Raw genomic sequence first — 55,414 nt, 5'->3', positions numbered from 1 at the left:
CCTTCACGACGTCGGGCCCGATGGTGAGATTGGGCACGTAATGGCCATCCATCACATCGACATGGACCCAGTCGCAGCCCGCCTCGTCTATCGCGCGCACTTCTTCACCCAGCCGCGCAAAGTCGGCCGAAAGGATGGAAGGAGAGATCAGCGGAGCGGTCATATGCTTAATCAGCGATAAAGATGCGCGATTCGCCGCTCAAGGAGGAGAGGGGCTGTTTTCGAACAATGGCGGGGGAAAACTCAAGGTTTTACGTAGCTGACAGAGCTCTTCAGCCAATGTTCAGTGGAATTTGGTCAGATGGCACCTAATCACGGACCTGTCGGGAATGCGGTCACATGGGTGCAGGACTTTGGCATCATGACGATCATTCTTGCGCCAGGGGCACGATTGGCCGGGGTCCGGCAAGCAAATACAGGGTTTACGATACGACATGACGATTACTCGCAATCTCCGCCTTTCCGGCGCTGCCTTGCTTGGCGCGTTGACCGCGCTGGGGCTTTCCATGCCGGCCAGCGCGCAGCAATATCGCCAGGAATTGCGCCATTCGATCGCACCGTGCCAGGGCGCCGGTCCCGCCGTCTGGATCAACATCACCGATATCGAATCCTCTTCGGGTACGCTGCGCATCCAGCTTTATCGCGGAACGCGCGAGGACTGGCTGGAAAGCGGCCGCTGGTTGCACCGCATCGAAGTGCCTGCCCGGCAAGGCTCGCGGCAGGTCTGCATGCCGGTCCCTGCGGCAGGCGATTACGCCATAGCCATACGACACGATGTCAACGGCAATGGCAGCACCGATCTGCGCACCGATGGCGGCGGCATGTCGAACAACCCCAGCATTAACATCTTCAACCTCGGCCGCCCGAGCATCGATCGCACTCGCTTTTCGATCGGGCGCGAAGTGAAGACCATGTCGATCCGGATGCGCTACATGTAGGTGGTTCCGGTCAGGTCTGGCGTTTCGCGCGCCAGACCTTCCAGAGCACGCCCGGCGCCGCGAGCACCGGATGCCGTTCGCGCCACGAAGTTACTTCGACCTTCACGCCCGTATGCCGCTCGATTTTCCACGCGGCGTAGCGCCCGGCACCCTCGAAAGTCCGGGTAGCGCGTAAAAGGCGAGCGATATTGAGCGGCTTGCCCCAGCGGCGCGCGCGGCTCCATTTCTTTTGCAGGCGCTCTTTCCGATCGGCCGGCATGGCTGGTGTCAGGATACCATCTTCGCGTTTGTACGATGTCTGCGCCGAGTCCAACGCAGCGGGCAGCAATCCGTCGAAATGCGCGGCATTCAGCTCGAGTATCGAGTCCTCGCGGCCGGGTTTTTCGACGCGCAGTTCGGCCTTGTAGGTTTCCCTGAAGAGCGCGCGCCAGTAATCCTCCTCGCTGCCGCTCTGCGGGCCAAGAGCCACTGCCAGTCTGGCGGCGGTCGCGACTGCACCCTCGATGGCATCGCGCACATCCTCACGGCATGACAAACCTTCGTCACCCGCGTCGTCACACCACACCAGCGCGCTGGGCTGGACGAAGCGCGCCCAGATCGTGGAGTCGCGCGACTGGCCGCCCGCCGCATAGGCAAATTTGGCAAAGGTCATGGTCGCAATCTTGGCGCGCAGGGTCTGCCCGTCATGATCCCATTCGCGGTAGGATACTGTCGGCCACAGTCCGCGTTCCGGCTCGCCATAGGTCAGTACATAGAAATCGAGCACGCCTTCGAGCGATCCAGTGCGCAGGTTGGACCCGTAGAACAATACGGCCTTGGCCCGCGCCTCATTCCCGAGACGTGCGGCAAAAGCGGAAATGGCAGGATCAACTTGACGGTCCAGCGCCGTTTCGACGCGGCCCGTCAGGCTCACGGCACGACGAAACGCAGCTTGGCACCTGCATTGAGCCGGTAATGGCCCGCCGGGAACGACTCGCCATCGAGAATGAAACGGCCCGACAGTTCAAGGTCGAGCGCTTCGCCGTCGAACACATGACCGCCGCGACGGCGGGTGGCGGCACTGGCGGTGCCGCGCATCAACGCACCTATTCGCAACAGCAGACCGCGGCCGGGATTGTCGAGCAGTGCAACGCGCACTGTCTTGTCGAGACCGCGAAAGGGATTCAGCCCCGCAGGAAATTTCTTGAGCGTGGATGCAAACAGCAGATAGCGCTCATCGGCCGGAAGCCCGCCCAGATGCTCCACCTCCTTGCCCTCGCCGGTACGCAGCCGCATCCGCGTTCCGCGACGCCAAGGATTGTTGCCGCTGCCGAAAAAGGCCTGCAGCACGCTCCAGGCCGTCGTCAGGCCGACCACCGCCGCATTGAATGCGCCGAAATCATGCGAGCGCTGGCCCAGTGCGATACAGCGGTTGAAGATACCGGCACCCATGATGAAGCCGCGCACCTGCGCTCCGGAATTATCCTTCTGCGTAATGACAAGCGGCTGCCGGCGTTCGATCTTGCCGTTCTGGATAGCCGCCAATGCCTGTTCGAGCGTCCAGTCGACCGGAATGCCCAAGTCGAGCGCCAAGGCATTGGTCTTGCCATGCGGCAGGACGATGAGGGTCGGCCAGCTTTCCCCGAAGATGCCTGCCCCGCAGGACAGGACATCGCGTACGGTCCCGTCACCACCATCGATCGCAATGCAATCGACACGGCGCGCGGCAAAATCGGCCAGTATTTCGACAAGGTCGCTACGCTCTTGCGGCGCGGTGACGATCACTTCGCCGAGCGCGCCATGCGACACAGCAGCGTTATGGCTGGGACCCTCTACCGGGCTGCCACCGCCGTTGTGATAGCTACGCCCGTTGCGGATCAGGCCGACAAGCGGTTTACTGCGGACAGGCGGAAAGGCGCCATCATTCACCGTCGCTGGACGGGCTTCGATCTGCGGCAAGCGCTCGAAAAGATGGATGCTGTGTTGCATTACGAATTCGCCTTACACATTGCCTTGCCGTGTTTGCTATGACCTTTTTAAATTTGACGTCGAACTGTCGTCGCAGCGCAACAAATACTGCGATATATCACTATTCGCCATTCAGCAGAAAAAAGGTACAAATGTGAGCACGCAAAGATGGGGAGCGACGTTCGCACCTGCAAGGCGTAGCTTGATCGCTCCCTTTTTCGTCCAAGCATGATCATCCCGGAGTAAAACCATGTTGACTGCCACGCTGCTCAACGCCGCAATGGGCGAGAGTGATGCAATCACCGCCCTGCGCCGTGCCATCCATGCCGAGCCGGAGCTTGGGTTGGAAACGCCCAGGACGCTGGCAAAGGTCAAGGCGGCGCTGGCTGACCTGCCGCTGACATGGCGCGAAGGACCGTCCTGCACCGGGGCCGTGGCGGTGCTCAAAGGCGCACGGGCGGGTCCCAGCGCGTTGCTGCGCGGCGACATGGATGCGCTGCCGATGGATGAGCATACCGGCCTCGAATTCGCCTCGACCATCCCCGGGCGGATGCACGCATGCGGCCATGATGCGCACACCGCCATGCTTGCGGGCGCAGCGCGCATCTTGGCGGCCCGCGCAGACGATCTTGCAGGCGAAGTGCGTTTCATGTTCCAGCCGGGCGAGGAAGGCTATCACGGCGCGCGTTTCATGCTGGATGACGGCCTGCTTGGCGGAACGGCGGACTACCCATTGCCCGATGCTGCCTTCGCGCTGCATGTCTGGCCCAACGCGCCCCATGGCCGCATTGAGGGCCGCGTGGGCGCGATGATGGCCTCAGCCGATGTGCTGGAAATCACCGTGAAGGGGCGCGGTGGCCACGCCTCGATGCCGTTCAACGCCATCGATCCTGTCCCGGTCGGTGCGGAGATCGTGATCGCGTTGCAGACCATGATTACCCGCCGCTTCGCCGCGACCGAAGCGAGTGTGCTGACAATCGGCAAGATGGAGGCGGGCACCGCCAACAATATCATCCCCGATAGCGTTTACCTGCTCGGCACCATGCGCAACCTCTCGCCCGAGCGGCGCGCCGCGATGCAGGATGCCGTGCGGCAAGTAGCCGAGAATATTGCAAGGGCGCATCAATGCGAAGCCGAAGTCACCGTCACCCCCGGCTTCCCGCCCACGATCAACGATGCCCGTGCCGTCGCGCTCGGCCAGCAGGTGGCACTCGACCTTGGCGGCGAAGAGCCGTGGGCGACGCGCCCCGCCCCACCCATGACAGCCGAGGACTTCTCATATGTGCTCGAAAAAGTGCCGGGCGCGATGTTTTTCCTCGGCGTAGCGGCAGAAGGCGTCGACTGGCAGGGCTGCTGCGGACTTCATTCCAGCCGCATGGTGGTGGACGAAAGCGTCATGCCGAAGGGTGCGGCTTTCCTCGCGGGCTGCGCAGTCGAATTCCTCGAAAAGGGCTGGAGCTAGCCCGGGCGAGTAGCTTTTGGCTTGGCGCGAGCCAAAGGCATTGCTAATCGCCCCCGCACGATACTGATCGCATCAGCACCCGTAGCTCAGCTGGATAGAGCGCTGCCCTCCGAAGGCAGAGGTCACAGGTTCGAATCCTGTCGGGTGCGCCAGTTCCTCGCAGTTTGATCCCTCAAAACGGTCGAGGCGTTGGCGCGGTGCCCGTCGAGGGATGGCGCGCAGATAGCCATGGGCAAAAATTGACCAGCTGACGGGAACTCATCGGTCCATCCGTTCATTTATTGACGACACTTGCCGATAGGCATCTGAAATCAGGGATGACTTTGGGAGCGATGGCGCGAATAGTGCATGAGCCTGCATCGTCGAAAATCTGAAAGATAGCGAGTTGGATAGGGACGAAAGCAAGCACGGCTCCGGCAGCGAAATCGCGGAACTAATGCGGCAGTGCAATTGGGAAAAAACCGGGATCGGTCATCCTGAGACCTGGCCCATTCAGCTGCGCACGCTAGTCGACGTGATGATGGGATCGGGCCAGCCGATGTTCGTCGTCTGGGGCAAGAACCGGACGATAATCTACAACGATCCCTACAGTGAAATCCTCGCGCAAAAGCACCCTGCGGCATTCGGGCAGAACATTCTCGATGTCTGGCACGAAATTCGTGATGATTTGATCCCAATTGTCGAAAAAGCCGAGAGCGGCATTCCGGTTCAGGACAATGACATCGAACTGTGGATGGAGCGGAAGGGTTTCCGTGAGGAAACACACTTTGCGTTCTCTTACACTCCGGTGCGCGGCGACGGGGACGAGACCGCCGGCTTCTTCTGCGTATGCCAGGAAATCACCGGCCAGATCATGGCAGAGCGTGCCTTGCGCGACAGCGAAGCGGCGGCGCGGACTGACGCGGAACGGGTCCAGCTGGCGCTTGATGCAGGCGCTATCATCGGAACGTGGTTCTGGGATTTAAAGACGGACCAGTTCACCGTCGACGAGGCATTCGCCGAGACATTCGGGATCCCCCGCGCCTTGGGGCGCGAAGGGCTTTCCCTCGAGCAGATCGTTGCAACGGTCCACCCGGAGGACAAGGATGAGCTGATAACGGCGATCAACAAGGCCATTGAAAGCGGGGGCGCCTATGCGCATCGCTATCGCGTCAGGCGGACTGACGGCCGGTATTACTGGATCGAAGCCAACGGCAGGGTCGATCGCGACGACAGCGGAACCGCCGTCACCTTCTCGGGCGTTTTGCTCGACATCGAGGAAAAGCGCCGGACCCAGCGCGCCCTCAAAGAGGCCACGCGTCGCCTGGAGGCCATTCTCGACAATACCCGCGAAGCCGTGTTCCTGATGGATGAGGACCAGCACTGCGTTTACGCCAACCGCGCCGCCGAACTGCTCACCGGATACAGCTTTGCCGACATGCAGGATCGCCCCTTGCATGATGTCGTCCACCACAAGAAGCCGGATGGGTCGCACTATCCGATCGAGGAATGCCCGATCGACCGCGCTTTCCCCGCGCGCGCGCAGATGAGCGGCGAGGAACTGTTCGTCGCGCCTGACGGGTCCTTCTATCCCGTGGCGTTTACTGCCAGCCCCATGCTGAACGATCGTGGCAACCCTGTCGGAACCGTCATCGAAGCTCGTGACATAACCGAGGAGAAGGCCGCCACTGCTGCCCAGCAAGAAGCCGAAGAACGTTACCGCCTGGCAATCAAGGCGACCAATGACGCGATCTGGGACTGGGATCTCACCAGCAATACCGTGCAGTGGAACGAGGCTATCGAAACGCTTTTCGGATATGGCGAAAGCGACGTGATTCCTACCGGCGAATGGTGGATCGACCATATCCATCCGGATGATCGCGAGCGGGTCAGCCACAGTATTCACGCGGTAATCGACGGTGCCGATAGTCACTGGAGCGACGAATACCGCTTCCTCACGAAGGAAGGCGGCACGGTGCATGTGCTGGACCGGGGATTCGTTATTCGGGACGATCGCGGCAAAGCAGTGCGCATGATCGGGGCCATGCTGGACCTGACCGAGCGTCGCCGTGCCGAAGATGCCCTGCGTGAGCTTAACGAGGAACTTGAGCGCCGGGTCGCTGACGAGGTCGCAGAACGCAACAAGGCGGAAGAGGCACTGCGGCAGGCGCAGAAAATGGAGGCCGTTGGTCAACTCACCGGAGGCATTGCCCACGATTTCAACAACCTTCTCACCATCGTGACCGGCAATATCGACATGGCTGACCGGGCCTTGCGCCGCGCGCAAGCTCCCGATCCGCGCCTGCAAAGAGCGCTTGCCAATGCCCTCAAGGGTGCCGAACGCGCCGCCGCCCTGACCCAGAGGCTTCTTGCGTTCTCGAGGCGCCAGCCGCTGGCTCCAAAGGCGCTGGATGCCGATCGGCTGGTTACCGGCATGTCCGACATGGTCCAGCGAGCGTTGGGCGAGACGGTCAAGCTGGAAGTCGTGACAAGTCCGGGCCTGTGGCGCGTGGAAGCCGACCCCAACCAGCTCGAATCCGCCATTCTCAACCTGTCGGTCAACGCGCGCGACGCGATGCCCAATGGCGGCACGCTTACGATCGAGACGACGAATGCGCGGCTGGATGAAGCCTATTCGGCCGACCACGCCGAAGTTGCCCCGGGCCAATACGTCGTAATCGCGGTGACAGACACCGGCTGCGGCATGTCGAAAGACACCGTGGCGCGCGTGTTCGAACCGTTCTTTACTACCAAGGAAGTCGGCAAAGGCACCGGTCTGGGGCTGTCGATGGTCTATGGCTTCACCAAGCAGTCAGGCGGCCACGTGAATATCTACAGCGAGGAAGGCCAAGGCACGACGGTAAAACTCTATCTTCCGCGCCTGGTCAGCGATTCCCAGGACGATGTCGAAGTGGAGCCGGACAATTCGATCGAGGTCAGCGCTGCGGAGGAAACAATCCTGGTCGTCGAGGACGATGACGATGTCCGGTCCTACACCGTGGAGTGCCTTCGCGAGCTGGGTTACGAAGTCCTCGAGGCCCATGACGGACCTTCGGCCTTGCGTATTTTCGAGAACGAGGGCCTCGAGACAATCGACCTGCTGTTTACCGATGTGGTGATGCCGGGAATGACAGGCCGCGAACTGGCCGAACAGGTGAGAAGCCTGAAGCCCGACATCAAGGTTCTTTATACCAGCGGCTATACACGCAACGCCATCGTTCATGGTGGGCGCCTGGATGAAGGCGTGGAAATGATTTCCAAGCCTTTCACCTACCAGGTGCTCGCGCGGAAAATCGCCGATGTCCTGGAGAAGGGCCGAACAGGCCGGATATTATTGGCCATCGATGATCCCACCTTGCGCATGTATGCTGCCGAAGGCCTGATCGATGCGGGATATACCGTGGACGAGGCCCAGACAGAGGGAGAGGCGCTCAACCGGGTGCGTGCAGCACGAGGCAATTACGACGCCATATTCCTCAATTCTGATCACGCACAAAAGGGCGGTGAGGACCTGGCGTTGAAGATCCGCTCCCTGCACGCAGACCTGCCTATCCTGATCGCCGCACAGGAAACCGAGGGCCTGGTTGCGCGGTTTGACGGTGATCGATGCACGGGCGTTATCGGAAAGCCGTACAACACCAAGAAATTGCTCGAGAAGCTCGACAGGCTGGGCGTGCAATGCCGCGCGAAATCGCAAGAAGAAGCGCAGGATGCCGGAGGCGTGAATGCCTGAGAAATTGCGTGTCCTCGTTGTAGAGGACGAGCTCCTCCTTTCCATGATGCTGGAAGACATGCTGGACGAGCTTGGCGTTCATGTCGCCGGCGTCGCCACCGGCAATGCCGAAGCTCTTGCTGCAATACGCGGCGTTGAGTGCAATTGCGTGCTGCTCGATATGCACCTGAACGGAGAGCGCGGCGATCCCATTGCAGAAGAATTGAAAAGCCGCGCGATTCCCTTCGCTATCCTGTCGGGCGGACCAGACACCTCAGCGGATCTTGGAGCGGTCACCTTCGTCCCCAAACCTTACAAGTTTGCCGAAATCGAGCGTGCCGTGGCGGAACTCGAACGCGAATTGGCAGAGCTTGGCGAAGGCTGATTGCCAAGCAGGGAGTCACCTCCCCGCTTGACGATGTTCCTATTACGTTCCAATCATGGGTCATGTCCGATTCGCTAACTGCCCGCCCCCAATCGCAATCCGCTGATGAATTTGCCCTGCGCTCGCGAGCGGTATGCCGGGGAATTTGCCGGCTGTTTGCGCGTAACGGGATCTGGGCGCTCACCGAAATGCCGCTGCGCAATGGCCGGCGAGCGGACCTGATGGGAATCGATGCCAAGGGCAAGATCGTGATCGTGGAGGTCAAGACTGCGCGTGGCGATTTGCTGGGCGATGGCAAATGGCCCGACTATCTCGATTTCTGCGACCGCTTCTATTGGGGCCTTCCGCCCGAACTCGATCGCAAGATACTCGAAAGCGCGGACTACCGGCCCGATTGCTGCGGTGTAATCGTGGCCGATGAATATGACGCTGAAATCGTGCGCCCCGCCCCCAGCCACCCGCTCGCCGCCGCTCGCCGCCGGGTCGAGGTCGAGCGCCTGGCGCGCACGTCGATGCGACGCCAGCTTGTCTCGCTCGACCTGCAATGCGCCAATTGGGGCAGCGATCTGGCCGGATAACGTTTTCGGGCTGGAGGTATGTTCGCACGCGCGGCATAATGCTGGCCAACATGCTCGCCGCCATCATCCTGTCCGCCCTCGTCATGACGGCCATCGTCGCAGTGCGCTACCTCTTGACCAGCGGCCTTTTTGCCATGGCGACCGCAAAGGTGCGTCCGGGGCTGTACGACGGGCTCGATCCGCAGATACGCAAGGAAATCTACTGGTCGCTCGCCTCGGCAGCGATCTACGGCGTGCCTGCTGGCGTGGTCGCATGGGGCTGGCACAACCATGGCTGGACGCGCATCTACACCGATCTCGGCGCCTTCCCCCTGTGGTATCTGCCGCTCTCGCTGTTCCTTTACCTGTTCGCGCATGACACCTGGTTTTACTGGACCCACCGCCTGATGCACCGGCCCGCATGGTTCCGCGCCGCCCACGCCGTCCACCATGCCAGCCGCCCGCCGACTGCCTGGGCGGCGATGAGTTTCCATCCGATCGAGGCGTTGACCGGCGCCATAGTCATTCCCGCGCTGGTATTCCTGATCCCTATCCATGTCGGCATTCTCGGCCTCGTACTGGCGATCATGACGGTAATGGGCGTGACCAATCACATGGGGTGGGAGATGTTTCCGCACTGGATTGTTCATCCGCCAGCAGGCAAATGGCTGATAACAGCAAGCCATCACCAGCGGCATCACGACGAATATCGCTGCAATTTCGGCCTCTACTTCAGATTTTGGGATCATTTGTGCAAAACCGACAAGGGATTGGGCCAGCCCGCAACGCGGCCCTGATTGCAGCGCTGGCGATTACCGGCGTGTTCGCCGCGCCGCTTCAGGCTGGACCGACCGGTGCGCGAGTGACGGTGGAAATCACCAATTTGCGCAATAGTGACGGGGTAGTTCGCGCTTGCATGACCCGTGACGAGGATCGCTTTCCTCGCTGCCAGGATGCGGCGCAGGGATACCGCGTGATAGTGCCTGCCGGCGAGGCTACGGTGCTGCGGTTCAACAATGTGGCGCCCGGCACCTATGCCATCGCGCTCTTGCACGATGAGAACGATAATGGCCGTGCCGACCGCGCGCTGGGCATGATGCCGACCGAGGGATTCGGTTTTTCGCGCGATGCCCGCGTGCGCATGGGCCCGCCCGACTTTGACGATGCGGCCTTTACCGTCGATTCTGCTCCGATCCGGCAGTCTATCCGCATGCGCTACATGCTCTAGGCGAAAGCACGCCTCTTGCGCCGGTTAACTGCGCGATGCCGCAGGTGATCGTTGAATAACGGTCAGAAATCGGCGCAACTTTACGGAATATTTACCACGTCGCGCCAAAAGGAGCCCTGCAACCCAGGGAAAGGCTTTTGGGCATGGACAGTTTGCGTGGCAATATCGATACGCACGACGCGTTGGATCTCGACGGATTCAGCACGCTCGATGCCGATTTGCATGATGAGGAAGATGCGGTTCACGACGGTCCGCCTCCGGCCATCGGCAGTGACGAGCGCCGTATGCAAGTGCGCGCCTATAATTTCTGGGCCAGCCTTCTCGAAGACCGCAATTTTCCTGCCATCGACGATCTCGATCCCACGCTTCTGCCCGACTTTGGTCCGAACAGCGTATTGCTCGATTTCTCGACCGGCGTAGACGATCCTAGCATTGCCTTCATCGGCGACCTCCTCGCCGCCGAATGCACCGATCTCGAAAAGCCGCCGCAACGCCTGTCGGAAGTGCCGCCGCGCTCGCTGCTGTCGCGTATTACCGACCATTACATGCAGATCCTTGCGAACCAGTCGCCGATCGGTTTTGAAGCCGAATTCGTCAACAACGCCGGTTCCACCATCCTGTATCGCGGCATTCTGCTGCCATTCTCCAGCGATGATGAGACGATCGATTTCATCTACGGCGTGATCAACTGGAAAGAGATGGCGGATTCGCGTTCAGCCGACGCGCTGCTGCTGGAAATCGACCAGGCGCTCGAAGATGGCATCGCCCATGGCGAACGCCAGCCGCGTGGCAATGATTTGACGAACTGGGCCGATGGCCCGTCCAAGCTCCATGACGACGAAGGTGACGTGCCGCGTCCCTCCTTTGATCTGACCGGCCAGTCCGGTCTCATGTCGGGTAGTGGCCCGGCGCCCGCTCCGCTTTCCGACTATTCCGACGAAGACGGCGAAATGCCGTCAGCTGAAGACATCGCCCCGGTCGAACTTGCCGACTGGCTGGCTGCCGCTCGCGAAATGGCGCAGCGCGCCAAGACCAGCGAAGAACGTACCCGCAGCGCATTGTACGATGCAGTCGGCCGCGCATGGGATTTCGCCATTGCCGCCGCCGCTGCGCCTGAAGATTTCGCCGAAATTCTCGAAGATGCTGGCATTGCCATGCAACAACGCGCTCCGATGACCCCCATCGTGAAGCTCGTGTTCGGTGCGGATTACGACAAGACGCGGCTCACCGAATACGCCACCGTGCTGACCTATGCGAAGCGTCTCGAAATTGCGCAGGGTTCGCTCGGCGAACACCTCGCGCAGGCAGAAGGTGGCTTGAAGGGCGTCGTTGCAGAGGAACGTGCGTTCCGCCGCACAGCCAAGGGTGCAGCACCGCGTCCCGCCCGCAAGGGTCCGCGCAAGACAACCGCCAGAAAGCTGCGCGCGATCGAACCGCGCAGTTTCGACGCCGTGCCGGTGGAGGGCGAGGAGTTCGCGCTCGTAATGGTTCGCCGCACCGAGGATGGGGAAGTCGTCGTCCTTGGCGAAGTTCCGGGCAATGCGGGACTGATCGAGAAAGCGGCACGCAGCCTGGTCGACTGACCGGGCCGCCTGGCCTTACAAGTCAATTTTCGAGCCAAGACTGTGGGCAAGCCGCGCCTGATTGGCTAGCTGTGCCCGCATGGTTTTATCGCGCAAGGTTTCGACCCGCCTGCAACCCTATTTTGGCTACCGCAGCGCGCAGCGGATGGTGCTTTCAGCCCGCGCACTGCGCTCCGCTCCGGGAGCATTCGGCGAAGGATCGCGCTGGAAGGCGCTGCGCACAATGGTCGCGCAATTCGCCAGCCGCGAAGTGGAGGGCGTCGAGGTCAGGCTCGTCGTGAACGGCCCGGAAGGCGTGCTGCTCGATCACGCAGCGACGACCGACCGCGAAGGCTTCGTCCATTTCGACATCGCCCTGTCGCCCGATTGGGACTTGCCAAAACATCCCGCTTGGGAAGTCGTACAACTCCACTGGCTCAACAGCCAGGGTCCGCAATGCGCAGATGCCTATGTACTTGTGCCCGGACGCAGCAGCACGCTGGCGGTAATATCCGACATCGACGACACGATCATCGAAACTGGCATCACTGGCAGCCCGCGCAAGATCGCGCGCAACTGGAAGCGCGTGTTCGCGCAATTGCCGCACGAACGCATCGCCGTACCCGAAGCCGACACCTTCTTCGGCGCGCTGGGCGGGGGAGCAGTTACGGCGGAAGGCGATCTGCATGGTGAGAGGCTGATGCCCGCTACCCATCGTCCGTTCTTCTACATCTCCTCCAGCCCGTGGAACCTGTTTTCCTACCTCGTCGCATTCCAGCGGCTGAAGGGTCTGCCGCTCGGACCGCTCATGCTGCGCGACTGGGGCTTCAATCGCCAGACGCTGGGCGGCAGCAGTCATGGCGCGCACAAGGAAGCGGCAATTGCTTCGATTCTGACGATGTATCCGGAAATGCAATTCGCCCTGATCGGCGATGATACGCAGGGCGACCTACCGGCATTTGCCCACGCGATCGAGGCACATCCCGGCCGGATCGCAGCGATTTTCCTGCGGCAGGCGGCAGGCGAGGAATTCACGCCTGAAGAGCAAGTCGCGAAAGCGGCGATCGAAAAGTCCGGCGTGCCGCTCTGGCTGGGCGAAACTTACGCACAGGGCGTCGATTTCCTGCAGCAGCTCGGCTTCACGCCGGGCGGGGAAACCGAACAGATCGTGCGCACCGTCGAAGAGGTTGAAACCGCGAAGGAAGCAGCATCCGGCGAAAGCCCTGCGCGCTGATCTTCAGTTTCCGTTCAGCGCACGACGCGCTACGCACGCTTCATATGACGCGAAAAGCCATTCCAGTTTCCGCAAGACACCTCGCTCGCCTGATGGCGAAGCTCCTGGCAATCATCGCTGCCATGGCGATGGTCACCCAGCCTGTCGCGGCGCAAGGCATAAGCATCTTGCGCGATGCCGAAACCGAAGCGCTGTTGCAGGACATGGTCGATCCGCTGGCAGAAGCTGCCGGGCTTGGCGAAGGCGCGGTCGAAGTGGTGCTGGTGAATGACAATTCGATCAACGCTTTCGTCGCTGGCGGGCAACGGATTTTCGTCCATTCGGGCTTGCTCAACGAGGCAGACGACGCGGGCGAAGTCCAGGGCGTGCTGGCGCACGAGCTTGGCCACATCACCGGCGGACATATCAACCGCTATTCCGAGGGCGCGGGCAATGCGACACGCATCACCTTGCTCTCTGCACTGCTTGCAGCCGCCGCAGCGCTGGCGGGCGGCGGTGAAGCCGCCATGGGCATCATTGCGGCGGGCCAGCAGGCGGCAATGGGCAGTTTCCTGTCGTTCAGCCGCACCCAGGAAGCCAGCGCCGATGCCGCAGGTGCGCAATTCCTCAGCGATGCAGGGATCAGCGGGCAAGGCAGCCTGACCTTCTTCGAGCGTTTGCAGAATTTCGAATTCCGCCGCGGCATCAGCCAGAACCAGGAACGTGAATACGGCCGCACCCACCCCTTATCAGGCAATCGTATCGCCCGCTTGCGGGAGGATTACGTCGTCGATCCCGCTTGGAATACGCCCACCGACCCGGATCTCCAGCGCCGTTTCGAGCGCGCCAAGGCCAAGCTGTACGGCTACCTCGCCACGCCCGAACGCACACTGGTCGCCTTCCCGACCTACCTGACAGACGTGCCTGCGCGCTACGCCCGCGCCTACGCCTATCATAAGGATGCCCGCATCGAGGAAGCGCTGGCCGAAGTGGACGCGCTTATCGCGATAGAACCGCACAACCCCTATTTCCTCGAACTGAAGGGCCAGGTGCTGCTCGAATCGGGCCGCGTGAGCGAGGCGCTGCCACCGCTGCGCGAAGCGACCCGCCTGACCGGCTCCAACCCGTTGATCGCCAGCATCCTGGGTCATGCCCTGATCGCGACAGAGGATCCGGCCAATCTCGACGAGGCTGAAAGCGTGCTGCGCGCGGCCATCGGGCGTGACCGCGAGAACCCCTTCGCCTGGTACCAGTTAAGCGTCGTTTACGGCCAGCGAGGCGACACACCGCGCGCACGGCTCGCCAGCGCCGAACAGCAGATCATGGCGGGCAATCCGCAAGGCGCGCTGATGAACGCCAGCGCCGCGGAACAGGCCCTTCCCACAGGTTCGCCCGACTGGATTCGCGCACAGGACGTGCAGTTGCAGGCGCGCGCGCAGCTTGAACGGTTGGCCGAACGCAACTAGGTCACTTGAATGCGCTGGATTATCACTACGATTATCGCACTTGTCGCGGGCTTTGCCGGAGCGGCCGCCTGGGATTATTCGGGCTGGGGAGTGGACCGGGTCCGCGCCGACCTGATCGCCGAGCCGCAGTGGCTTCCCGAAGCGATGACCGAATACCAGGCGATCATGATGGCCGAGCAGATCGCTCCGCTGCGCGCAGAATTGCTCACGCCTTATCCGGGCGCTGTATTCGGCAATCCGGAAGGCAGCATCACTCTCGTCGAATTTGCAGATTACGCCTGCGGTTTCTGCCGGCAGAGCCTCGCCGATGTGAACGCGCTGGTCGCCGCCAATCCCGATCTCAAGGTGGTCATTCGCGAATATCCCATCCTCTCCGCCGATAGCGCCGATGCCGCGCGCATGGCGCTTGCCGCTGCTGACCAGGGCCGCTTCGAGGCGTTCCACAACGCGATGTTCGCGCAGGACGGCGTCACCGTGGAAACGATCGAAAATGCCGCGACGCAAGCTGGCGTCGATCTCGACCGCGCGCGCGCCTCGATCGAGGCGGGCGAATTCGAGCGCCAGTTGCAGAACAACGTGTTCCTCGGCCAGACATTGAACTTGTCGGGCACACCCGCATTCATTGTGGGCAACAAGATCATGGTTGGCGCGGTCGGGGCAGAACAGATCGGCGAAGCCATCGCCGAAGCGCGCGATTCCTAGGCCGGGCCGCCCGCGCCGGGAGGTCTTCTCATGCAAATGCGTCTGACGCGAACGACAAATTCGGCTAGAAAGAGCGGCATGGCTGTGCTGCCGTTTCAACCGACTCCGTTCTTCCAGGACAAGAACCGCGCTTTCTGGCGCCTGCAGCTGCTTGGCTGGGGCGGCGCACTTATCCTGCGCGCGGCAACGTCGCTCGCCAATGAACGCGGCCTCGACTTCCTCGTTGTCGTCCTGATTGCGGCCATCACCGGGTTCTCGATCAGCACGGTGCTGTCGGTCATCTATCACAATCTGATCAATCGCAGCCCGCTGGTAACGTGGGGTTCAACCGCAGTGGTGCTGGCCGTGGCGGTAGGCATATCGGCTTTCGTCAACGCCTGGACGATCGATGTCTATCAGGGCGGCAGCGAAGCGGGCTTCGCGCAGCTGATGCTGGGCGTATTCTATATCGACCTGGCGCTGCTCGGCGCGTGGTCGGCGCTGTATTACGCGATCAATTTCTTCCTGCAGGTGGAAGAGCAGACCGACCGCCTCGAACGGCTGGAGGCGCAGGCCACCAGCGCGCAGCTGGCGATGCTGCGTTACCAGCTCAATCCGCATTTCCTGTTCAATACGCTCAATTCGATCAGCACGCTGGTGCTGCTCAAGCAAACCGCACCTGCCAACGCCATGCTGACCAAGCTGTCGAGCTTCCTGCGGCACACGCTGATCACCCAGCCGAGCGGCAAGGTCACGGTGGCGCAGGAGGTGGAAACCCTGCAGCTTTATCTCGAAATCGAACGCATGCGTTTCGAAGAGCGGCTGCGCACCGAATTCCGCGTGGATAACGACGCGGCAAAGGGCCTGATCCCGTCATTCCTGCTTCAGCCATTGGTCGAGAACGCGATCAAATATGGCGTTTCGGCGCAGGAAGAAGGCGCGCGCATCAGCCTTTCGGCCAAGGTCATCGGTTCGCGCCTGCGCCTGACCGTGAACGACACCGGGCCGGGCCTGCAGGGCAACCAGAACGCCGCCGAAGCGGTGGCGCGCGGCCATTCGTCCACCGGCGTCGGCCTTGCCAATATCGTCGAACGTTTGAAGCAGGCCTACAGCGAAGACCATCGTTTCGAGATCCAGACGCCGCCCGACGGCGGTTTCACCGTAATCATCGAAATTCCCTACGAAACGGCGGAAAAAGAAGAACCCGCCGCCGCCACCCAGAAACTTCCCCGCCCCTCGCCCGTTGAAGGTGAGGAGGAGGCCGTTTTCCGAACCCCCCAAACCGGAGCCCCCGCATGACTATTCGCACGATACTCGTCGACGACGAAAAACTGGCCATTCAGGGCTTGCAACTGCGCCTTGAGCCGCACGAAGACATCGAGGTGGTCGAAACCTGCGCCAATGGCCGCGAGGCAATCCGCGCAATCAAGACACTGAAGCCCGATCTTGTCTTCCTCGACATCCAGATGCCCGGTTTTGACGGGTTTTCCGTAGTGAAGGGCGTGATGGAGATCGATCCGCCGCTGTTTGTCTTCGTTACAGCCTACCAGGAACACGCGATCCGCGCGTTCGAAGCCAATGCGGTGAATTACCTGATGAAGCCCGTGGACGAGGACAAGCTGGCCGACACCATAGAACGCGTGCGCCAGCGCCTCGCCGAAAAGCGCTCTTCCGAAGAGGCCGGCAAGCTCAAGGATGTGCTGGCCGAGGTCAGCCCTGAAAGCCTGGAGGACATGGGCGGAGAAGGCGAAGCCGCCAGCCGCTATGAAAAGATGATCAATGTGAAGGATCGCGGCCAGATCTTCCGCGTCGATGTCGATTCGATCGAGCATATCGAAGCCGCTGGCGACTACATGTGCATCTACACCGGCGACAATTCGCTGATCCTGCGCGAGACGATGAAGGATCTGGAGCGTCGGCTCGATCCGAAAAACTTCCAGCGCGTCCACCGCTCGACCATCGTCAATCTCGATCAGGTCCGCCAGGTTAAGCCGCACACCAACGGCGAATGCTTCCTGGTGCTCGATTCGGGTGCCGAGGTGAAGGTGTCTCGCAGCTACCGCGATGTGGTCGCGCGCTTCGTGCATTAGATTTGATTACGAAGGCGCATCCGCGCCTTCGTCCTCGCTATACGCGCAGGCAAGCTGCGCCCGCTGCGGGCGGCCAGTCGGCCTTGCGGTCGCTTCGCGACCGTTTTTGCTGAACACTGCTTTCTGGCCAAGGTATCGGCGCCTGGAAGGCTACGACAGCGCGCGACCGCGCGTCGCCAGTTAGGGCGAGCCAAGCGAGCGGATGCGAACGCCGGCGCTTGAGGCCAGACAAAAGAAAGGCCACAAGCGCCGCATGACCAGCTTTTCCCTCACCGGCTTCAACTTCACCCAATTCGTGCGCGAAACGCTTGCAGAAGACCTTGGCGAAGGCCTGCCGGGCGGCGGGCGTGATGTTACCGCAGAAAGCGTGATCCCTGCCGATGCGCGGTTTTCGGGTGTGATGGACAGCCGCGATCCGATCACCGTGGCGGGTCTGCCGATTGCAGAGGCGTTTTTCCGCCAACTCGACCCCGCAATGGAGATCGAACTGCTGGTGGAAGAAGGCGTCCAAGTCGCTCCGGGTACGGACCTGATGCGGCTGTCGGGCAATGCCCGCGCCATGCTGACCGCTGAACGCAGCGCGCTCAATACCGTCCAGCACCTCTCGGGCATCGCCACCATGGTTCGGCAATATGTCGACCGGATGGACAACCCAGATTGCACCCTGCTCGATACGCGAAAGACCATTCCCGGCCTTCGCCACCTGGAGAAATACGCCGTGCGCATGGGCGGTGGTAGTAACCACCGCATGGGCTTGTGGGATGCAGCGATGATCAAGGACAACCACATCCTCGTCGCGGGCAATGTCGGCGAAGCGGTGCGCCGCGCGCGCGATGCGGGGGTGAAGGACATTATCTGCGAAGTTGACCGGATCGACCAGATCGAACCTGCGCTGGCGGCCGGGGCGACCCGCCTGCTGCTCGACAATATGGAGCCCACCACCCTGCGAGAGGCCGTGGCGCTGGTCGCCGGGCGCGTGCCGACCGAAGCCAGCGGCGGCATCAATCTTGATACCATCAAGGCAAAGGCCGCAACCGGGGTGGATTACGTGTCGGTAGGCCGCCTCACGCAAAGCGCGCCTGCCGCCGATATCGGCCTCGACTTTACCCCGCTCTAGCGTTCTGTCATCTGCATTGCGTCCGGCAATGAGGAAATGAGCCATGCGGCCCGATTCAATTCGCAAGTTCGACCTGTTCTACCTCGCGTCGATCTTCATCAGCATCGCCAGTACGCTGATGAATTTCGATACGCAGGTCGCTGCGCTCGACGTGCGGCTGGCAGAGCTTGGCGTGGTCTATCCGGCGGAAGCCTTCCTCCTCATCACGCTGGCATTTTCTTTTGCAATCAATGTCCTGCTGTGGTTCCTCGCCTCGCGCCTTCGGCTCGGGTTCGTCAAGTGGATCATCCTCGCCCTGGTCTTATACTCGGCCATCACCATGGCTGCAGGCCTGTCGATGGGAATTGGCTCGATCAGCATTACCGCCCTGCTCAACCTGGTGCTGAAAGCGATCGCGGTGTCATTCCTGTTCCGCACCGACGCGAAGGAATGGTTCGCCACGCGCGGGAAATAGGGGGCCACCGGACGTGCCAATACGCCCGACAGCGCTGGGATTTGCGCTCGCAGCAGCCCTGCTTCCAGCCATGGCCAGCGCGCAGGCCTATCAATGCCGCATTCCGCAAGGCCCGATCAGCCTGCCAAATATCGAGCGCGACGGACCCATGCGCCAGACGCGCGTCACCGGCTATACACTCGCGCTCAGCTGGAGCCCTGAATTCTGCCGCTTCCGCGATGACGAACCGCGCCACGCGCGACAATGCTCGGGCAACAGCGGACGCTTTGCCTTCATCGTTCACGGATTGTGGCCGGAGGGGCCGAACGGACGCTATCCGCAGTGGTGCCCCGCGCGCGACCGCCCGACGCAGGCAGAGGTGCGGGGGGCCATGTGCATGTCGCCCGACACGCGGCTGGTTACCCGCCAATGGGCCAAGCACGGCGCTTGCATGACCAGTGACGCCGGTGTGTACCTGCGCATCACCGATATCCTGTGGCGCAGCCTGCGCTGGCCCGATTTCGACCGCCTCTCACGCCGCCGCGGCCTGACCGCAGGCGATGTGCGCGAGACCTTTGCCGAGGCCAATCCTTATTGGGACGCCGAAGATGTCGGTCTGGTTGTAAACGAACGCGGCTGGCTACGCGAAATGCGCCTCTGCTACGGCGCGGACTTCATGCCCACCGCCTGCGACGCGCGGCGGTTTGGTCCGGATGACGACGAGGAAGTACGGATCTGGCGGGGAATATAAGGTTTCGCATCAAGCGAAGAGATTATGCTCGTGGTGCCGCTCCAATGGTCCGGGAATATCCAGGTCATCGGGCGCTTCGTGCTCATGGTCGAGAGGGCCTGCAAATGGGGCGATCCAGAACCGGAAACATTGATCCGTCGCCGCGAGCATAGACTCGAACCAGGCCGCCATCATGTCCTCACACAAGATCACTTGCGGTGGCAGTTCGATTTCTTGGTCTTTACGGGTCATGATTGGCGCAGCTCCTGATTATAAAAATCCAACTAGAGCTGCCGCAAGGTTTACGTCCCTTGCCGCCGCTCAGCAAAAAACGATCGCAACACCTCAGCTGCTTCGTTTTCGCCCAAGCCATCATACACCTCCGGCCGGTGCAGACATTGCGCCTGATCAAACACCCGCGCGCCATGCTCGACCGCGCCGCCCTTGGGATCGCTCGCGCCATAATAAAGCCGCGCGATTCGGGCGTGGCTGATCGCACCGGCGCACATGGCGCATGGCTCCAGCGTGACGTAGAGGTCGCAGCCGATCAGTCGTTCGTCCCCCAGCGCCTCTGCCGCACGGCGAATCGCCACGATCTCGGCGTGGGCGGTTGGATCGTGTTCGGCACGGGTGAGGTTGTATCCCTCGCCCACCACTGCTCCATCCTTGACCACAACTGCCCCCACGGGCACTTCGCCCACTGTTGCAGCCTCCGCGGCGAGCGCCAGCGCGCGGCGCATCGGTTCAGAAAGGGGCCATTTGCTCATGGCGTGGAGCTAGCTGTTCGCTTGACGAATCTCCACCCCCCCTGTATGCGCCCGCCTTTCCCAGCTACAAGCTGATCCAACCTAACCGTTTCGAACGAGAGATTTCGCCATGTCGCGCATCTGCGAACTTACAGGCAAGGGCCGCCAGGTCGGCAACAATGTCAGCCATGCCAACAACAAGACCAAGCGGGTGTTCCTGCCCAACCTGCAGAACGTCACGCTGCTGAGCGAAAAGCTCGACCGCAGCTACAAGTTCCGCGTTTCGACGCAGGGCCTGCGTTCGGTCGAACACAATGGCGGTCTCGACAACTGGTTGCTCAAGACCCGCGACGACAAGCTGTCCGCACGCGCGCTCAAGGTAAAGCGTGAGCTGAAGAAAGCCGACGCCGAAGCCTGACTCTTTCGTAGCGTCAGCTAAGGAATTCGAGGCGCGCGGGGGATTCCCTCGCGCGCTTTTTCTTGTGCTTGCGGCAGATGCCCGTCCCACACGAGCTTCGCCAACAGCGTCCGCTGGAAAGAGGCAAGGTTGTCGTCAGCAATGATCCACAGCACATGGCTGCCATTGGCCTGCTGCTGCACCGCCAGCCCCTCGTAGTTCTCGGGCGGCAGGAGCCGGTCGAGATCGAGCAGCTGGGCGACTTCCAGCAGATCGCCATCTTGCAAACCATTGGGATCGGCGATGCCCAGCGCGGCGGTAAAGGGCGGCCAGCCCCACGAAACACGGCGCATCAGCACCATTACGCGGCCATCGGGCAAGGCCGCCATGTCGGTTGGTACCAACCCGCCTGGCAAGGCAACGTGAAAGCGGATCGGCTCTGCATCGCGAGTCGGGTCGCCGGGATAGAGCAGGCCGGTCAGGCCATCTTCGGGAAGCACGATGAAGCGCCCGTCGGGTAGCCGCGCCATCGCTTCCGCGCCCGCATTGACCCGCCAGTCGCGCCATTCGGGCGGCTCGCGCAGCGCTTCCAGCTCGCTGGCCCGCGAATAGCGGATCACAGCATGGTCGCTTTCGAAAGCGAGCCAGTAATCACCCGTTGCCGCATCGCGCGTGGCGGCTTCGATATCGGGCACTGTCCTGCTGAGCCTGCCGCGATTCCAGACATGGGCGAAACTCGATTCAAACTCGCCGGGTGATTCGGGGCGGGCAAAAGTCAGGCTGGTCCCGCGGTCGGAAAAGGCGCGCAGTCTCTCGCCGTTGTCGAGGACGAGCAGCGCCGAGTAGCCGCCGAAATCCAGGTTCGGACTGGCCAGCTCCCACACGCCTTCGCGGGTGAAGCCTCCATATCGCTCGCTTTCGGGAAGCTCCGTCAGCTCTGCCATGCCGAGCGATAGCACGTGGCGGTCGGGAATATCGGTGCGGACAAGGGTGCCCGGAGCGAGCGCCACGGCCAGCAGAATTGCGGCGATCAGGCGCCTTTTTCGCGTTTTCAGGTAAGTGCTTGGCACGGCCATGCGGCCAGAAACGTCACGCGCGCCGTCACGGCATCGGACCGACGAACAGCAGCGGATCGAGCCGGGCAAGATGCCACTTGATGCTCCAGTGCAGATGCGGCCCGGTGGCGCGGCCCGATGATCCGATAGCCCCCAGCGTCTGTCCGCGCTCGACCCTGTCTCCTTCTCGCACATCGATCCGCGACAAATGCAGGAAGGCGCTGTTGAGGCCCTGACCGTGGTCGATAATCAGCAAATAGCCTTCGATACTGAATGGCGAATCGGTGGCGAGCGTCACAATGCCCGATGCGGGTGCGACGAAAGGCGTGCCCGTCGGCTGGGCAATATCGAGGCCCGAATGGTAGCTCCCCGGTTCGCCGCGATAGATGCGTTGTGAGCCGAACCGGCCAGAAATGCGGCCTGTGACCGGCCAGACGAAGTCGTCCTTCCATCCGGTCGTCGGCGAATTGGCCGTGCGTGCGTCCCAGATCGCATCGAGTTCGGGCTGGCGGCGGCGCATGAAGGCTGCACTGCTGCCGCTGGGGCGCAAGGCAATATCGACCCGCTCGATATCCCAGTTGCGCGGCGAAACGGCGACGGGGCTGCGCACTTCGCGGCCATTCTCGAGCGTGGCGACAAGCTCTGCCGTCGTCCCAGCATCGCGGTCGAACGCGGCGAAGAATCGGCCATCACTGTCGAGTTCGACCGCCTGATCGCCGAGCCGCGCGGAGACTGTTCCGGCAGGCGCTTGCCCACGAATCCAGCCGCCTTGTGTCAGTTCGCCATCGAAAACAAAAGTCGTCGGGCCACTCGGGGTCGGGGCGGGAGCCGGCGAAGGCGCAGGCCTCGGTTCAGCCGCAATCGGCTGCACGGTTTCGGAAGGTGCGGCCTCGGCCTGCTCGGGTGTATTACCGGCGGGAGGAACAACGGCGCAACCGGCCAGTAACGTGGCCAGCCCCGCGAACGGGATCAGTCGCATGGCGATCACTGGTCTTCGAGCGCGCGCTTGGTGGCGAGATCGGCGGTGGCGTAGGCCTCTTGCAGGTCAACGCTCCAATAGCGCAGCTCTTCAAGCGAGATCGGCACGCCGCTTACCGCACAATTGACGAAATGGCCCGGCTTGATCACGCGGAAGCCATTGGGGCCGTACATGAGCGTGGCGGCATTTTCTGAGGAATTCATCAGCATGGTGCCTATTTAGGTGATCGAGCCGCTCAAAGCAATTTCGCTGCTAAAGTAGCTTGGGCTGGCCGCTTTCGGGCAACGCCTTGGCCTTCTTGCGCGGCTTTCGCAGGGTGTCACCGGGGGTCGCGGTGATCGCGCCATCGGCAAACTTGATGTTGAGCAGCGGCTGCTGGCCCGCAGATGCCGCACTCGTCACCGCCTTGCCTTGCGGGTCGAGCACCATGGCATAGCCGCGCGACAGAGGCTTTTCGGGATGCAATTGCTCGGTCAGTCGCCATAACGCCTCCAGTCGCCCGCGCTGTTCTGCAATGGGCCGCGTGATCAGCGCGGGTTCGAGCCGCGCCGCGCCAAGACGCTGCTTCGCGTCCCGCAGAGTGCCGCGCAGGATGGCGGGCGAGAGGCGCAAGTCGGCCAGCCGCTCACGGCCCTTCGCGGCACGGTCGACAAGGCCTTGCCGCAACCTGCCGCCCAGATCGTCGAGCCGCTGTGTGTGCGGCTGCAACAATTGCTCGGCACCCGGAAGCCGCCCGACGCGCGCCTCCAGCCGTTCGCGCCCGAGATCGACCGGACGCATGACCACCTTGCGCTGGCGCAGCGCCATGTCTTCCAGTGTGGCTGCCAATTCACGCCGCACCGGCACTGCCATTTCGGCAGCGGCGGTGGGCGTGGGCGCGCGCTTGTCGGCGGCGAAATCGCACAGCGTCGTATCGGTCTCGTGACCCACGGCGCTGATCACGGGGATCGGCGATTCGGCCACGGCGCGGACCACGACTTCCTCGTTGAAGCCCCACAGATCCTCGATCGAGCCGCCACCGCGCGCCACGATCAGCAGGTCGGGCCGCGGCACCGCGCCGCCCGCCTCAATGCCGCCAAAGCCGCGCACGGCAGCCGCCACCTGCTCGGCCGCGCCCTGCCCCTGGACCAATACCGGCCACACCAGCACATGGGTGGGAAAGCGATCCTCCAGCCGGTGGAGGATGTCGCGGATCACCGCGCCGGTGGGTGAGGTCACGACGCCAATTACCTTTGGCGCAAATGGCAGGCGGCGGATATTGCCGAACAGGCCTTCCGCCTCGAACCTCTTGCGGTTTTTCTCCAGCAGCGCGAGCAGTGCCCCCTCGCCCGCGATTTCCATGCGTTCGACGACGATCTGGTATTTCGAGCGTCCCGGATAGGTCGTCAGCTTGCCGCTCGCGACCACTTCCACCCCGTCTTCGGGCTGGAATGGCAAACGCCCCGCCTGTCCGCGCCACATCACCGCATCGAGCACCGATTTCTCGTCTTTCAGGCTCATGTAGAGATGGCCTGATGCGGCGCGCTTCACGCCCGAAAGCTCTCCGCGCAGCCGGACGAAGCCGAAGCGGTCTTCCACGGTGCGCTTGAGAGCCTGCGAAATCTCGGTAATGGAGAGCGGAGCGGAATTGTCGCCGTCGCGCGATGAGGACACCAGCCCGTTTTCACTGTCGTCACCCAAGGGGGAATTGCCTGATGAGTCTTTGGCCATGAATATCCTGGTTCTGGGGTCGGGCGGGCGCGAACATGCCCTGTGCTGGAAGCTGGCGCAATCCAGGGCGATCGAAAGCGAGGGCGGAACGCTCTACGTATCCCCCGGCAATCCGGGAATGGAGGACGTCGCGCGCATCGTGAGCGTCGATGCGGCCAGGCACGACGATGTCATCGCTTTCTGCAAGACACACGATATCGGACTGGTGGTGATTGGCCCAGAAGCGCCGCTGGTGGACGGTCTGGCAGACAGTCTGCGCCAAGCGGGCGTGGCGGTATTCGGCCCCTCTGCCCAGGCGGCGCAGCTCGAAGGCAGCAAGGGTTTCACCAAGGCGCTATGCGACCGTGCGGGCATACCCACCGCGGGCTACGTGCGCTGCACCTCGCCTGACGAGGCGATGAAGGCGCTTTCGACTTTCGCCCCGCCCTTCGTGCTCAAGGCCGATGGTCTGGCAGCAGGCAAGGGCGTCGTGATCGCCGACAATGAGGATCACGCGAAAGAGGCGCTGGAAGACATGTTCGGCGGCGCATTCGGAGCAGCGGGTGCCGAAGTCGTGATCGAGGAATTCATGTACGGTGAGGAGGTCAGCCTCTTCGCACTCACCGATGGGACCAATGTCATCCCGTTCGGCACGGCGCAGGATCACAAGCGCGTTGGCGAAGGTGATACCGGACCCAATACCGGCGGCATGGGTGCCTATAGCCCGGCCCGCGTGCTGTCAGACGAATTGCTGGCCGAGGCGATGGAGCGGATTGTATTCCCCACCGTGCGGCAGATGAAGGATGAAGGCATGCCCTATCGCGGCGTGCTCTATGCCGGGCTGATGCTGACGGACGAAGGCCCAAAACTGGTCGAATACAACGCCCGGTTCGGCGATCCCGAATGCCAGGTGCTGATGATGCGGCTGGAAAGCGATCTGGCCGATTACATGCTCGCCTGCGCCAATGGCACTCTGGGCGAGCTGGCGGCACCGCTCTTTGACGATGCCACCGCGATGACCGTGGTGATGGCCGCGAAGGGCTATCCCGGTACTCCCGAAAAGGGCGGCGTGATTGATCTTTCGGGCGTTGCGGAAGGCAGCGGCGTGAAGGTCTTCCACGCAGGCACGAAGTTGCAAGCGGACGGCACGCTGGTCGCCAATGGCGGACGCGTGCTCAACGTCACCGCAGCAGGCGCGGACACGAAAGCCGCGCGCGACGCCGCCTATGCGGCGGTCGATGCAGTCGATTTCCCGAGCGGGTTCTGCCGCCGCGATATCGGCTGGCGGGAGATCGAGCGGGGCTAGTTGTTGCCGGTTTGGGTCTCGGCTTGCCAAGCCAACCACGAGTGGCCCCTCAATTAGGTCGGTTTGCTTGCCACGCGTGCTGTGGTAGATCGCCGCGAGGGTCGCATCAAGAGGGGGAATCTTGATGCCGTATCGTCACGCGCACTATTTCATCGGCTTCGTGCTCGCCGTAATTATCGCTGGATTCTGGGCGAGCTATTTCGCGGTTTCGGAAAGTATACCCGTTGCCTTTCATGTCCATGCGGTTTCCGCGATGGCGTGGCTGGCACTGTTGCTGGGGCAGCATCTCGTCATCCAACGGCGCGCGAACGCGCTGCATCGGCAGATGGGCAAGGCGAGCTTTGCGCTCTTCCCGTTCCTTATCGTTGGCTTTGTCATGATCATCAATGTCAGCGCCAAGAGCTATGCGGCGCGCGAAAGCGATTTCATCATGTACAACGGCCCATCCTTCGGGATCGGCATGATCGTGGCGATCGGCGCGTATATTACCCTGTTCTATCTCGCGTTGAAGAACCGCCGGAACGTGAAGCTCCACGCCGGCTATATGCTGGCGACGCCGTTGATTTTGTTCGAATCGCCATTCAGCCGCGTGATAGGTGGTAATTTTCCCTGGATGAACGTGATCGGGAGTGAAGGATTTCACGGGCTCATCGACACAATCATCATCAGCAATGCCATGGCTATGACCCTTGCGTTCGTGCTTTACCTGATGGACCGCAGGAATGGCGCGCCATGGCTGGTCGCGATTGGGTTCATCGCCGCCCAGTCGCTGGCCATGTGGTTTGCCCCGTCGAGCGACATGCTCGGCTCCTTGTTCGATGCCTACGCTACGATTCCGCGAGAAATGACACTCGTCGCCGGTTTGTTCGCGGGCGCCGCAGCCGGATGGTTAGGTTGGGAAGCAGGCAAGAGGCCCAAGCGCGCTGCCGTAATGCCTGCCTGAATCGGAACCTGCAGCAAGACGAAATCGCGGCAGGCTGGAAAGCTAGCCGCCCAGCTTCTCGGCCATAAGTGCCTTCATGTCGACTTCGGGACGCGGGCCGTAGTGGCTGATGACTTCAGCCGCCGCGATAGCGCCGCGCTTCAGGCATTTGTCGAGCGATTCCCCCTTGGCATGGCCCGACAGGAAGCCCGCAGCGAACTGGTCGCCCGCGCCGGTTGTGTCCACGACCTTGCCGATGGGTTCGGCTGCCACTTCCGCACGTTCGCCATTGGCAATCGCCACAGCGCCTTTTTCGCTGCGGGTCGCCACGAGAACAGGAACCTTGCCTGCGATCGCCGCGAGGCCGGTGTCGAAATCGTCTTCGCCCGTCAGCGTGGCAAGTTCGCTTTCGTTGACAAACAATATGTCGATCACACCGTCCTCGATCATGGCGCGGAAATCGCCACCGTGACGATCAATCACGAAACTTTCGCTGGCGGTGAAGGCAATTTTGCGACCTGCATTGCGGGCCACTTCGATGGCGCGGCGCATGGCCTTGCGCGGTTCTTCAGGGTCCCAAAGATAACCTTCGAGATATAATATCGCGCCACTTGCGATCAGTTCTTCATCAAGTGCCGAAGCGGGCAGGAATTGGCCTGCGCCGAGGAAAGTATTCATCGTGCGCTCGCCATCGGGCGTTACGAAGATCAGGCAGCGACCTGTAGGCGGATCACCCTTCAGCGGAGCGGTGTCGAAATCGATGCCCGTGGCGCGCATATCATGCGTAAAGACCTCGCCCAGCTGATCATCGCAGACCTGCCCGACGAACGCACATTGCAAGCCAAGCAGCGATGCACCCGCCAGCGTATTGGCTGCCGAGCCGCCCGAAACCTCGCGCGCCTGCCCCATGGCGGCATAGAGAGAGGTCGCGCCATCTGCATCGATCAAAGTCATGCCGCCGCGATTGAGGCCGAGTTCCTCGATCAGCTCATCGTCGCAGGAAGCGATCACATCGACCACGGCATTGCCGATGGCGATTACGTCGTAACGGGGGGCAGTCATGAATTCTCCTGAAGTGTTTTTGGCGTGTTTCGCCGCGTTGGCGTTGACTTGGCGGAAGGGCCGCGCAATCGCAAGCCGTGATGGCATCGGTTCCGACATCTCTGGCACTTGGCTTCGGGCAATTGTTCGATGGCGCGGTGCTGCGCATCTTGCTGAAGAGCGTCGCGGCAACGCTGGCGGTCTTCGTCATCGTGACAACTGCCGGCTGGTATGCACTCGACTGGGCGCTCGCTTCGGGCGGACTGGACGACACGAGCTTCACCGGCGCCGGTACGGTGCGTGAGGCAATTTCGCTGGTGCTGGCGGTAATCGGCGTATGGCTCGTGTGGCGAATCGTCGCCATGGCCGTGGTGCAATTCTTCGCGGACGAAGTGGTCGAGGCTGTCGAGCGGCGGCATTACCCGGGCGAGGCTGGCATGGCGCGACAACTGGGGCTTGGCGAACAGTTCGGCAATGCCGCACGGTCCACCGGACGCGCGCTACTGTTCAACCTGCTCGCCGCACCGATAGCCATTGTGCTGCTGTTCACCGGCGTAGGCACGCTCGCAGTGTTTTGGCTCGTCAACGCATTGCTGCTGGGCCGCGAATTGCAGGACATGGTCTGGCTGCGACATCGTCAGGATGAAGCGCAGGACGCACCGATCGGCAGGCGGCAGCGCTTCATGCTCGGCGGTGTGATCGCCGCGCTGCTGCTGGTCCCCTTCGTCAATTTCCTCGCTCCCGTGCTCGGCGCGGCGAGTGCGACACATCTTGTTCATCGTTCCAATCGCAAGGTTTCTCCCGCCTGATATGCGTCTGATATTCCCTCTTTTCGCCGCCGGACTGCTGTCGGCTTGTGTATCCGCGACGCAGGTGCCCCCGCCGCCGCAGCGTCCACCCGAAACCACGCAAATTCCGCCGACGCGGCCCGGCCCGCCTGCGCCAGCGCCGGTGGCGGGCTACCGTGCACCAACGATCATGGAAGGCCCCGGACTTGCCGGGATCATCCGCGAAGATGCGGGCGCGCTGCAACGTCGTTTCGGCGCGCCGCGCCTCGATGTGGCGGAAGGCGACATGCGCAAGATGCAATTTGCGGGCGAGGCCTGCGTGCTCGACATATTCCTTTATCCACTTGCTGCTGGCGGCCAGCCGGTCGCGACATGGATCGAGGCGCGGCGGTCATCGGATGGTGCAGCGGTGGACCGGCTTGCCTGCATACAGGCACTCTCCCGCTAGGGCGCCGGTAACCCGAATTTAAGGCTGTTGTGGCATTGCGAAGTCCAAACGGAGGGATTTCGAGTACCCATGACCATGCATTTCGCCGATATCGCCCGCCATGCCGCCGCTGATGGCGGCATCAGTTCTGACGAAATCCTCGCCATGCGCCAGGCCGGCTGGGCTGATGGCAGGATGACCCGCGCCGAGGCGGAAGCCATTTTCGCCGCGCAGCACGCTACGCAAAACCCGAGCAGCGAATGGAGCGATTTCTTCGTCGAAGCCATCAAGCAGCACGTTCTCGAAGGCAGCGAACCGCGCGGTTATGCAAGCGAGGAAGAGGCTCACTGGCTGGTCGGCCAGGTCAAGGCGGATGGCAAGGTCTGCTCGATGACCGAGCTCGAACTGCTCACCCGCATCATCGAAAAGGCACACAATGTCCCGTCTGTGCTCAAGGACTACGTTCTCGAAGTCATCGAAACCGAAGTGCTGACCGGTACAGGCCCCACCCGCGATGGCGGCGAATTGTCGGATACGCATGTGACCGAGGCCGAATGCAAACTCACCCGCCGGGTCATCTTCGGTGTCGCAAGCGATCGTCCCGCTGCGGTCAGCCGCCGCGAGGCCGAAATGCTGTTCCGTATCAAGGATGCCTCCGAACACGCAGCCAACGCTCCTGATTTTAAACGTCTGTTCGTGCAGGGCGTGGGCAATTACATGATGGGCTTTGCCGGTGCCGCGGGCCAGATCAGCCGCGATCGCCAGCTGGAACTGGACGCTTTCATTGCCGACAACAAGCCAAGCGTGGGTCGCTTCATGGGCGAAATGGCCGTGGCGGCTCCCAATGCCTTTGGCGTGGTGTTCGGCAAGCGCGACAGCGGCCCCACCCGTGATGAGCAGGTGGCAGCCGACGCTGCGGTAACCGATGGCGAGCAGAACTGGGTCGATTCGCAGATCGGACTGAACGGCAAGGTCGACGAATACGACCAGGCACTGCTGGAATTCATCGCGGAAGAAACCGGCCGCGCATGAAATGCCTCGGGAGCTCGATGACGCTCCGCAGCGCTAGACCATGAAACTTTCGCCGCAACCGCATGCGCCCTTGGCGTTGGGGTTCTCGAACGTGAAACCTGCGGTGAAATCGTCTTCCACCCAGTCCATCACGCTGCCGACGAGGTAGAGCACGCTCGCGCCGTCGATGTAAAAGACGCCGCCCGGCGTCTCGATCTTCTCGTCGAAAGCGACCTCTTCGGTGACGTAATCGACCGAATAGGCAAGTCCCGAGCAACCCCTGCGCGGGGTCGACAGCTTCACGCCGATGGCATCGTCGGGCGCTTTCGCCATGAGATCGGCCACGCGCTGTTCGGCGGCCTTGGTGAGAGTTACGGCGGCGGGCATGGTGCGGGTCTTGGGATCGGCCATCAAAGCATCCCCAGTTCGAGCCGCGCCTCGTCGCTCATCTTGGACGGGTCCCACGGCGGATCCCATGTCACAACGACTTCCGCATCGCGCACGCCGGGCAGGCCCATCACGCGCATCTCGATTTCCTGCGGCATGGTTTCAGCGACCGGACAATGCGGCGTTGTCAGCGTCATGGTGACGACCACATCCGATTCTTCACTCACCTCAACATTGTAGATCAGGCCGAGGTCGTAGATATTCACCGGGATTTCCGGATCGTAAATGTCCTTGAGCGCGTCGATCACGTTCTGGTGCAGTTCACCGCCGGGTTCACCCGGAGACACGTTCTCCGGCTTCTTGGCGAGGAAACCGTCAAGATAGTCGCGCTTGCGCTCCAGCTTAGCGCCAGCGCTTTCCTCATCGGGGATCGGGGCGTCCGACACCCGCGCGCGCGGCGGCTTGCCGACGACCTGCTCGTTGGGAGCAGGTGCCGCGACATAGTCCTTGCCGGTCTTCGATTCCAGGTCGCTCTGATTATCCATCAGCCGAAAATCCTCTTGGTACGTTCGATGCCGCGGATCAGCGCCGCCACATCATCTTCATCCGAATAAATGCCGAAACTGGCGCGTGCCGTAGCGGTCACGCCCAGCCTGGCCATCAGCGGCTGCGCGCAATGGTGGCCCGCGCGGATCGCCACATTCTCTTCATCCAATATGGTGCCCAGATCGTGCGGGTGAATACCGTCGATCAGAAAACTGACGATGCCTGCACTTTCTTCCGGGCCAAACAGCGTCACATCGTTCATTGCGCCAAGCGCCTCGCGCGCCTGCGCAACGAGATTGGCTTCATGCGCGTGGATGGCGTCCAGCCCGATGGCGGAGACGTAATCGCAGGCGGCCGCAAAGCCCACGGCTTCGACGATTGCAGGCGTGCCGGCCTCGAAGCGTTGCGGTGCGGGCGCATAGGTGGTCTTCGCAAAGCTGACCGCGTCGATCATCGCGCCGCCACCTTGCCACGGCGGCATGGCATCGAGCTGTTCCGCCTTGCCCCACAACGCGCCGATACCGGTCGGGCCGTAGAGCTTGTGCGCGCTGAAGGCGTAGAAATCGCAGCCAATCGCAGCCACGTCGACCGGCATGCGCGGCACGGCCTGGCATCCGTCGAGCAGCAGCTTTGCGCCGACTGCATGCGCCAGTTCGGCGGCGCGCCTGGCATCGAGCATGGAGCCCAGCACGTTGGAGACATGCGCAAAGGCGACCATCGTGTGTTCCGGCGTGAGCATGGCTTCGGCGGCGTCGAGATCGATCTGCCCGTCGTCGGTGATCGGGCACACATCCACCTGCCATCCGGCCAGCTGCCACGGCACGATGTTGGAATGATGCTCCAGCTCTGACAGCAGCACGCGGCCCTTGTCCGGATAGGAATAGGCGAGAAGATTGATCGCCTCGGTCGCGCCGCGGGTGAAGATAAGCTCGCTGTCCTTCCCGCCGATCAGCGCCGCGACGGTGCGCCGTGCATCTTCAAAACCGCGCGTCATGTCCGCCGAACGGGCGTAAACGCCGCGGTGGACGGTCGCGTAGTCCTTGCCGGCAGCATCGCTCAGCGCGTCAATCACGACTTGCGGCTTTTGCGCGGTCGCGGCTGAATCGAGATAGTGCCACGGCGCGCCGGCGGGCGTCACCAGGCCGGGGAAATCGGCCCTGCTGGCGAGCGGGCGAGAGATCGCTTCCATGGCCGGGGAGGTGCTCAAAGCGTGTCCTCCAGAAAATCGAGCGTTTCTGACAGCATCCGCTCTTGCGTCGCATCGTCATCGATCGCGACAAAGGCATCGCCGATGAAGGCCTGCACCAGCAGGCGCTTGGCGACCTGCGGCGAAATGCCACGGCTGGCCATGTAATAGCGCGCCATTTCATCCATCTGCCCGATCGCTGCGCCATGTGCGCACAGCACGTCGTCGGCGAAAATTTCCAGTTCCGGCTTGGTGTTGGCGCTGGCGCCCTTTTCGAGCAGGATTGCGCGGAAATTCTGCGCAGCGTCGGTTTTCTGCGCGTCGCGCGCGACTTCGATACGGCCGAGGAAATTGCCCGTCGAGCGGCCCCATTGCACGGAGCGGACGACCTGGTTGCTAGTTGCATTGGGGTGCGCATGGATAGTGCGGGAGACGAATTCCTGCACCTTGTCGCCACCGCCCAATATCACGCCGCCAAATTCGAAGTGTGCGCCTTCTTCCAGCGTTACTTCGACCTCAACGCGGTTGTATCGTCCACCGGCATTCGTGACGAAAGCCTCGAACCGGCCCCCCTTGCCGACGTGCACGCGCAGGCGGTCGACCGCGCCGGGGCATTCGCTGCCCGAGGAGATGACCTTGCATTCGCGCCGCACTTCACCCGCCGGCACATCGAGCGTGCGCCAGTGGTGGATCGCGCCGGGATCGGATGCCGCGAGGAAATCCGCGTCGGCATAGCGCCAATCCTCGTCGTGCGTGGTTGGCAAAGGGAGGGTTGCCGCTTCGCTCATGCCGCCATCACCTCGTCATAGCCTTCGGCCTCGAGCTGCTTGGCGAGATCCGCGCCACCGGTCTTCACGATGGCACCTTGCGAGAGGATATGGACGAAATCGGGCTGCACATAGTCGAGCAGGCGCTGGTAGTGCGTAATCAGCAGCACGCCCTTGGCCGGGTCGCGCATGATCGCATTGATCCCTTCGCCCACAACCTTGAGCGCGTCGATATCAAGTCCGCTATCGGTCTCGTCGAGCACGGCGAAGGCGGGATCGAGAATGCCCATCTGGACCATCTCGTTGCGCTTTTTCTCGCCACCCGAGAAGCCGACGTTTACGTTACGCTTGAGCATTTCCATGTCGAGCTTGAGCAGGCCTGCCTTCTCGCGCGCCAGCTTCAGGAAATCGCCGCCAGACAGGGGTTCTTCGCCGCGCGCCTTGCGCTGGGAATTCAACGCCTCGCGCAGGAATTGCACGTTGGATACGCCGGGGATCTCGACCGGATACTGGAAGCCGAGGAACATGCCCGCAGCGGCGCGCTCGTGCGGCTCCATGTCGAGCAAATCCTTGCCCTTGAAGCTGACCGAACCGCCGGTCACTTCGTATCCGGGGCGCCCGCCCAGCACATAGGCGAGCGTAGACTTGCCCGCGCCATTGGGGCCCATGATCGCGTGCACTTCGCCCGCGTTCACTTCGAGCGTGAGACCCTTGAGGATAGGCTTGCCGTCGATTTCGGCGGAGAGGTTGTCGATTTTAAGCATTGTCGTCTTTCTGTGTGTCGAACGAGATCGCGAGCTTTGCCGCGTCGTCGATGAAGCCGATATCGCCGCGATGGTGCGGGCTTGCGGCCTGTTCGTAATAGTCGAGTGCGGGATCTTCAGTGCCCGCCATGAGAATGTCTTGCGGCATCGTGCCTTCGAACCACCAGACATCGGCCTTGGACCAATTGGTCAGCTTGCCGGCCATGCCGTGGTCCTGCGCCATGCGCACCAGGGTCAGGATGGACTCACTCGCCACGCTCATCATCCTTGCGCCCTTGCGCGAAATGTTCGCGGCGGGCCTGCGCCTTGTCGGCAATGCGCAGGCGCATTCCGGCGGTGATGCGAGCGAGGACCTCGTCCATGTTTTCGAGAATGTCGGCGGCCTTGATGTGCATCACGCGCACACCGACCGATTCGAGGCTCTTGTCGCGGCGGCGGGCGAGCTTTTCATCCGCGCCCTCCTCGTCGATGGCGATGGCCATGCCGAGGTTGTGGCAGTTGAAATCGACAATCGCGCTGCCGACCACGGCGAAGCGCTTGAAGGTGTATTTGCCGAGGTCAGCCTTGGCGAAACGCGCCGCGAGCGCCTTGTGCGCCTCGGACGCATGCCGCTTCATATCGCGCGCCTGATCGTGCAGCACATCGAGTCGCTTGTCGGAAATCTTCCAGCCCCGGCCCTTTTTCTCGAGCGCGGGCGCTTCGGCATCGGCAGTGTCGCGCACCTTGAGGGTTTTGCGTTCAGTCATCAGAGCGCCGCACCTTCTTCGTTTAGCATGTGTCGTACGATCGCCACGAAAGCCTGATCTTCTAGCAGGCCGGACGCATCGCCAATCACTGTTGGTTCGCCACATTCCGGGCAGAGTGCGGTCCATCTGGGTACGCGGTTGTTAGTCTCTGGGCTGACCCATTCATCCCGCCAGTCAACCACCGCCTTTGCAGCGAATGCACGTGAGCAGCCAAAGCATTCCGCGCCTCGACTTGCCTCGAGCTGTTTCTTGTTACCGCGACTGTGGGAGCGGGCCATTGAGACTACGTCCGATTTGGAAAGCTGCTTCACCCCACACTCCCCTCAAGCGAGATTGCCAGCAGCTTCTGCGCTTCGACGGCGAATTCCATCGGCAGTTCCTTCAGCACCTGCTTGGCAAAACCGTTGACGATCAGCGCCACGGCCTCTTCCTCGCCCAGCCCGCGTTGCATGGCGTAGAACAACTGGTCGTCGGAAATCTTGCTGGTGGTTGCCTCGTGCTCGATCTGCGCGGTCGGGTTCTTCACCTCGATATAGGGCACAGTATGCGCGCCGCATTTGTCGCCGAGCAGCAGGCTGTCGCACTGGGTGAAATTGCGCACATTGTCGGCATTCGCGCCCACGCGGACAAGGCCGCGATAGGTGTTGTTGCTCTTGCCCGCCGAAATCCCCTTGGAAATGATGGTCGAGCGCGAGCCCTTGCCATTGTGAACCATTTTGGTTCCTGTATCGGCCTGCTGGTGGTTATTTGTAACCGCGACCGAGTAGAATTCGCCGACGCTGTCTTCACCGTTGAGCACGCAAGACGGGTACTTCCACGTCACCGCGCTGCCGGTTTCGACCTGCGTCCACGAAATTTTCGAGCGGGCGCCCTGGCACAGCCCGCGCTTGGTGACGAAATTGTAAATCCCGCCCACGCCTTCGGAATTGCCCGGATACCAGTTCTGCACGGTCGAATATTTGATCTCGGCATCTTCCATCGCGACCAGTTCCACCACTGCGGCGTGGAGCTGGTTCTCGTCGCGCATCGGAGCGGTGCAGCCTTCGAGATAGGAGACGTAGGACCCCTTCTCGGCCACGATCAGCGTGCGTTCGAACTGTCCGGTGTTTTCGGCGTTGATGCGGAAATAGGTCGACAGCTCCATCGGGCAGCGCACGCCCTCGGGGATGTAAACGAAGGTGCCATCCGAAAAGACCGCGCTGTTCAAGGTGGCAAAGTAATTGTCATGCTGCGGCACGACCTTGCCGAGCCACTTCTTCACCAGTTCCGGATATTCGCGCACCGCTTCGCTGATAGAGCGGAAGATGACGCCTGCGCTCTCCAGCTCCTTGCGAAATGTGGTGGCAACGCTGACGCTGTCGAACACTGCGTCGACGGCAACCTTGCGCGCACCTTCGACGCCCGCGAGCACTTCCTGCTCGGCAATGGGGATGCCCAGCTTGTCGTAGACCGCCTTGATTTCGGGATCGAGATCGTCGAGCGAATCCAGCTTGGGCTTGGCCTTGGGCTCGGCGTAATAATAGGCGTCCTGGTAATCGATCTTGGGATAGCCGACCTTGGCCCAGTTGGGCTCTTCCATGGTCTGCCACAGGCGGAACGCCTTGAGCCGCCAGTCGAGCATCCATTCCGGCTCGCCCTTTTTGCCTGAAATGAACCGTACCGTGTCTTCGGTCAGGCCCTTTTCGGCGAATTCCTGCTCGATGTCGGACGACCAGCCATGCTCGTAATCGGCCGCCTTGGCGGCTGCATCGCGCGCATCCTGGTCCATCTCGTCGCGGGACTGGAGCTGTGTGTCTTCGGTCATGCCAGTTCTACTGTTGTTTGCCGGAGCATTTCCGGACCTGCCTGCTGGAGCACCAGCCGGGTAAGCGAAATATCGGCGAGCGCGCCGCGCAAGGCCGAATTGATGAGCGGCCAATGCGGCTTCACCGCGCAACCATGGTCCACCGCGCATTCGCCGTTTTCCATGCACGCGGTAAGCGCAATCGGGCCTTCGATGGCCTCGACGATATCAGCGACACTGATCGCAGCGGCAGGCCGGGCCAGTTGCAGGCCTCCGCCAGCGCCGCGCATGGAGCGCAGCAGGCCCGCAGCGGTGAGCTTGCTGACAACTTTCTGCACCGTCGGTACGGGAAGCCCTGTTTCGCCCGCCAGTTCGCTCGCACTGGTCCGCCCGCCGCCGCAATGGCGCGCTGCGGCCGTCATCGTGACGACGGCGTAATCGGCTAGGTTGGACAGTCTCATGTTCTCGCGCGCAATCTAAATCAGACCAAATCAGTCTGATTAGCCATCTATGCGTAAAATGCGCTGAATCAACCCGAATCCGCCTGTTGCGAGTCGTTAGCAATACAGACTCGGACAACGCTAGCCGCGCACGTGTCGCGCAAGCGGATTGCGGATTAGGAAGCCCGGAAATCCTGCAGTCGGCTGAAGTTCTTCATTTGCAGCAGCGTTTTTAGGATCGGCTGTCCGTCACCGCCAAGGCGCGAAGGGGTGTAACCACAATAGCGGCGGATCTCGTGCACCATATGCGGCTGGTCGTAGAACGCGTCGGCGATTGCACCTTCTTCGTGATGCGAAAGATTCTCCTTCGCCAGCAACGCAGCAGCCCTGACCGCGCGGTATTTGCGTGCAAGGGCTGCGGGTGGAAGGCCGAAATACCGCTCGACCAATCGCTCGGCCTGCCGGCGCGAATAGGCTAGGTTTGCGAAAAGGGATTCCAGTTCGGGATTGAGCGACGTGCCCAGCCACGCGATGACCTGTTCGATAAGCCGTTCATGCGCCCGCGGAATAGTGCCGAGACGCCCGCCGATCCAATTGCCGAGCGCGCGCGCAGCCTCCAGCCCGGTTAATTCGCCCGCACAATAATCCTCGGAAAGCTCGGCCGCGAAAACCTCCACTTCGTCACCCAGCAATTCGGTGGCAGGCATGAAGCGGTCGATATATTCGCAGGCCGGCTTGCCGGTTAGCGCCGCCCAGCCGAGCGGAGAAAGCGAAGCGCCGATGGCATGCCACGGCCCCCGCATCTCGAACGGCGCGGCGGAGCTGAACCCGCTGAAAAGATGCGCCTTGGCGGTGGCAGGATCGGCGCGCTCTGCAAATCGCATGGCACCGCTACCCTTGGGAAAGACCACCAATTGGCCGAGCGCGCCGGGTTGCAGATCCTCGATTTGTGGCAGCTCGGTAGTGAAATGGAACAGCACCAGGATGTGGCGCGCCAGTTCGGGCGGGGGGTCAAAATAATCTAGGGAAAAAGGGGACGGCATGTTTCACCAGATGCGACCCGTGAATCATGCCGCCCCGCTTGTCGCAGTAAAGTTCGGGTAGCGACCAAACCCGAGCGACCCCCATCAATGGTGGTAGCCGCTCCCGTTGGCTGCGCATTGTAACTCAGCGACATTGTCGCTTTCCTACAAGTGAGTGTTGTGAATTTAGCGCAGTTCTGCCGCAATCCAGGCATCAACCTGCTCCTCGAGAATATCAAGTGGCACAGGGCCATTGACCAGCACCACCTCGTGGAACTGGCGGATATCGAAGTCATCGCCCAGAGCGGTCCGAGCCCGTTCGCGCAGCTCCATGATCTTCAGCTTGCCGATCATGTATGCTGTCGCCTGTCCCGGATAGACTATGTAGCGCTCGATCGCCTTGCGGATATCGCCGTCGGGATTGGGCGTGTTTTCGGTGAGATAGGCAATTGCCTCTTCGCGGCTCCAGCGCTTGTGGTGGATGCCGGTGTCGACCACCAGCCGCGCAGCGCGCCACAGCTCCATGCCAAGCCGGCCGAAATCCGAATAGGGATCGGTATAGAAGCCCATGTCCTTGCCAAGCTCTTCCGAATAAAGGCCCCAACCTTCGGTATAGGCAGTGAATCCGCCGAACCGGCGGAATGGCGGCAAATCGCCCAGGCCGGTCTGGATGGATCGCTGCATATGGTGGCCGGGCGATGCCTCGTGATAGGCGAGCGCCTCCAGCTCGTTCCGGCTCATGTCGCGCAGATTGTACAGGTTTACGTAATAGGTGCCCGGCCGCGAACCGTCGGGCGCGGGGCTCTGGTAGAATGCCTTGCCCGCGCTCTGTTCGCGGAAGGCCTCGACCGGCTTGATCTGCAATTCATACTCGGGAAGCGTGATGAAGAAATGGGGCAGGCGCTCGTCCATGGCGGCAAGCACCGTGTCCACTTCGGCGAGGTAGTCTTCACGGCTGGTGTGGAAGAACTGGTCGCCATTGCGGGTATACTGGAAGAAGTCCTGCAGGCTGCCTTCGAAGCCGACCTGTTCCATGATGCCGCGCATCTCGCCGTGAATCCGGGCCACTTCGCGAAGGCCGATATCATGAACCTCGTCAGCGGACAGATCGGTGGTGGTGTAGTAAGACAGCAGCGCGTCGTAGTAATCCGCGCCCTGCGCAAAGCGCCAAATCCCGTCATCGGTCGGCGCAACTGCCTGCTGGCGCAGTATCTCGGCCTGCAATCGCTGGTAAGCGGGGATGGCGTGAGCCTGCCACGCAGCCTCTGCATCGGCGACCAGCGCCGCCTGTTCGTCTTCGCTGATGTCGAGCATGCTTACTTCGCCACGAAAATCCTCGAGCACCGCATTGTCGAGCCCCGCAGCCAGCAGGTTTTCGATGTCACTGAGGACATAGGGATAGACCCAGTCAGGCGGCATGACGCCATTGGCCGCACGCTCTGCCGCGCGGGCGATCAGCGTGTCCATCAGCCCGCCAATGCCCTCGATCCGCGATATGTAGGAGCGCGCGTGATCCGTATTGGTCACCGTGTGGGTATTGATCAGGAAGGCCGGGATACCGCTCTGCGACCCGTTCATCTGGTCGAAAATATAGCCGTACTCGCGATAGGGGTCGAGCAGGGCGGAACGCTCCGCCACGGCCTCGAACAAGCGATAGGATAGCGCATCCTGGCCGTCGAGTTCAGCCAGGTCATACCCGGAGCGCATCTGTGCAAGATAGGCCAGTCGCAGTGCCCGGCGAGCATCATCGGCCTCGACCGACTCGTCGTTCCATAATCCGTAATCTTCATCGCGAATGCCGCGATAGGCCTTTCCTTCGGGCGACATGGCAAGGCTGGCAGCATCGTAGTTCTCGAAGAAAGCGTTGATGTCGGCCGGCACTTGCTGCTGCGCACTCATCGATGCGCCGGACGCATCTGCCTGGCCCGAAACATTGGTGCAGCCTGCCAGCGCGAGCGCGCTGGTGGCGAGGATGATCGAATGGCGGAGGGGGAGTTTCATTACGGCGATCCTTGGTAGCTTTGAAGCAACGCCTAGGCGAATCGCGGCACGGATGAAAGCATGTCCGGCAGCAAGTGCATGAGAGCTGGATAAAAAAGAGGGCGGCAATCATAAGACTGCCGCCCTTCTAAGTGGAGAACTCGTTACGCCTTGCGCTTCGAGCCCTTCGGGTCGCAAGAGCCTGATATGCGATTCGTGTGGCAATTTATTGTAAGAAGGCGACATCGTTCCAGCTTTCGGCGATTTCGCGCAGTTTTGTTTGCACCATAATGGATCTAACTGCCATGAGCCGCGCCATGTTCTACGATCTCCTCCGCCCCGCCATCTTCAAACTCGATCCCGAACGCGCGCACGGGCTATCGATTGCAGCGCTGAAAGCTGGGCCGAAAGGCAAGTGTGCCGAGCCCGGCGGACCGCTCGCCGTGAAACTGGCAGGCCTCGATTTTCCCAATCCGCTGGGCATGGCTGCGGGTTTCGACAAGGATGCCGAGGTACCCGGCGCGCTACTGGGCCTGGGGTTCGGCCATGTCGAGGTCGGCTCGATCACACCGCTGCCGCAGCCCGGTAATCCCAGGCCCCGACTTTTCCGGCTCGTGGAGGACGGGGCTGTCATCAACCGCATGGGCTTCAACAACCACGGGCTGGAGGCCGCGCACAAGCGACTTGTGAAACGCCTGTCAGACCGGCCCGGGATTGTCGGCGTGAATGTCGGCGCGAACAAGGAATCGGATGATCGCATTGCCGATTACGTCACCGGCATCACGGCGATGAAGCGCGTGGCCGACTACATGACGGTCAATATCAGTTCTCCCAACACACCCGGCCTGCGCAACATGCAGGCCAAGGGGGAGCTGGAAAACCTGCTCGAAGCCGTGGCGAGCGCTCGCAGCCAGGGCGATCCGCCGGTCTTCCTGAAGGTCGCGCCTGATCTGGAGGATGGCGACCACGAGAGGATCGTGCGCGCCGCGCTCGATAATGACATTGCGGCGCTGATCGTGTCGAACACCACGATCTCGCGCCCGCCACTGACCTCGGCCGACGCGGGCGAGGCTGGCGGTCTTTCGGGCGCACCGCTCAAATCGCTCGCGCTCGCGCAATTGCGCAAGTTCCGCGATGTGGCCGGAACCGACCTGCCGCTGATCGGGGTGGGCGGAATAGCGACAGCACAAGATGCATGGGAGCGCATTCGCGCAGGAGCCAGCCTCGTGCAGCTTTACAGCGCGATGATTTACCGCGGACCGGGCATTGCCCGGGAGGTTACCGGAGGGTTGGAGGAATTGATGCGCCGCGATGGCTTTGCCTCCATTGCCGACGCAGTCGGAAGCGAATAGGCCCGCTACCATGAACTATTTCCGCGCCGTCCTCGCCGCCTCTTCCGCCGCCATCCTGCTGACTGCCTGCCAGTCGCTTGAGACTTCGCCGGCAATGGAGCCAACGCCGCTGGCGCATAACGGCGTCGTCAGCGCAGCCGATCCGCGCGCTGCCGAAGCCGGGGCCGAGATCCTGCGACAGGGCGGCAGCGCCACTGATGCAGCAATTGCCGTCATGCTCGCGCTCACCGTGGTCGAGCCACAGAGTTCGGGCATCGGCGGCGGTGGATTCTTCCTGCGCAGCGATAGCAATGGTGCCATCATCTCGATCGATGGCCGCGAGACCGCGCCTGCCGAGGCGGGATCCGACTGGTTTCTGGGTGAGGATGGCGAGCCGCTGGGATACCGCGATGCCGTGATCAGCGGGCGTTCGGTTGGTGTGCCGGGCAGTATCGCGCTCGCCGCCAGGGCGCATGAGCAATACGGGCAATTGGAATGGGCGGCGCTGTTCCAGCCCGCCATTCGCCTTGCACGCGAAGGCTGGGTGTTGAGCGAGCGCGGCGCATACTACGCGGAGCGGTCCCGCGAACGGGCGGCACACCAGGCGGAAGGCCGCGCGCTGCTGTTCGACAGCGAAGGCAAAGTCCGGCCGGTTGGCACACGGCTGACCAATTCGGTGCTTGCCGATACGCTGGAAGCTCTCGCTAATGATGGTCCGAGCCATATCTACGAAGCGACGGCTGCGGCCCTCGCGGCGCATGTCGCAGCGCAGACGCCCGGAACTGCCGCGATGCGCGAGAGCGACATCACGGAATACACCACTGCCGACCGGCCCCCGCTGTGTGGCGACTATCGCGAATATACGATTTGCTCGATGGGTCCGCCATCTTCAGGGGCAAGCACAGTGCTCGCGATTATCGGCCAGCTCGAACGCTTCGACATGGCAGCCCTGGGCGCCGCATCGCCCACGGCATGGCACCTGTTCGCCGAAAGCCAGCGCCTCGCCTATGCCGACCGCGAAGCCTATCTGGCCGACCCCGATTTTGTATCGGTCCCCGCGACAGGCCTGACCGATCCCGCCTATCTGTCAGCACGCAGCCAGTTGATCGCACCCGGGACGCGGATGGCAACGGTCGCGGCCGGCACACCGGCGGGAATTGCCAGTGCGTGGCCCGACGGCGACGAGCCGGTCGAGAACGGAACCAGCCACTTTGCCGTGGTCGACAGCGCGGGAAATGTGGTGTCGTGGACGTCGACCATCGAAGGCCCGTTCGGCTCCGGGCTGATGTTCGGCGGCTATTATCTCAACAACGAACTGACCGACTTCAGCTTCCGCCCTTCGCGCGACGGCCAGCCGGTTGCCAATCGCGTGGAAGGCGGCAAACGGCCGCGCAGTTCAATGGCGCCGACAATCGTGTTCGACGAAAACGGTACGCCGGTGCTCGCAATCGGAGCAGCGGGCGGAAGCACCATCCCTGTGCAAGTCGCCAAGGCGCTGGTCGGCTATATCGACTGGGACCTTTCGGCTCAGGAAGCCATTGCTCTGCCGATGCTCTATTCGCCCGCTGACCGGGTCGAGCTGGAAGAGGGCAATACTGTTCCCGGCCTCCATGCCGCGCTAGAAGCGATGGGGCACAATGTCACCACGCGCGGTCTGCCGCTCAAGGCAAACGCGGTTGAATTCCGCGCTGGCCGATGGATAGGCGCCGCCGATCCGCGCAGCGAGGGCGCGGCGGTAACGCAATAGCGCCGGGCTTGCGGGAGAGCGCCGGGGGGCCTAACTCGCTGGTAATTACACATGCAACCGGGATTACCCGGTGCAAGCGGGAGAATAATGCGCGTGCAGCTGAATGACATCGACGATGCCCGGAATCTGGTTGCGCTCTTCCTGCGGCGTGCCGATCAGAAGGGCGATGCCCCTTTCCTGAGTGCAAAGGTGGATGGCGAGTGGACCTCCACCAGCTGGGCAGACGTCGCACGTCAGGTCTGCCTGATGGCGGAAAACCTGCGTCGCATCGGCCTGCGCGATGGCGACCGTGTGGTCATCGTGTCCGAGAACCGCCCCGAATGGTGCATCGCCGATCTTGCAGTGATGGCGGCAGGCGGCATTTCCACTCCCGCCTACACCACCAACACCGAACGCGATCACGCCCATATCCTGGACGATTCGGGTGCCAGCACGGTCATCGTATCGAATTCCAAGCTGGCCAAGGCGCTGTTTCCCGCGATCATGAAAACCGGCCGCGCCAAGAATGTGATTGCCATCGATCCGCTCGGCTCCTCGCAGACCGGGCCTTTCGACCTGCACAGCTGGGACGATATGCTGGCCGGCGATGCTGCCGAGGCCCGTGCCGCGGTGGAAAAGCGCATCGAAGGCATCCAGCGCCAGGACACCGCATGCATCATCTACACCAGCGGAACGAGCGGTGCGCCACGCGGCGTCATGCAGCCGCATGGCGCAATCCTGTGCAATGTCGCGGGCGCTGCCGAGGTGCTTGTCGAGGATTTCGGGATCGAGGACGAACGCTTCCTCTCCTTCCTCCCGCTCAGCCACGCTTATGAGCATTCGGGCGGCCAGTTCCTGCCCATCGGCGTGGGCGCGGAGATCTATTACTCCGAAGGACTGGAGAAACTCGCCAGCAATATCGAGGAAGTGCGTCCCACGATCATGGTGGTCGTGCCGCGCCTGTTCGAAGTGTTGCGTGCGCGGATCATGAAGCAGGTGAGCAAGCAGGGTAAATTCGCCAATTACCTGATGGATCGCGCGCTATCGATAACCGAGCACGAATCGAAGCACGGTGCCAAACGGCTGCTTGACCTGCCGATGGACCTGATCTTGGAACGCACGCTGCGGCCCAAGATACGCGCACGTTTCGGTGGGAGAATGAAGGCGATGGTATCGGGCGGCGCGCCGCTCAATCCTGAAGTCGGCAATTTCTTCGAGGCAATGGGGCTGACCATGCTGCAAGGCTATGGCCAGACCGAAAGCGGGCCGGTGGTCAGCTGCAATCGCCCGCGCGCAGGCCTGAAGATGGATACGGTCGGCCCGCCGCTGCGCGGTGTCGAGGTGAAGATCGCCGAAGACGGCGAAATCCTCGTCCGCGGCGAGCTGGTGATGAAGGGCTATTGGCAGCGTCCCGACGATACCGAACGCACTCTGGAAGGCGGCTGGTTGCACACGGGCGATGTGGGGCATCTGGACGAAAAGGGCCGGATCAAGATCACTGACCGAAAAAAAGACATCATCGTCAATGACAAGGGCGACAACGTCGCACCGCAGAAGCTGGAGGGGATGCTTACGCTCCAGCCCGAGATCAGCCAGGCGATGGTGATGGGTGACAAGAAGCCATATATGACCGCGCTCATCGTGCCCGATGCCGAATGGGCCGCGGACTGGGCGCGGGTGAATGGCGAGAAATTCGATATGGCCGAGCTACAGGCACTGCCTGCATTCGGCAGGGCAGTAAAGGCCGCGATCGACCGGACGAACCAGGACTTGTCGGTGATCGAAAAAATCCGCAAATTCGAATTCGCGGACGAGCCCTTCACCGTCGACAATAACCAGATGACCCCGACGATGAAAATCCGTCGCCACGAAATCCGCGAAACCTATGGCGAGCGCATGGAAGCGCTGTATTGACGCCTTCGGTCAGGCCGCTTCGTCGACAATTTTCTCGGGATAGAAGCCCGGCTCGGTGGGTGACCATGCGGGTGCGGTGGCGGCGGCTTCGCTGAGGCTCTGAAGCAGCAGCTTGCGACGTTCAGGCGCAATATGCGGTAGCGCGGCCGCTCCGCAAAATGCCGACGGCAGATATGGCCGCACAGCCGCGCCGAGCAATCGCTCATAGAGGAACCGATAGGCCGAGAAGCCGTCGATCTGCTCAAGCGCGAGGTCGCCAGCGGAAATGCGGATAAGCGAACCAAGGAAACCCTCGATGCCGTCGAAACTGGCACCGGCGGGCACCAGTGCGCGCAACTGGCGGAGTTCGCGATAAGCGAGATATTGCTGGCGGATGGCGCGCTGGTCCTTGGGATCACGGCTCCACGACTTGAATGCGTCACCTCGGCCCAGGCCAATGTCTAGCGAGCGTTCGATAAAATCGCGCTCGTGCACGGTAAAACTGGCAAACTCGCGCATCTCGGCAATCGCGATTGAAGCGGTCTTTGATGTGTGGCCCATGTCACGGACTCCAGCTGTTTCAAAGCTGTTGTCGCGCAGCATGGTTAATATTGCGTGTGGCTGCGCCGTTTTTCGATCCGTAGGGTCAGATCAATCCGGCCAGCGGACTGCTCGGGTCAGCATATTTGCGGCGGCCCATGCGGCCTGCAAGATAGGCATCGCGCCCGGCCTGCACCGCCAGCTTCATCGCGCGCGCCATGCGGATCGGATCTTTCGCCTCGGCAATGGCAGTGTTCATCAGCACGCCGTCGCAGCCCAGTTCCATCGCAACGGCGGCATCCGAAGCGGTGCCCACGCCCGCATCGACCAGCACCGGCACATTCGCTCCCTCGACGATGAGGCGGATCGTCACCTGATTCTGGATGCCCAAACCGCTGCCGATTGGCGCGCCAAGCGGCATGATGGCTACCGCGCCCGCCTCTTCCAATTGCTTGGCGGCGATTGGATCGTCCACGCAATAGACCATCGGCTTGAAACCCTCTTTCACCAGCACTTCTGTGGCTTTCAGGGTTTCGCGCATGTCGGGATAAAGCGTCTTCGCCTCGCCGAGCACTTCCAGCTTCACCAGCTCCCAGCCACCCGCCTCGCGCGCCAGCCGCAATGTGCGGATCGCATCATCGGCGGTGAAACAGCCGGCTGTATTGGGCAGGTAGGTGATCTTCTTCGGGTCGATGTGATCCATCAGCACCGGCTGGCTCGGATCGGAGATATTCACCCGGCGAACCGCCACCGTCACGATTTCCGCACCCGAAGCTTCCAGCGCGGCGGCGTTCTGGGCGAAATCCTTGTATTTACCCGTGCCGACAATCAGGCGGCTGGTAAAACGGTGGCCGGCGACTTCCCAGCTATCATCCTGGACATTTGCATTCTGATTCATGAGCCGCGCGGTATCTGCCGCTGCAGACATAGGCAAGACCAGTGACGCGCCGCTGCGAATTCAGCCTCCGCCCACGAAATGCACGATCTCCAGCACGTCGCCATCGCCCAGCGCCACCTCTTGCAAGGTGGAACGCGGCGCAATTATGCCATTATGCTCGACCGCGACCTTGGCCGGTTCCAGACCCAATTCGAGCACCAGATCGGCAATCGTGGAGGCGATTGTTTGGCGGCTGTCGCCATTCACGGTGATATTGAGCGTCTGCGTCATCGCCAACGCCACATAAGGCCTGTCAGGCGTGACGCAAGTTGAGCAAGTGCCCGACAGCGACAAGGCCGACTCCGATCATTGTCAGAACGGCCTCTTCCGGGCCATGGCCTACCGCGAGCGCACCGCCCATGAAGCTCAACCCCGTCATGGCAATGACGAAGGGACCGGCGCGGCGATGACGGACCGCTCCCATGCCGATCGCGACACCTGCCACGATCGTGGCCAACAGCAGGCCGAACTTGTGGATCGCCGGATCGAGGAAGAAGGTAGCGCCAAGCCCCATGCCGGCAACCAGCAACAGGCCCACGACACAGTGCAACAGGCATAGCGCCGACAAAAAGATGCCGACGCGGTCGAGCTTGCCGCGAATCCAGGGTGCTATCTGCGCCATGCGGCCTATTTATGTTACGCTATAACATTGCGCAAGAGGCGGATTTGCAACAGATTGTACGGCAAGTGGCGCAATACGGCCTTATAGGCGCTTGCGATCCGCCGAGATAATGCGCAAATCCGCCTCCATGGCGGCGCAGGCAAACACGATAGCAGCGAATGAGGAGGCCGAGTCGCGCGCACGCCCGCTCGCGCTGGCCCACTGGCTACTTAGCGTCGCGCTCCTTGTTCTTGTCATGATTGTGGTGGGGGGCATCACGCGCCTCACCGAAAGCGGGCTGTCGATCACCGAGTGGAGGCCGGTGACCGGTGCCTTACCCCCATTGAGCGAGGCGGACTGGCAGGCCGAATTCGAATTGTACAAGACCACCGGCGAATTCCAGCTTGAGAGCGGGCCTGCGGGCATGGATCTGGCGGCGTTCAAATCGATCTATTTCTGGGAATGGTTCCACCGCCTGCTGGGCCGTGTCATCGGCCTGGTCTTTGCCGTGCCGCTGGCATGGTTCTGGGTGAGGCGAGCAATCCCGCGAGGCTACAAGCCTCGCCTGCTCGCGCTGCTGGCACTGGGCGGGCTGCAGGGTGCATTCGGCTGGTTCATGGTCCGCTCCGGCCTGTCGGTCGAGATGACCGATGTTTCGCACTTCTGGCTATCGATCCACCTCCTTACTGCCTTTTTCACGCTTGCTGGATTGGTCTGGACCGCGCTCGACCTGCGGCAATGGCATTCGGGCAATCGAACGCCTGCGCGGCTTACCGGAACGGTAAGTTGGGTAGCGATCATCCTGTTTATCCAATTGCTTGTCGGCGCATGGGTTGCAGGCCTCAACGCCGGCCATGCGTCGGATAGCTGGCCGCTGATGAACGGGCGGCTGGTGCCCGAAGTGAACTGGGACCGCGGCGTGGCGCGGGCTTTCCTGCATGATCCTTTCTGGCTCCACTTCGTCCATCGCTGGTGGGCCTGGATTGCTGTTGCCGGATTGGTCGTGCTGGCGCGACAGGTCCGCCCGCTCGACCGGCGCGCCTCGATCGCCATTCACAGCGCGTTCGGCACGCAGATAATTCTCGGAATCGCTACGGTGATGACCGGTGTGGAGCTCTGGATTGCGGTCGCGCACCAATTTGTCGGCGCATTGCTGGTGGCGGCTTTCACGTGGGGCGCGCATGTTCTGGGGCGCAGGGCGTGAGCGGGGCTGCGCTCATCTGGTGCCCTTTCGGCGACCTTGAGAGTGCGCGGCAATGTGCCCGGAAACTCGTCGAGGAAAGGCTGGTTGCCTGCGCCAATATTGTCCCTGCCGTCACATCCGTTTTCAGGTGGCAAGGCGATGTCCTGCAAGAAAGCGAAGTGGGGGTACTTTTCAAGACGACCTCCAAGCTGCTAGACGCTGCGGTAGAAAGACTGGTCGCGCTTCATCCCTACGATACGCCCGCCATCGCCGGGTGGCATGCAGACAAGGCTCCGCCCGAGACACTTGCGTGGTTGAAGCAACAGACCTTTTAAGAGGACACCGATGGCTGACACAGGTGCAGGTGGGACGGACAGACGCGGGGCGATCCGGCTCGCGCTTGCTGCTGCCATTGCGCCTTGCCTGACCTGGCGCCAGGCAAATGCCCAAGCAGTATCTGGCGGGCTGATCAATCCTCCGCCCCGACCGATGGTGTATCACCGCGAAGTTACGCGCGACCTCGTCGATGGTAGCGCTTTCAGCGTATCACGATGTTTTTCTGTCGAGTTTCGCCGCTTCTCGCGTGGCTTCATGCTCCATGGGCAGCAAAGCGAAGTCGCGGTAGACGCGCCGCAGCAACTTGCGAGTTTCGCGGAAATGGAACGCGGGCGCGACGAAAGCGGCATGTTCCCGCTCGCGCTCGATCCTTTCGGCCTGATCCTCTCGAGCGAATCGCATTCGGCCGAACGTCCGAGCGTACAAGAGGCGCTGGAGCAAACGATTGCGGCCCTGAACAGCCAGCATCTGTCCCAAGGCGAGCGCGTCTCGCTCGAGACATTTGTCGGCGCACTGCATGCGACCGGGCAGAGAATCATCGCCCATATGCCGATCGATCTGTTCAGTCCGGCGGGTGCGGAGCGGCTCGAAGAGCAGGAAATTGCCTTGCCCGATGGCGGCCGCGGCCGTGTGGTCACGCGTTTTCATGGCGAGCGCGATAGCGCGACCGGGCTGATGAGGTCCGCCACAAGGCAGATTATCACCGAGGTCGAAAACAGCCGCCGTATCACTAGCGAAAGCTGGAATTTGGCCCCGGCCTGAGCGCCTTATCTGGTTGGTGGTATTATTATACCTCCACGCAATGGCGCGGATTTGCTTGACTTGCGGGCATCAAAGCGACAGATGCGCCCCTTCGCTGGCTCTGGCAGATTGATTCTGCGTCATGTGCCGGCAAACAATTCGTACACGCATTCCAAGGAACGAAAGCCATGAAGGCGCTGAGCAAGACCACACGGTCGATCAAGCCGGCCGAGGTCGAGAAAAAGTGGCATCTGATTGATGCCGAGGGACTGGTCGTCGGCCGTCTCGCTTCGATCATCGCCAACATCCTGCGCGGCAAGACCAAGCCGAGCTACACTCCGCACGTTGATTGCGGTGACCATGTCGTGGTCATCAACGCAGACAAGGTCCGCTTCACGGGCGGCAAGGCTGCCAAGAAGGTCTACTACAAGCACACCGGCTATCCCGGTGGCCTTAAGGAAACGACTGCTGAGAAGGTCCTCGACGGTCGCTTCCCCGAGCGCGTGCTGGAAAAGGCTGTCGAGCGCATGATCCCCACGGGTCCGCTTGGCCGTGCGCAGATGAAGAACCTGCACCTCTATAATGGCACAGAGCACCCGCATGACGGCCAGAAGCCCGAAGTGCTCGATGTTGCCTCGATGAACCGCAAGAACAAGGTGTCCGGCTAATGGCTACCGAAGAAAACAACACCGCGACCGATCTCGCCGACCTGAAGGATGTGGTCGGTGATGCTCCTGCTGCCGACGCTGCGGCAAGTGGCGAAGGCGAAGCAGCTCCTGCAGCCCCCACGATGCCCCTGCGTGAGCAGGAAATCGACGCGCAGGGCCGTGCATATGCAACCGGCCGCCGCAAGGACGCTACCGCACGCGTCTGGATCAAGCCCGGCTCCGGGAAGATCACTGTGAACGGCAAGGAACAGGAAGTGTATTTCGCACGTCCGACGCTGCGCCTGGTGATCAACCAGCCTTTCGCCATCTCTGACCGTGAAGGCCAGTATGATGTCGTAGCAACCGTTTCGGGTGGTGGCCTTTCTGGCCAGGCCGGCGCGGTCAAGCACGGCATCAGCCAAGCGCTGACCCGTTACGAACCGGCATTGCGCGCCACGATCAAGGCCGCCGGCTTCCTCACCCGCGACAGCCGCGTGGTGGAACGCAAGAAGTATGGCCGCGCGAAAGCACGCCGCAGCTTCCAGTTTAGCAAGCGTTGATTTTTCGGAGGCGTTCGTCGCCTCCAGACCAGTTCCCGCGACGGTGGGAAATGCGAAGGGCGGCCCCCACGAAGGGTCGCCCTTTTTGCTGTCCGGTCGGGAGTCGACCTAGTGCTGGGTCTGGAGTTCGGGTGAGTGGGCACCGTCGAGCAGGCCATCCACTGCTTCGAGCAGACGGTCGATGCTGATCGGTTTGGCCAGATAGCCACCGGCACCCGCGCGCCGGATCTCGTCTTCGTCACGCTGTCCCGCAAAGGCGGTAATCGCGAGTATCGGGATATGCCTGGTGGCCGGATTGCGCCGGATTTTCCGGATCAGCTTGCGACCAGAGATGTGCGGCAGGTGGATATCCATCGTTATAAGGTCAGGTTCGAACGCATCGACCGCATCGAGCACACGCGCGCCATCGTCCACCGCCATCATGTCATAGCCGCGCTGCTTGAAGACCGCTTCGTAGAACATTCTGTTCAGCAGATCGTCTTCGACAATGAGAACCTTCGTCGTCACCGCATCTTAATACGAAATTAGCCGTAAAAGTTCCCCATTATTGCGACCAAGCGTCACTCAAAGCCGACAAAAGGGCGTAAAAACTCGGGGTTTGCCGCTGCTGGGGCGCTAATGAACGGGCGGATCGGTTCGCGGTACTCGCCCGATCGGTGCCACCGGTTCGCCTTCGCTGCGCGGGGGAAGCGCGTTTTCGGGCACGTCATCGATCATCATCGCCGGCGTATCGATATCTTCCAGGTTACGCACGCAAACATGCAGGTTCTCGCCATCCCAGGTCAGTTCATTAAAGCTGGGCGGGGTCGAGCGGATCCGTTGCGAGAGCGTTCCCGCGCCAACCATGCGGACCGGACCGTGGGGCGTCTGCTCCATGATGTCGAAAGCGTCATGCACGTGGCCCGACAGCACGCCGAGCACGTTGCGCTGGGCCAGGGCGTCGAGTGCCTTTTCGCCATTCCGGGTGAGAGCCGTGCCCTTGGTCCCCGTTTCACGCAGTGGATGATGCACGCAAACAAGCGCGCGTCCCCCCTCGGGAAGCGCATCGATCTGGTCGAGGCAATCGGTCAGCGCCCGTTCGGTGATCCAGCCTTTGGACCAGTTCAGGCGCGGCTGCGCGGGGACATTGGTGTTGAGAGGCACCAGTGCGATGCCCGGCAATTCGATGCGCTTTTCGACCACCTCGCGAAAGGCCTCGAAACGGCCCAGCGGATTGAGATAGCGTGATGGCAGGTAATAATTCGGCAGGTCGTGATTGCCCGGCTCCACCGTCACCGGCGCTTGCAGCGAATGAATCCACTTTTCGGCGGCGGCAAATTCATCGGTCCGCGCGCGCATGGTCAGATCGCCGGTGATCGCCACCGCATCGGGACGACGCTCGGCAATTTCTCGCTCCACCCAATCGAGCGCGTGATTATCCTCGAGCCCGAAGTGGATGTCAGAGAGATGAAACAGGAGCTTTTTATCGGCCATTGGTCGCGGGCTAGCAGCTAGTTACCCGAACACGCCAGAGCAAAACCGGCTTTTCGTCAGACACTTCCCTTTACGATCAGCCACGCCGCTCCGCCGTTGATCGCCGAATATCCCAGATAGACCCACATCCACAGCGAATGGCCCGCGTTTACCGCGTATAGCGCCGCGCAAAGCAGCACGAATTCGAGCGCGAGACTGGACCACCGGATAAGCTGGCGGTGTCGGGGAGGGACATCGCTGACCATCCTGTGCCCGCTGTCCAGCACGGCCGAATGCCAGGCGAAATTGCCCACACCGAGCAGGAAGGTGATGATGACAGTCATGACGCCAGCGATTTTGCCCGAGCCGCGCCACCATCGCAAATGCTCAATGCACGTTGATTGCCGTTTGTCAGATGTAAAATGCCGTTCGTCGGCTGCGTGACTCTCTGGTCGATGCGCTTGCCCCGCAAGTCGAGCCTGTGCGGCACACCGTTTCGAATCGGCGTATCTCACAAATTGCACCGCAGCCGTTCCAGTCCCACCGGCTGCGGTGCGACCCCTCCGACAATTCAGGCCAGCGCTATTTGATGTGATTGCCGCAAAGCGTTCAGCTGACGCCTAGCGTCCGGCCATTGCCTTCACTTGCTTCAGGTAGGTGCGCCCGATGCGAAGTTCCTCGCCATCGTCCAGTTCGGCGCACCAGACACCAAGGCCTTCGTGCTTGAGGCCGCGGATGAAATCGCGCCGCAGGATGGTGGAACGATGGATCCGGATAAACTTGTCCGGATCGAGCTTTTCTTCCAGCCCGGCGATCGTCTGCAGCAAGAGATAGCTCGTCTCGCCCACGTGAAGCCGCACGTAATCGCGCTCCGCATCGATGCGGAAAACCTGTTCGGCATCGATTCGCAGCAATTCGGAACGGTGCGGCACCCAGAACTCGGTCAGCCACTCGCTTCCGGCATCGCCGGCGGCCTCGCCGCGCCTTGCAAGGGCACGCTCGATAGCGCGTTCAAGCCGGTCCGATGCAACAGGTTTGAGCACGTAGTCGATCGCTTCGAGGTCGAAGGCCTCGACGGCAAAGTTTTCATGCGCGGTAACGAAAATGACCGCCGGTTGCGGATCCTGCTCGCGCGCATTCTGGGCGACCTGCAATCCGTCCATGCCGGGCATGGTCATGTCGAGCAGCAACAGGTCGGGCGAGAGTTTCTCTGCCAGCCGCAACGCCGACTCGCCATCGCTCGCCGTGCCGATGACGGTGAGTTGCGGGATCTCGGCGCACAGGACCTGCATTCGCTCGATGGCGAGCGGTTCGTCGTCGACGATCAGCGTACGCAATGTTTCCGTGGAATTGTCGGTCATGCCGCTATCGCCTTTCGCATACGCAGCAGGGGCAGGCGCAGATGGGTGACATAGCCTTCGGGTGAATGGCCCGAAGCGACGGTCGCTTCATTGCCGAAGCGCGCGGCCAGGCGCTCCTCGACATTGTTGAGCCCGATGCCGAAACCCGGTCGTATATCGTCACGGTGCGCGGCCGATGTGCCGTTATCCGAAACGCTGACCACCAACCTGCCGTATTCCTCCCGCGCGGAGAGCGTGATCGTCACCTGGCCGCCGGACGGCGCTACGGCGTGCTTGACCGAATTTTCCACGAGCGGTTGCAGGATCATGCCGGGAATAAGCGCATCCTCGAGATCGGCGGGGATCTCGTATTTCGCGACCAAGCGGCGCGGAAACCGCACCGTTTCAATGTCGAGATACAGCCGTTGAAGTGCGATCTCATCACTCAGCGGCACATCCGATGTCGGATCGTCTGCGAGACTGCGGCGGTAGAACGTGCTGATCATCTGGATCATCGTTTCGGCGGCCTGGGTCTTGCCGGTCAGCACAAGCGCGGACAGCGAATTGAGCGTGTTGAACAGGAAGTGCGGATTGACCTGGTAGCGCAGGCTGCGCAGTTCGGCAGCCTTGGCGGCATTGCGGAATTTCTGTTCGCGTCGCTCCGCAGCGCGTGCCTTCTCGCCGGTCAGCAGGGCGATATACAGCGCGCACCATGCCAGCAGCATGAAATAGCGGCTCAGTGCGATCTCGATAATCTGGATGCGGGCGCCGTCCGACATGAAGCGTTGCAGGTCGGCGACGAGCGAGGAGTCGAGCGTAGTTTCGGAACCGCCACGGCTGTCGGCAAATTCCTGGATGACTTTTTCGTTCAGTGCCGACTGGAGATCGGCGAAGATGATGCCGTTGGCCTGCGCGCTCAGCAAGGCCGCTGGCATCGCGAAGACCAGTGCCGCGGCGATCTTCACCCACAAGGGACGCGCATCGAACGGGCGCAGCACGATCCACAGGCCCAGCGTTATCACGATGCCAGCCATTGTGGCGAGGATCCGCAGCATGAACATCTCGTCCACGCGGTCCATGCCGAGGATTTCGGCACGCAGCGTCATCAGCAGCAAATAGGCCATCCACAGGCCGACCACCGAGATGAGGACAACCTTGAACGGAACGCGTGCGACCCGCTTTTCGGATTCTGCCTTTTCCATCACTTCGGTTTACGCCTTCCTGTTTAACGCAACCAGTCCCGCGTCCGGTTTCGGTCGAAACCGGTATGCTGCTGGTCGATGAAGGCCGCCTATTTGGCGTTCAGCAGGCCTTCCTCGCGGATTTTCTCGCGCCAGTGCAGCGGGGCGAGCTGGTGGACATTGTTGCCTTCCGAATCGACGGCAACTGTCACCGGCATGTCCTTCACGGTGAATTCGTAGATCGCTTCCATGCCGAGTTCTTCGAATGCGACGACCTTGGCTTCCTTGATTGCGCGCGCCACCAGATAGGCCGCTCCGCCCGTTGCCATGAGGTACGCGACCTTGAAGCGGCTGATCACTTCGACCGCATCGGCGCCGCGTTCGGCCTTGCCGATCATCGCCAGCAGGCCAAGGTCGAGCATCATTTCGGTAAACTTGTCCATGCGAGTTGCGGTGGTCGGGCCTGCGGGGCCGACGACTTCGCCCATCACCGGATCGACTGGGCCGACGTAGTAGATCGCGCGGCCCTTGAACTCGACCGGCAGCTCCTCACCCTTTTGCAGCATGTCGTGGATACGCTTGTGCGCGGCATCGCGCCCGGTCAGCATTCCGCCATTGAGCAACAGGCGATCACCATGTTTCCAGCTGGCAACTTCCTCGGGTGTGAGATTGTCGAGATCGACGCGCTTGGCCTCGACATCGGGCTGCCAGTGAACGTCGGGCCACTTGTCGAGATCGGGCTGGGGCAGATAGGCCGGACCGCTTCCGTCAAGCGTGACATGCGCGTGGCGGGTGGCGGCGCAATTGGGGATCATCGCCACCGGCTTGCCCGCAGCGTGGCACGGCCAGTCATAGATCTTCACATCGAGCACGGTGGAAAGCCCGCCCAGCCCCTGAGCACCGACGCCCTGCGCGTTCACCGCGTCGAAGATGTCGATGCGCAATTGTTCGATATCCGTTTCGGCACCGCGCGCCTTCAATTGCGCCATGTCGATCGGGTCCATAAGCGATTGCTTGGCGAGCTTCATGCAATGTTCCGCCGTGCCGCCGATCCCGATGCCGAGCATTCCGGGAGGGCACCAGCCAGCACCCATCGAGGGGATCTGCTCGATCACCCAGTCGATGATATTATCCGACGGGTTCATCATCTTGAACTTGCTCTTGTTCTCGCTGCCTCCGCCTTTCGCGGCAACGTCGATGCTGATCGTATTGCCCGGCACCATCTCGACCGAGAGGACACATGGCGTGTTGTCCCGCGTGTTGCGGCGGGTGAAGGCCGGATCGGCAAGGATGCTGGCGCGCAGCTTGTTGGTCTCGTTATTGTAGGCACGTCGCACGCCTTCATCGACGACGTCCTGCAGCGAGCTTGTCGATTCGAGGCGGCAGTCCTGGCCCCATTTGATGAAAACATTGACGATGCCGGTGTCCTGGCAGATCGGGCGGTGGCCCTCGGCGCACATGCGG

General features: G+C 61.9%; 61 protein-coding genes and 1 tRNA gene (2 of these 62 running past the window's edge). 31 read left to right on the top strand and 31 right to left on the bottom strand.

Going from position 1 to position 55,414, the window contains the following annotated elements:
- Positions 1-163, bottom strand: the 5' end (the start) of a protein-coding gene (gene rpe / locus AAC850_RS08595; RefSeq protein WP_340588299.1) for a ribulose-phosphate 3-epimerase. The gene continues 503 nt to the left of window position 1, outside the view; 163 of the gene's 666 nt are visible here — the first part of the coding sequence; its start codon is at positions 161-163; its stop codon lies off the left edge, out of view.
- Between the two features lie 271 nt (positions 164-434).
- On the opposite strand from rpe, the gene AAC850_RS08590 reads away from it, so the two are divergent.
- Positions 435-938, top strand: coding sequence for a DUF2141 domain-containing protein (locus tag AAC850_RS08590; protein WP_340588298.1), 504 nt, complete (start codon positions 435-437; stop codon positions 936-938).
- Positions 939-948: 10 nt separating this feature from the next.
- On the opposite strand, the gene AAC850_RS08585 is transcribed toward AAC850_RS08590, so the two are convergent.
- Both AAC850_RS08585 and AAC850_RS08580 read right to left on the bottom strand, forming a co-directional pair.
- Positions 949-1,851: a hypothetical protein gene (locus AAC850_RS08585; RefSeq protein ID WP_340588297.1), complete on the bottom strand. Its 903-nt coding sequence runs from the start codon at positions 1,849-1,851 to the stop codon at positions 949-951.
- Positions 1,848-2,906, bottom strand: a complete 1,059-nt coding sequence (locus AAC850_RS08580; RefSeq protein ID WP_340588296.1) for a diacylglycerol/lipid kinase family protein — start codon at positions 2,904-2,906, stop codon at positions 1,848-1,850. The genes AAC850_RS08585 and AAC850_RS08580 overlap by 4 nt, the downstream gene beginning before the upstream one ends.
- A 229-nt stretch (positions 2,907-3,135) precedes the next feature.
- On the opposite strand from AAC850_RS08580, the gene AAC850_RS08575 reads away from it, so the two are divergent.
- The 16 genes from AAC850_RS08575 (at position 3,136) to AAC850_RS08500 (ending at position 19,521) form a co-directional block, all read left to right on the top strand.
- Positions 3,136-4,347: a M20 metallopeptidase family protein gene (locus tag AAC850_RS08575; protein ID WP_340588295.1), complete on the top strand. Its 1,212-nt coding sequence runs from the start codon at positions 3,136-3,138 to the stop codon at positions 4,345-4,347.
- 75 nt (positions 4,348-4,422) lie between these two features.
- Positions 4,423-4,499, top strand: a tRNA-Arg gene (locus AAC850_RS08570).
- A 233-nt stretch (positions 4,500-4,732) separates the two neighbouring features.
- Positions 4,733-8,059, top strand: a complete 3,327-nt coding sequence (locus AAC850_RS08565) for a PAS domain S-box protein (RefSeq protein WP_340588294.1) — start codon at positions 4,733-4,735, stop codon at positions 8,057-8,059.
- Positions 8,052-8,423: a response regulator gene (locus tag AAC850_RS08560; protein ID WP_340588293.1), complete on the top strand. Its 372-nt coding sequence runs from the start codon at positions 8,052-8,054 to the stop codon at positions 8,421-8,423. The genes AAC850_RS08565 and AAC850_RS08560 overlap by 8 nt, the downstream gene beginning before the upstream one ends.
- Positions 8,424-8,485: 62 nt before the next feature.
- A complete protein-coding gene (locus tag AAC850_RS08555; protein WP_340588292.1) occupies positions 8,486-9,001 on the top strand; it encodes an MmcB family DNA repair protein in 516 nt (171 codons plus the stop codon).
- A gap of 50 nt (positions 9,002-9,051) precedes the next feature.
- Positions 9,052-9,777: a sterol desaturase family protein gene (locus tag AAC850_RS08550; protein WP_340588551.1), complete on the top strand. Its 726-nt coding sequence runs from the start codon at positions 9,052-9,054 to the stop codon at positions 9,775-9,777.
- Positions 9,732-10,208: a DUF2141 domain-containing protein gene (locus tag AAC850_RS08545; protein ID WP_340588291.1), complete on the top strand. Its 477-nt coding sequence runs from the start codon at positions 9,732-9,734 to the stop codon at positions 10,206-10,208. The genes AAC850_RS08550 and AAC850_RS08545 overlap by 46 nt, the downstream gene beginning before the upstream one ends.
- 143 nt (positions 10,209-10,351) lie before the next feature.
- The gene (locus AAC850_RS08540) at positions 10,352-11,791 is read left to right on the top strand and encodes a PAS domain-containing protein (RefSeq protein ID WP_340588290.1); all 1,440 of its coding nucleotides are present in this window, start codon (positions 10,352-10,354) and stop codon (positions 11,789-11,791) included.
- A 79-nt stretch (positions 11,792-11,870) separates the two neighbouring features.
- Positions 11,871-13,004, top strand: a complete 1,134-nt coding sequence (locus AAC850_RS08535; protein ID WP_340588289.1) for a phosphatase domain-containing protein — start codon at positions 11,871-11,873, stop codon at positions 13,002-13,004.
- Positions 13,005-13,096: 92 nt separating this feature from the next.
- Positions 13,097-14,449 carry a M48 family metalloprotease gene (locus AAC850_RS08530; RefSeq protein WP_340588288.1) on the top strand — a complete coding sequence of 451 codons (1,353 nt, stop codon included), beginning with the start codon at positions 13,097-13,099 and terminating at the stop codon, positions 14,447-14,449.
- Positions 14,450-14,458: 9 nt separating this feature from the next.
- Positions 14,459-15,151 carry a DsbA family protein gene (locus tag AAC850_RS08525; RefSeq protein WP_340588287.1) on the top strand — a complete coding sequence of 231 codons (693 nt, stop codon included), beginning with the start codon at positions 14,459-14,461 and terminating at the stop codon, positions 15,149-15,151.
- 78 nt (positions 15,152-15,229) lie between these two features.
- A complete protein-coding gene (locus tag AAC850_RS08520; RefSeq protein WP_340588286.1) occupies positions 15,230-16,429 on the top strand; it encodes a sensor histidine kinase in 1,200 nt (399 codons plus the stop codon).
- A complete protein-coding gene (locus tag AAC850_RS08515) occupies positions 16,426-17,220 on the top strand; it encodes a LytR/AlgR family response regulator transcription factor (protein ID WP_340588285.1) in 795 nt (264 codons plus the stop codon). Before AAC850_RS08520 ends, AAC850_RS08515 begins: the two co-directional genes overlap by 4 nt.
- Positions 17,221-17,473: 253 nt before the next feature.
- Complete coding sequence (gene nadC / locus AAC850_RS08510) at positions 17,474-18,337, top strand: carboxylating nicotinate-nucleotide diphosphorylase (RefSeq protein WP_340588284.1); 864 nt, start codon at positions 17,474-17,476, stop codon at positions 18,335-18,337.
- A gap of 43 nt (positions 18,338-18,380) precedes the next feature.
- The gene (locus AAC850_RS08505) at positions 18,381-18,791 is read left to right on the top strand and encodes a hypothetical protein (protein WP_340588283.1); all 411 of its coding nucleotides are present in this window, start codon (positions 18,381-18,383) and stop codon (positions 18,789-18,791) included.
- A 13-nt stretch (positions 18,792-18,804) separates the two neighbouring features.
- Positions 18,805-19,521, top strand: a complete 717-nt coding sequence (locus AAC850_RS08500; protein WP_340588282.1) for a ribonuclease T2 family protein — start codon at positions 18,805-18,807, stop codon at positions 19,519-19,521.
- Positions 19,522-19,530: 9 nt separating this feature from the next.
- Here the strand turns inward: AAC850_RS08500 and AAC850_RS08495 are convergent, their stop codons facing one another.
- Positions 19,531-19,752: a hypothetical protein gene (locus tag AAC850_RS08495; RefSeq protein ID WP_340588281.1), complete on the bottom strand. Its 222-nt coding sequence runs from the start codon at positions 19,750-19,752 to the stop codon at positions 19,531-19,533.
- Positions 19,753-19,802: 50 nt separating this feature from the next.
- Positions 19,803-20,267 carry a tRNA adenosine(34) deaminase TadA gene (gene tadA / locus AAC850_RS08490; protein WP_340588280.1) on the bottom strand — a complete coding sequence of 155 codons (465 nt, stop codon included), beginning with the start codon at positions 20,265-20,267 and terminating at the stop codon, positions 19,803-19,805.
- Positions 20,268-20,376: 109 nt separating this feature from the next.
- Here tadA and rpmB point away from each other — a divergent pair, with 109 nt between their 5' ends.
- Positions 20,377-20,664: a 50S ribosomal protein L28 gene (gene rpmB / locus AAC850_RS08485; protein WP_340588279.1), complete on the top strand. Its 288-nt coding sequence runs from the start codon at positions 20,377-20,379 to the stop codon at positions 20,662-20,664.
- A gap of 17 nt (positions 20,665-20,681) precedes the next feature.
- Here rpmB and AAC850_RS08480 read toward each other — a convergent pair whose 3' ends face one another.
- From AAC850_RS08480 to xseA, 4 genes are read right to left on the bottom strand one after another with little or no spacing between them, the layout of a single operon-like run.
- The gene (locus tag AAC850_RS08480; protein ID WP_340588278.1) at positions 20,682-21,719 is read right to left on the bottom strand and encodes an esterase-like activity of phytase family protein; all 1,038 of its coding nucleotides are present in this window, start codon (positions 21,717-21,719) and stop codon (positions 20,682-20,684) included.
- A gap of 25 nt (positions 21,720-21,744) precedes the next feature.
- A complete protein-coding gene (locus AAC850_RS08475) occupies positions 21,745-22,677 on the bottom strand; it encodes a M23 family metallopeptidase (protein ID WP_340588276.1) in 933 nt (310 codons plus the stop codon).
- 5 nt (positions 22,678-22,682) lie between these two features.
- Positions 22,683-22,886 (bottom strand): DUF2093 domain-containing protein, encoded by a 204-nt coding sequence (locus AAC850_RS08470; RefSeq protein ID WP_340588275.1) that lies wholly within the window; start codon positions 22,884-22,886, stop codon positions 22,683-22,685.
- 43 nt (positions 22,887-22,929) lie between these two features.
- Positions 22,930-24,387: an exodeoxyribonuclease VII large subunit gene (xseA, locus tag AAC850_RS08465; protein ID WP_340588274.1), complete on the bottom strand. Its 1,458-nt coding sequence runs from the start codon at positions 24,385-24,387 to the stop codon at positions 22,930-22,932.
- On the opposite strand from xseA, the gene purD reads away from it, so the two are divergent.
- Both purD and AAC850_RS08455 read left to right on the top strand, forming a co-directional pair.
- Positions 24,386-25,672, top strand: coding sequence for a phosphoribosylamine--glycine ligase (purD, locus tag AAC850_RS08460; RefSeq protein ID WP_340588273.1), 1,287 nt, complete (start codon positions 24,386-24,388; stop codon positions 25,670-25,672). The two genes, xseA and purD, sit on opposite strands and share 2 nt — an antisense overlap.
- 124 nt (positions 25,673-25,796) lie before the next feature.
- Positions 25,797-26,615, top strand: a complete 819-nt coding sequence (locus AAC850_RS08455; protein WP_340588272.1) for a hypothetical protein — start codon at positions 25,797-25,799, stop codon at positions 26,613-26,615.
- Between the two features lie 42 nt (positions 26,616-26,657).
- Here the strand turns inward: AAC850_RS08455 and AAC850_RS08450 are convergent, their stop codons facing one another.
- Positions 26,658-27,656, bottom strand: a complete 999-nt coding sequence (locus AAC850_RS08450) for an adenosine kinase (RefSeq protein WP_340588271.1) — start codon at positions 27,654-27,656, stop codon at positions 26,658-26,660.
- An 80-nt stretch (positions 27,657-27,736) separates the two neighbouring features.
- Here AAC850_RS08450 and AAC850_RS08445 point away from each other — a divergent pair, with 80 nt between their 5' ends.
- The 3 genes from AAC850_RS08445 to AAC850_RS08435 all read left to right on the top strand — a co-directional run bounded on the left by AAC850_RS08445 (position 27,737) and on the right by AAC850_RS08435 (position 29,882).
- Positions 27,737-28,444 (top strand): EI24 domain-containing protein, encoded by a 708-nt coding sequence (locus AAC850_RS08445; RefSeq protein WP_340588270.1) that lies wholly within the window; start codon positions 27,737-27,739, stop codon positions 28,442-28,444.
- A 1-nt stretch (position 28,445) separates the two neighbouring features.
- A complete protein-coding gene (locus tag AAC850_RS08440; protein WP_340588269.1) occupies positions 28,446-28,871 on the top strand; it encodes a hypothetical protein in 426 nt (141 codons plus the stop codon).
- 69 nt (positions 28,872-28,940) lie between these two features.
- Entirely contained in the window at positions 28,941-29,882 is a 942-nt protein-coding gene (locus AAC850_RS08435) for a hypothetical protein (RefSeq protein WP_340588268.1), read from the top strand.
- A 33-nt stretch (positions 29,883-29,915) separates the two neighbouring features.
- Here AAC850_RS08435 and AAC850_RS08430 read toward each other — a convergent pair whose 3' ends face one another.
- The 11 genes from AAC850_RS08430 to AAC850_RS08380 form a co-directional block, all read right to left on the bottom strand.
- A complete protein-coding gene (locus AAC850_RS08430) occupies positions 29,916-30,272 on the bottom strand; it encodes a HesB/IscA family protein (protein WP_340588267.1) in 357 nt (118 codons plus the stop codon).
- The gene (locus tag AAC850_RS08425) at positions 30,272-30,793 is read right to left on the bottom strand and encodes an SUF system Fe-S cluster assembly protein (protein ID WP_340588266.1); all 522 of its coding nucleotides are present in this window, start codon (positions 30,791-30,793) and stop codon (positions 30,272-30,274) included. The genes AAC850_RS08430 and AAC850_RS08425 overlap by 1 nt, the downstream gene beginning before the upstream one ends.
- Positions 30,793-31,983 (bottom strand): aminotransferase class V-fold PLP-dependent enzyme, encoded by a 1,191-nt coding sequence (locus tag AAC850_RS08420; protein WP_340588550.1) that lies wholly within the window; start codon positions 31,981-31,983, stop codon positions 30,793-30,795. The genes AAC850_RS08425 and AAC850_RS08420 overlap by 1 nt, the downstream gene beginning before the upstream one ends.
- A 14-nt stretch (positions 31,984-31,997) precedes the next feature.
- Positions 31,998-32,768 (bottom strand): SufD family Fe-S cluster assembly protein, encoded by a 771-nt coding sequence (locus tag AAC850_RS08415; RefSeq protein ID WP_340588265.1) that lies wholly within the window; start codon positions 32,766-32,768, stop codon positions 31,998-32,000.
- Positions 32,765-33,511 carry a Fe-S cluster assembly ATPase SufC gene (gene sufC, locus AAC850_RS08410; RefSeq protein ID WP_340588264.1) on the bottom strand — a complete coding sequence of 249 codons (747 nt, stop codon included), beginning with the start codon at positions 33,509-33,511 and terminating at the stop codon, positions 32,765-32,767. Before sufC ends, AAC850_RS08415 begins: the two co-directional genes overlap by 4 nt.
- Positions 33,504-33,767, bottom strand: a complete 264-nt coding sequence (locus tag AAC850_RS08405; protein WP_340588262.1) for a hypothetical protein — start codon at positions 33,765-33,767, stop codon at positions 33,504-33,506. The genes sufC and AAC850_RS08405 overlap by 8 nt, the downstream gene beginning before the upstream one ends.
- On the bottom strand, positions 33,757-34,257 hold the full coding sequence (locus AAC850_RS08400; RefSeq protein ID WP_340588261.1) for a DUF559 domain-containing protein: 501 nt from the start codon (positions 34,255-34,257) through the stop codon (positions 33,757-33,759). The genes AAC850_RS08405 and AAC850_RS08400 overlap by 11 nt, the downstream gene beginning before the upstream one ends.
- Before the next feature lie 307 nt (positions 34,258-34,564).
- Positions 34,565-36,061, bottom strand: coding sequence for a Fe-S cluster assembly protein SufB (sufB, locus tag AAC850_RS08395; protein WP_340588260.1), 1,497 nt, complete (start codon positions 36,059-36,061; stop codon positions 34,565-34,567).
- A complete protein-coding gene (locus AAC850_RS08390; protein WP_340588259.1) occupies positions 36,058-36,501 on the bottom strand; it encodes an SUF system Fe-S cluster assembly regulator in 444 nt (147 codons plus the stop codon). The genes sufB and AAC850_RS08390 overlap by 4 nt, the downstream gene beginning before the upstream one ends.
- 155 nt (positions 36,502-36,656) lie before the next feature.
- Positions 36,657-37,460, bottom strand: a complete 804-nt coding sequence (locus tag AAC850_RS08385) for a helix-turn-helix domain-containing protein (RefSeq protein WP_340588258.1) — start codon at positions 37,458-37,460, stop codon at positions 36,657-36,659.
- A gap of 228 nt (positions 37,461-37,688) precedes the next feature.
- Positions 37,689-39,503 (bottom strand): DUF885 domain-containing protein, encoded by a 1,815-nt coding sequence (locus AAC850_RS08380; RefSeq protein ID WP_340588257.1) that lies wholly within the window; start codon positions 39,501-39,503, stop codon positions 37,689-37,691.
- 284 nt (positions 39,504-39,787) lie between these two features.
- Between AAC850_RS08380 and AAC850_RS08375 the strand changes: the two genes are divergently transcribed.
- The 3 genes from AAC850_RS08375 (at position 39,788) to AAC850_RS08365 (ending at position 44,453) form a co-directional block, all read left to right on the top strand.
- Positions 39,788-40,834, top strand: coding sequence for a quinone-dependent dihydroorotate dehydrogenase (locus AAC850_RS08375; protein WP_340588549.1), 1,047 nt, complete (start codon positions 39,788-39,790; stop codon positions 40,832-40,834).
- A gap of 10 nt (positions 40,835-40,844) precedes the next feature.
- Positions 40,845-42,560, top strand: coding sequence for a gamma-glutamyltransferase (ggt, locus tag AAC850_RS08370; RefSeq protein WP_340588256.1), 1,716 nt, complete (start codon positions 40,845-40,847; stop codon positions 42,558-42,560).
- 87 nt (positions 42,561-42,647) lie between these two features.
- Positions 42,648-44,453, top strand: a complete 1,806-nt coding sequence (locus AAC850_RS08365; RefSeq protein WP_340588255.1) for an AMP-dependent synthetase/ligase — start codon at positions 42,648-42,650, stop codon at positions 44,451-44,453.
- A gap of 9 nt (positions 44,454-44,462) precedes the next feature.
- Here AAC850_RS08365 and AAC850_RS08360 read toward each other — a convergent pair whose 3' ends face one another.
- The 4 genes from AAC850_RS08360 to AAC850_RS08350 all read right to left on the bottom strand — a co-directional run bounded on the left by AAC850_RS08360 (position 44,463) and on the right by AAC850_RS08350 (position 46,531).
- Positions 44,463-44,993, bottom strand: coding sequence for a hypothetical protein (locus tag AAC850_RS08360; protein ID WP_340588254.1), 531 nt, complete (start codon positions 44,991-44,993; stop codon positions 44,463-44,465).
- An 85-nt stretch (positions 44,994-45,078) separates the two neighbouring features.
- Positions 45,079-45,870, bottom strand: coding sequence for a bifunctional sulfur carrier protein/thiazole synthase protein (locus AAC850_RS08355; protein WP_422723188.1), 792 nt, complete (start codon positions 45,868-45,870; stop codon positions 45,079-45,081).
- Positions 45,871-45,930: 60 nt separating this feature from the next.
- Positions 45,931-46,140 carry a sulfur carrier protein ThiS gene (gene thiS, locus AAC850_RS13970; RefSeq protein WP_422723187.1) on the bottom strand — a complete coding sequence of 70 codons (210 nt, stop codon included), beginning with the start codon at positions 46,138-46,140 and terminating at the stop codon, positions 45,931-45,933.
- Positions 46,141-46,162: 22 nt separating this feature from the next.
- Positions 46,163-46,531, bottom strand: a complete 369-nt coding sequence (locus AAC850_RS08350; RefSeq protein WP_340588253.1) for a MerC domain-containing protein — start codon at positions 46,529-46,531, stop codon at positions 46,163-46,165.
- Between the two features lie 127 nt (positions 46,532-46,658).
- Here AAC850_RS08350 and AAC850_RS08345 point away from each other — a divergent pair, with 127 nt between their 5' ends.
- From AAC850_RS08345 to rpsI, 5 genes are all read left to right on the top strand, one after another.
- Complete coding sequence (locus AAC850_RS08345; protein WP_340588252.1) at positions 46,659-47,714, top strand: COX15/CtaA family protein; 1,056 nt, start codon at positions 46,659-46,661, stop codon at positions 47,712-47,714.
- Positions 47,711-48,028: a divalent-cation tolerance protein CutA gene (gene cutA / locus AAC850_RS08340; protein ID WP_340588251.1), complete on the top strand. Its 318-nt coding sequence runs from the start codon at positions 47,711-47,713 to the stop codon at positions 48,026-48,028. Before AAC850_RS08345 ends, cutA begins: the two co-directional genes overlap by 4 nt.
- 10 nt (positions 48,029-48,038) lie before the next feature.
- Positions 48,039-48,791: a hypothetical protein gene (locus AAC850_RS08335; protein ID WP_340588250.1), complete on the top strand. Its 753-nt coding sequence runs from the start codon at positions 48,039-48,041 to the stop codon at positions 48,789-48,791.
- Between the two features lie 167 nt (positions 48,792-48,958).
- Entirely contained in the window at positions 48,959-49,438 is a 480-nt protein-coding gene (rplM, locus tag AAC850_RS08330; RefSeq protein ID WP_340588249.1) for a 50S ribosomal protein L13, read from the top strand.
- Positions 49,438-49,977 (top strand): 30S ribosomal protein S9, encoded by a 540-nt coding sequence (gene rpsI, locus AAC850_RS08325; RefSeq protein WP_340588248.1) that lies wholly within the window; start codon positions 49,438-49,440, stop codon positions 49,975-49,977. The genes rplM and rpsI overlap by 1 nt, the downstream gene beginning before the upstream one ends.
- A gap of 108 nt (positions 49,978-50,085) precedes the next feature.
- Here rpsI and AAC850_RS08320 read toward each other — a convergent pair whose 3' ends face one another.
- The 6 genes from AAC850_RS08320 to AAC850_RS08295 form a co-directional block, all read right to left on the bottom strand.
- Positions 50,086-50,484, bottom strand: coding sequence for a response regulator (locus AAC850_RS08320; RefSeq protein ID WP_340588247.1), 399 nt, complete (start codon positions 50,482-50,484; stop codon positions 50,086-50,088).
- Between the two features lie 108 nt (positions 50,485-50,592).
- Positions 50,593-51,450, bottom strand: a complete 858-nt coding sequence (locus AAC850_RS08315; protein ID WP_340588246.1) for a metallophosphoesterase family protein — start codon at positions 51,448-51,450, stop codon at positions 50,593-50,595.
- Positions 51,451-51,506: 56 nt separating this feature from the next.
- Positions 51,507-51,773, bottom strand: coding sequence for a hypothetical protein (locus AAC850_RS08310; protein ID WP_340588245.1), 267 nt, complete (start codon positions 51,771-51,773; stop codon positions 51,507-51,509).
- A gap of 276 nt (positions 51,774-52,049) precedes the next feature.
- Positions 52,050-52,790, bottom strand: a complete 741-nt coding sequence (locus AAC850_RS08305) for a LytR/AlgR family response regulator transcription factor (RefSeq protein WP_340588244.1) — start codon at positions 52,788-52,790, stop codon at positions 52,050-52,052.
- Positions 52,787-53,971: a sensor histidine kinase gene (locus AAC850_RS08300; protein WP_340588243.1), complete on the bottom strand. Its 1,185-nt coding sequence runs from the start codon at positions 53,969-53,971 to the stop codon at positions 52,787-52,789. Before AAC850_RS08300 ends, AAC850_RS08305 begins: the two co-directional genes overlap by 4 nt.
- Before the next feature lie 89 nt (positions 53,972-54,060).
- Positions 54,061-55,414, bottom strand: the 3' portion of a protein-coding gene (locus AAC850_RS08295) for a fumarate hydratase (RefSeq protein ID WP_340588242.1). Its footprint extends 173 nt past the window's final position; only the last 1,354 of its 1,527 coding nucleotides appear in the window; its start codon lies off the right edge, out of view; its stop codon occupies positions 54,061-54,063.

This window comes from Erythrobacter alti (genome assembly GCF_037996805.1).
GTDB lineage: Bacteria > Pseudomonadota > Alphaproteobacteria > Sphingomonadales > Sphingomonadaceae > Alteraurantiacibacter > Alteraurantiacibacter alti.
The sequence above is the reverse complement of the archived record's forward strand: the minus strand, read 5'-3'. Positions and strand labels throughout refer to the sequence as shown.

Bases quoted from the DNA above. Each gene is read 5' to 3' on its own strand.
- AAC850_RS08590 (WP_340588298.1), top strand. From the start codon at position 435: ATGACGATTACTCGCAATCTCCGCCTTTCCGGCGCTGCCTTGCTTGGC.
- AAC850_RS08580 (WP_340588296.1), bottom strand. From the start codon at position 2,906: ATGCAACACAGCATCCATCTTTTCGAGCGCTTGCCGCAGATCGAAGCC.
- AAC850_RS08575 (WP_340588295.1), top strand. From the start codon at position 3,136: ATGTTGACTGCCACGCTGCTCAACGCCGCAATGGGCGAGAGTGATGCA.
- AAC850_RS08560 (WP_340588293.1), top strand. From the start codon at position 8,052: ATGCCTGAGAAATTGCGTGTCCTCGTTGTAGAGGACGAGCTCCTCCTT.
- AAC850_RS08555 (WP_340588292.1), top strand. From the start codon at position 8,486: ATGTCCGATTCGCTAACTGCCCGCCCCCAATCGCAATCCGCTGATGAA.
- AAC850_RS08550 (WP_340588551.1), top strand. From the start codon at position 9,052: ATGCTCGCCGCCATCATCCTGTCCGCCCTCGTCATGACGGCCATCGTC.
- AAC850_RS08540 (WP_340588290.1), top strand. From the start codon at position 10,352: ATGGACAGTTTGCGTGGCAATATCGATACGCACGACGCGTTGGATCTC.
- AAC850_RS08535 (WP_340588289.1), top strand. From the start codon at position 11,871: ATGGTTTTATCGCGCAAGGTTTCGACCCGCCTGCAACCCTATTTTGGC.
- AAC850_RS08530 (WP_340588288.1), top strand. From the start codon at position 13,097: ATGGCGAAGCTCCTGGCAATCATCGCTGCCATGGCGATGGTCACCCAG.
- AAC850_RS08525 (WP_340588287.1), top strand. From the start codon at position 14,459: ATGCGCTGGATTATCACTACGATTATCGCACTTGTCGCGGGCTTTGCC.
- AAC850_RS08520 (WP_340588286.1), top strand. From the start codon at position 15,230: ATGGCTGTGCTGCCGTTTCAACCGACTCCGTTCTTCCAGGACAAGAAC.
- AAC850_RS08515 (WP_340588285.1), top strand. From the start codon at position 16,426: ATGACTATTCGCACGATACTCGTCGACGACGAAAAACTGGCCATTCAG.
- nadC (WP_340588284.1), top strand. From the start codon at position 17,474: ATGACCAGCTTTTCCCTCACCGGCTTCAACTTCACCCAATTCGTGCGC.
- AAC850_RS08505 (WP_340588283.1), top strand. From the start codon at position 18,381: ATGCGGCCCGATTCAATTCGCAAGTTCGACCTGTTCTACCTCGCGTCG.
- AAC850_RS08495 (WP_340588281.1), bottom strand. From the start codon at position 19,752: ATGACCCGTAAAGACCAAGAAATCGAACTGCCACCGCAAGTGATCTTG.
- tadA (WP_340588280.1), bottom strand. From the start codon at position 20,267: ATGAGCAAATGGCCCCTTTCTGAACCGATGCGCCGCGCGCTGGCGCTC.
- rpmB (WP_340588279.1), top strand. From the start codon at position 20,377: ATGTCGCGCATCTGCGAACTTACAGGCAAGGGCCGCCAGGTCGGCAAC.
- AAC850_RS08480 (WP_340588278.1), bottom strand. From the start codon at position 21,719: ATGGCCGTGCCAAGCACTTACCTGAAAACGCGAAAAAGGCGCCTGATC.
- AAC850_RS08475 (WP_340588276.1), bottom strand. From the start codon at position 22,677: ATGCGACTGATCCCGTTCGCGGGGCTGGCCACGTTACTGGCCGGTTGC.
- AAC850_RS08470 (WP_340588275.1), bottom strand. From the start codon at position 22,886: ATGCTGATGAATTCCTCAGAAAATGCCGCCACGCTCATGTACGGCCCC.
- purD (WP_340588273.1), top strand. From the start codon at position 24,386: ATGAATATCCTGGTTCTGGGGTCGGGCGGGCGCGAACATGCCCTGTGC.
- xseA (WP_340588274.1), bottom strand. From the start codon at position 24,387: ATGGCCAAAGACTCATCAGGCAATTCCCCCTTGGGTGACGACAGTGAA.
- AAC850_RS08455 (WP_340588272.1), top strand. From the start codon at position 25,797: ATGCCGTATCGTCACGCGCACTATTTCATCGGCTTCGTGCTCGCCGTA.
- AAC850_RS08450 (WP_340588271.1), bottom strand. From the start codon at position 27,656: ATGACTGCCCCCCGTTACGACGTAATCGCCATCGGCAATGCCGTGGTC.
- AAC850_RS08445 (WP_340588270.1), top strand. From the start codon at position 27,737: ATGGCATCGGTTCCGACATCTCTGGCACTTGGCTTCGGGCAATTGTTC.
- AAC850_RS08440 (WP_340588269.1), top strand. From the start codon at position 28,446: ATGCGTCTGATATTCCCTCTTTTCGCCGCCGGACTGCTGTCGGCTTGT.
- AAC850_RS08435 (WP_340588268.1), top strand. From the start codon at position 28,941: ATGACCATGCATTTCGCCGATATCGCCCGCCATGCCGCCGCTGATGGC.
- AAC850_RS08430 (WP_340588267.1), bottom strand. From the start codon at position 30,272: ATGGCCGATCCCAAGACCCGCACCATGCCCGCCGCCGTAACTCTCACC.
- AAC850_RS08425 (WP_340588266.1), bottom strand. From the start codon at position 30,793: ATGGATAATCAGAGCGACCTGGAATCGAAGACCGGCAAGGACTATGTC.
- AAC850_RS08420 (WP_340588550.1), bottom strand. From the start codon at position 31,983: ATGGAAGCGATCTCTCGCCCGCTCGCCAGCAGGGCCGATTTCCCCGGC.
- AAC850_RS08415 (WP_340588265.1), bottom strand. From the start codon at position 32,768: ATGAGCGAAGCGGCAACCCTCCCTTTGCCAACCACGCACGACGAGGAT.
- sufC (WP_340588264.1), bottom strand. From the start codon at position 33,511: ATGCTTAAAATCGACAACCTCTCCGCCGAAATCGACGGCAAGCCTATC.
- AAC850_RS08400 (WP_340588261.1), bottom strand. From the start codon at position 34,257: ATGACTGAACGCAAAACCCTCAAGGTGCGCGACACTGCCGATGCCGAA.
- sufB (WP_340588260.1), bottom strand. From the start codon at position 36,061: ATGACCGAAGACACACAGCTCCAGTCCCGCGACGAGATGGACCAGGAT.
- AAC850_RS08390 (WP_340588259.1), bottom strand. From the start codon at position 36,501: ATGAGACTGTCCAACCTAGCCGATTACGCCGTCGTCACGATGACGGCC.
- AAC850_RS08380 (WP_340588257.1), bottom strand. From the start codon at position 39,503: ATGAAACTCCCCCTCCGCCATTCGATCATCCTCGCCACCAGCGCGCTC.
- AAC850_RS08375 (WP_340588549.1), top strand. From the start codon at position 39,788: ATGAGCCGCGCCATGTTCTACGATCTCCTCCGCCCCGCCATCTTCAAA.
- ggt (WP_340588256.1), top strand. From the start codon at position 40,845: ATGAACTATTTCCGCGCCGTCCTCGCCGCCTCTTCCGCCGCCATCCTG.
- AAC850_RS08365 (WP_340588255.1), top strand. From the start codon at position 42,648: ATGCGCGTGCAGCTGAATGACATCGACGATGCCCGGAATCTGGTTGCG.
- AAC850_RS08360 (WP_340588254.1), bottom strand. From the start codon at position 44,993: ATGGGCCACACATCAAAGACCGCTTCAATCGCGATTGCCGAGATGCGC.
- AAC850_RS08355 (WP_422723188.1), bottom strand. From the start codon at position 45,870: ATGAATCAGAATGCAAATGTCCAGGATGATAGCTGGGAAGTCGCCGGC.
- thiS (WP_422723187.1), bottom strand. From the start codon at position 46,140: ATGACGCAGACGCTCAATATCACCGTGAATGGCGACAGCCGCCAAACA.
- AAC850_RS08350 (WP_340588253.1), bottom strand. From the start codon at position 46,531: ATGGCGCAGATAGCACCCTGGATTCGCGGCAAGCTCGACCGCGTCGGC.
- AAC850_RS08345 (WP_340588252.1), top strand. From the start codon at position 46,659: ATGGCGGCGCAGGCAAACACGATAGCAGCGAATGAGGAGGCCGAGTCG.
- AAC850_RS08335 (WP_340588250.1), top strand. From the start codon at position 48,039: ATGGCTGACACAGGTGCAGGTGGGACGGACAGACGCGGGGCGATCCGG.
- rplM (WP_340588249.1), top strand. From the start codon at position 48,959: ATGAAGGCGCTGAGCAAGACCACACGGTCGATCAAGCCGGCCGAGGTC.
- rpsI (WP_340588248.1), top strand. From the start codon at position 49,438: ATGGCTACCGAAGAAAACAACACCGCGACCGATCTCGCCGACCTGAAG.
- AAC850_RS08315 (WP_340588246.1), bottom strand. From the start codon at position 51,450: ATGGCCGATAAAAAGCTCCTGTTTCATCTCTCTGACATCCACTTCGGG.
- AAC850_RS08310 (WP_340588245.1), bottom strand. From the start codon at position 51,773: ATGACTGTCATCATCACCTTCCTGCTCGGTGTGGGCAATTTCGCCTGG.
- AAC850_RS08305 (WP_340588244.1), bottom strand. From the start codon at position 52,790: ATGACCGACAATTCCACGGAAACATTGCGTACGCTGATCGTCGACGAC.
- AAC850_RS08300 (WP_340588243.1), bottom strand. From the start codon at position 53,971: ATGGAAAAGGCAGAATCCGAAAAGCGGGTCGCACGCGTTCCGTTCAAG.